This window comes from Pseudomonas sp. UBA7500 (assembly GCF_002478435.1).
GTDB lineage: Bacteria > Pseudomonadota > Gammaproteobacteria > Pseudomonadales > Pseudomonadaceae > Aquipseudomonas > Aquipseudomonas palmensis.
This window is the reverse complement of sequence record NZ_DLNW01000006.1, coordinates 171,239-228,909: the sequence shown is the minus strand read 5'-3', so window position 1 is coordinate 228,909 and position 57,671 is coordinate 171,239. Positions and strand designations below refer to the sequence as shown.

Annotated in this window: 44 protein-coding genes, 1 tRNA gene and 1 pseudogene (1 of these 46 cut by a window edge); 14 read left to right on the top strand and 32 right to left on the bottom strand. The window is 66.3% G+C overall.

The features are described 5' to 3' along the window. Together tgt and queA are read right to left on the bottom strand one after the other, a co-directional pair. On the bottom strand, positions 1-34 hold the 5' portion of the coding sequence (tgt, locus tag B4I46_RS05985) for a tRNA guanosine(34) transglycosylase Tgt (RefSeq protein ID WP_162484886.1). The gene continues 1,082 nt to the left of window position 1, outside the view; only the first 34 of its 1,116 coding nucleotides appear in the window; its start codon is at positions 32-34; its stop codon lies beyond the left edge, outside the window. A gap of 14 nt (positions 35-48) precedes the next feature. Next, a complete protein-coding gene (queA, locus tag B4I46_RS05980; protein WP_043864453.1) occupies positions 49-1,098 on the bottom strand; it encodes a tRNA preQ1(34) S-adenosylmethionine ribosyltransferase-isomerase QueA in 1,050 nt (349 codons plus the stop codon). Between the two features lie 108 nt (positions 1,099-1,206). On the opposite strand from queA, the gene B4I46_RS05975 reads away from it, so the two are divergent. Next, a tRNA-Leu gene (locus B4I46_RS05975) sits at positions 1,207-1,291 on the top strand. A gap of 1,136 nt (positions 1,292-2,427) precedes the next feature. Here the strand turns inward: B4I46_RS05975 and B4I46_RS05970 are convergent. From B4I46_RS05970 to B4I46_RS05955, 4 genes and pseudogenes are all read right to left on the bottom strand, one after another. After that, a pseudogene (locus tag B4I46_RS05970) lies at positions 2,428-2,928 on the bottom strand (IS3 family transposase); the annotation flags it as partial. A gap of 210 nt (positions 2,929-3,138) precedes the next feature. Continuing rightward, entirely contained in the window at positions 3,139-3,495 is a 357-nt protein-coding gene (locus B4I46_RS05965; protein WP_148071542.1) for a hypothetical protein, read from the bottom strand. Then, positions 3,488-4,042: a hypothetical protein gene (locus B4I46_RS05960; RefSeq protein WP_148071541.1), complete on the bottom strand. Its 555-nt coding sequence runs from the start codon at positions 4,040-4,042 to the stop codon at positions 3,488-3,490. Before B4I46_RS05960 ends, B4I46_RS05965 begins: the two co-directional genes overlap by 8 nt. Before the next feature lie 409 nt (positions 4,043-4,451). Continuing rightward, positions 4,452-5,351, bottom strand: a complete 900-nt coding sequence (locus tag B4I46_RS05955; RefSeq protein ID WP_286899046.1) for an EamA family transporter — start codon at positions 5,349-5,351, stop codon at positions 4,452-4,454. 93 nt (positions 5,352-5,444) lie between these two features. Between B4I46_RS05955 and B4I46_RS05950 the strand changes: the two genes are divergently transcribed. From B4I46_RS05950 to ssuD (B4I46_RS05925), 6 genes are all read left to right on the top strand, one after another. Then, the gene (locus B4I46_RS05950; RefSeq protein WP_286899044.1) at positions 5,445-6,227 is read left to right on the top strand and encodes an AraC family transcriptional regulator; all 783 of its coding nucleotides are present in this window, start codon (positions 5,445-5,447) and stop codon (positions 6,225-6,227) included. Positions 6,228-6,465: 238 nt separating this feature from the next. After that, positions 6,466-7,044: an FMN reductase gene (gene msuE / locus B4I46_RS05945; RefSeq protein WP_043864443.1), complete on the top strand. Its 579-nt coding sequence runs from the start codon at positions 6,466-6,468 to the stop codon at positions 7,042-7,044. Next, positions 7,041-8,186 carry an FMNH2-dependent alkanesulfonate monooxygenase gene (ssuD, locus tag B4I46_RS05940; protein ID WP_043864442.1) on the top strand — a complete coding sequence of 382 codons (1,146 nt, stop codon included), beginning with the start codon at positions 7,041-7,043 and terminating at the stop codon, positions 8,184-8,186. The genes msuE and ssuD (B4I46_RS05940) overlap by 4 nt, the downstream gene beginning before the upstream one ends. Further along, the gene (locus B4I46_RS05935; RefSeq protein WP_058541402.1) at positions 8,183-9,373 is read left to right on the top strand and encodes an acyl-CoA dehydrogenase family protein; all 1,191 of its coding nucleotides are present in this window, start codon (positions 8,183-8,185) and stop codon (positions 9,371-9,373) included. The genes ssuD (B4I46_RS05940) and B4I46_RS05935 overlap by 4 nt, the downstream gene beginning before the upstream one ends. Before the next feature lie 9 nt (positions 9,374-9,382). Beyond that, positions 9,383-10,483, top strand: a complete 1,101-nt coding sequence (locus tag B4I46_RS05930; protein ID WP_043864440.1) for a sigma-54 interaction domain-containing protein — start codon at positions 9,383-9,385, stop codon at positions 10,481-10,483. 99 nt (positions 10,484-10,582) lie between these two features. Then, entirely contained in the window at positions 10,583-11,722 is a 1,140-nt protein-coding gene (gene ssuD / locus B4I46_RS05925) for an FMNH2-dependent alkanesulfonate monooxygenase (RefSeq protein WP_286899039.1), read from the top strand. Between the two features lie 38 nt (positions 11,723-11,760). On the opposite strand, the gene B4I46_RS05920 is transcribed toward ssuD (B4I46_RS05925), so the two are convergent. From B4I46_RS05920 to B4I46_RS05890, 7 genes are all read right to left on the bottom strand, one after another. After that, positions 11,761-12,813: a methionine ABC transporter ATP-binding protein gene (locus B4I46_RS05920; RefSeq protein WP_058541401.1), complete on the bottom strand. Its 1,053-nt coding sequence runs from the start codon at positions 12,811-12,813 to the stop codon at positions 11,761-11,763. Positions 12,814-12,886: 73 nt separating this feature from the next. Then, positions 12,887-13,657: a MetQ/NlpA family ABC transporter substrate-binding protein gene (locus B4I46_RS05915; protein ID WP_213606960.1), complete on the bottom strand. Its 771-nt coding sequence runs from the start codon at positions 13,655-13,657 to the stop codon at positions 12,887-12,889. 92 nt (positions 13,658-13,749) lie between these two features. Next, positions 13,750-14,415, bottom strand: coding sequence for a methionine ABC transporter permease (locus B4I46_RS05910; protein ID WP_286899035.1), 666 nt, complete (start codon positions 14,413-14,415; stop codon positions 13,750-13,752). Then, positions 14,412-15,785 (bottom strand): LLM class flavin-dependent oxidoreductase, encoded by a 1,374-nt coding sequence (locus B4I46_RS05905; protein ID WP_058541399.1) that lies wholly within the window; start codon positions 15,783-15,785, stop codon positions 14,412-14,414. The genes B4I46_RS05910 and B4I46_RS05905 overlap by 4 nt, the downstream gene beginning before the upstream one ends. Before the next feature lie 9 nt (positions 15,786-15,794). Further along, positions 15,795-17,018, bottom strand: a complete 1,224-nt coding sequence (locus B4I46_RS05900; RefSeq protein ID WP_043864434.1) for an SfnB family sulfur acquisition oxidoreductase — start codon at positions 17,016-17,018, stop codon at positions 15,795-15,797. A 262-nt stretch (positions 17,019-17,280) separates the two neighbouring features. Continuing rightward, positions 17,281-18,492, bottom strand: coding sequence for a YeeE/YedE family protein (locus B4I46_RS05895; RefSeq protein WP_286899032.1), 1,212 nt, complete (start codon positions 18,490-18,492; stop codon positions 17,281-17,283). A gap of 62 nt (positions 18,493-18,554) precedes the next feature. Then, positions 18,555-19,244 (bottom strand): CPBP family intramembrane glutamic endopeptidase, encoded by a 690-nt coding sequence (locus B4I46_RS05890; protein ID WP_052504326.1) that lies wholly within the window; start codon positions 19,242-19,244, stop codon positions 18,555-18,557. Between the two features lie 216 nt (positions 19,245-19,460). Here B4I46_RS05890 and B4I46_RS05885 point away from each other — a divergent pair, with 216 nt between their 5' ends. The 3 genes from B4I46_RS05885 (at position 19,461) to B4I46_RS05875 (ending at position 21,457) form a co-directional block, all read left to right on the top strand. Then, positions 19,461-20,180 carry an SDR family oxidoreductase gene (locus B4I46_RS05885; protein ID WP_286899028.1) on the top strand — a complete coding sequence of 240 codons (720 nt, stop codon included), beginning with the start codon at positions 19,461-19,463 and terminating at the stop codon, positions 20,178-20,180. Positions 20,181-20,281: 101 nt separating this feature from the next. Beyond that, positions 20,282-20,809: a UPF0149 family protein gene (locus tag B4I46_RS05880; protein WP_286899026.1), complete on the top strand. Its 528-nt coding sequence runs from the start codon at positions 20,282-20,284 to the stop codon at positions 20,807-20,809. Positions 20,810-20,932: 123 nt separating this feature from the next. Beyond that, positions 20,933-21,457 (top strand): hypothetical protein, encoded by a 525-nt coding sequence (locus tag B4I46_RS05875; RefSeq protein WP_043864430.1) that lies wholly within the window; start codon positions 20,933-20,935, stop codon positions 21,455-21,457. Here the strand turns inward: B4I46_RS05875 and B4I46_RS05870 are convergent. From B4I46_RS05870 to B4I46_RS05850, 5 genes are all read right to left on the bottom strand, one after another. Then, entirely contained in the window at positions 21,435-23,837 is a 2,403-nt protein-coding gene (locus tag B4I46_RS05870; protein WP_286899022.1) for a TonB-dependent siderophore receptor, read from the bottom strand. The two genes, B4I46_RS05875 and B4I46_RS05870, sit on opposite strands and share 23 nt — an antisense overlap. 89 nt (positions 23,838-23,926) lie before the next feature. After that, positions 23,927-24,901 (bottom strand): FecR domain-containing protein, encoded by a 975-nt coding sequence (locus B4I46_RS05865; RefSeq protein WP_058541394.1) that lies wholly within the window; start codon positions 24,899-24,901, stop codon positions 23,927-23,929. Continuing rightward, positions 24,898-25,416, bottom strand: coding sequence for a sigma-70 family RNA polymerase sigma factor (locus B4I46_RS05860; RefSeq protein ID WP_286899019.1), 519 nt, complete (start codon positions 25,414-25,416; stop codon positions 24,898-24,900). The genes B4I46_RS05865 and B4I46_RS05860 overlap by 4 nt, the downstream gene beginning before the upstream one ends. Positions 25,417-25,483: 67 nt before the next feature. After that, entirely contained in the window at positions 25,484-26,071 is a 588-nt protein-coding gene (locus tag B4I46_RS05855; RefSeq protein WP_286899015.1) for a hypothetical protein, read from the bottom strand. Positions 26,072-26,141: 70 nt separating this feature from the next. Beyond that, positions 26,142-26,951 (bottom strand): AraC family transcriptional regulator, encoded by an 810-nt coding sequence (locus B4I46_RS05850; RefSeq protein WP_058541391.1) that lies wholly within the window; start codon positions 26,949-26,951, stop codon positions 26,142-26,144. Between the two features lie 82 nt (positions 26,952-27,033). Between B4I46_RS05850 and B4I46_RS05845 the strand changes: the two genes are divergently transcribed. Continuing rightward, positions 27,034-27,957, top strand: coding sequence for a DMT family transporter (locus tag B4I46_RS05845; protein WP_054916306.1), 924 nt, complete (start codon positions 27,034-27,036; stop codon positions 27,955-27,957). Here B4I46_RS05845 and B4I46_RS05840 read toward each other — a convergent pair. Together B4I46_RS05840 and B4I46_RS05835 are read right to left on the bottom strand one after the other, a co-directional pair. Then, on the bottom strand, positions 27,869-28,414 hold the full coding sequence (locus B4I46_RS05840) for a sterol desaturase family protein (protein ID WP_054916305.1): 546 nt from the start codon (positions 28,412-28,414) through the stop codon (positions 27,869-27,871). The genes B4I46_RS05845 and B4I46_RS05840 overlap by 89 nt on opposite strands. Positions 28,415-28,443: 29 nt before the next feature. Next, positions 28,444-29,073: a TetR/AcrR family transcriptional regulator gene (locus B4I46_RS05835; RefSeq protein WP_043864423.1), complete on the bottom strand. Its 630-nt coding sequence runs from the start codon at positions 29,071-29,073 to the stop codon at positions 28,444-28,446. A 128-nt stretch (positions 29,074-29,201) separates the two neighbouring features. Between B4I46_RS05835 and B4I46_RS05830 the strand changes: the two genes are divergently transcribed. Together B4I46_RS05830 and B4I46_RS05825 are read left to right on the top strand one after the other, a co-directional pair. Then, complete coding sequence (locus tag B4I46_RS05830) at positions 29,202-30,284, top strand: sugar phosphate isomerase/epimerase family protein (RefSeq protein WP_196932714.1); 1,083 nt, start codon at positions 29,202-29,204, stop codon at positions 30,282-30,284. Next, positions 30,281-31,123 (top strand): alpha/beta fold hydrolase, encoded by an 843-nt coding sequence (locus B4I46_RS05825; RefSeq protein ID WP_286899007.1) that lies wholly within the window; start codon positions 30,281-30,283, stop codon positions 31,121-31,123. The genes B4I46_RS05830 and B4I46_RS05825 overlap by 4 nt, the downstream gene beginning before the upstream one ends. A gap of 73 nt (positions 31,124-31,196) precedes the next feature. Here B4I46_RS05825 and B4I46_RS05820 read toward each other — a convergent pair whose 3' ends face one another. Further along, complete coding sequence (locus tag B4I46_RS05820; protein WP_054916302.1) at positions 31,197-31,589, bottom strand: lysozyme inhibitor LprI family protein; 393 nt, start codon at positions 31,587-31,589, stop codon at positions 31,197-31,199. 25 nt (positions 31,590-31,614) lie between these two features. Further along, positions 31,615-32,517 (bottom strand): LysR family transcriptional regulator, encoded by a 903-nt coding sequence (locus B4I46_RS05815; protein ID WP_286899005.1) that lies wholly within the window; start codon positions 32,515-32,517, stop codon positions 31,615-31,617. Between the two features lie 94 nt (positions 32,518-32,611). Here B4I46_RS05815 and B4I46_RS05810 point away from each other — a divergent pair, with 94 nt between their 5' ends. Further along, on the top strand, positions 32,612-33,085 hold the full coding sequence (locus tag B4I46_RS05810; protein WP_054916300.1) for a DMT family transporter: 474 nt from the start codon (positions 32,612-32,614) through the stop codon (positions 33,083-33,085). A 4-nt stretch (positions 33,086-33,089) separates the two neighbouring features. Here the strand turns inward: B4I46_RS05810 and B4I46_RS05805 are convergent, their stop codons facing one another. From B4I46_RS05805 to B4I46_RS05760, 10 genes are all read right to left on the bottom strand, one after another. After that, a complete protein-coding gene (locus B4I46_RS05805) occupies positions 33,090-33,611 on the bottom strand; it encodes a hypothetical protein (RefSeq protein ID WP_043864417.1) in 522 nt (173 codons plus the stop codon). Positions 33,612-33,626: 15 nt separating this feature from the next. After that, positions 33,627-34,154 (bottom strand): hypothetical protein, encoded by a 528-nt coding sequence (locus B4I46_RS05800; protein WP_078479916.1) that lies wholly within the window; start codon positions 34,152-34,154, stop codon positions 33,627-33,629. Further along, entirely contained in the window at positions 34,155-34,703 is a 549-nt protein-coding gene (locus B4I46_RS05795) for a hypothetical protein (protein WP_054916297.1), read from the bottom strand. 73 nt (positions 34,704-34,776) lie between these two features. Next, entirely contained in the window at positions 34,777-35,334 is a 558-nt protein-coding gene (locus tag B4I46_RS05790) for a GNAT family N-acetyltransferase (RefSeq protein WP_043864414.1), read from the bottom strand. Next, on the bottom strand, positions 35,331-36,923 hold the full coding sequence (locus B4I46_RS05785; RefSeq protein WP_052504323.1) for a J domain-containing protein: 1,593 nt from the start codon (positions 36,921-36,923) through the stop codon (positions 35,331-35,333). The genes B4I46_RS05790 and B4I46_RS05785 overlap by 4 nt, the downstream gene beginning before the upstream one ends. A 10-nt stretch (positions 36,924-36,933) precedes the next feature. After that, positions 36,934-38,628, bottom strand: a complete 1,695-nt coding sequence (locus B4I46_RS05780) for a molecular chaperone HscC (protein ID WP_286899002.1) — start codon at positions 38,626-38,628, stop codon at positions 36,934-36,936. Positions 38,629-38,723: 95 nt separating this feature from the next. After that, on the bottom strand, positions 38,724-53,735 hold the full coding sequence (locus B4I46_RS05775; RefSeq protein WP_286899001.1) for an autotransporter-associated beta strand repeat-containing protein: 15,012 nt from the start codon (positions 53,733-53,735) through the stop codon (positions 38,724-38,726). A gap of 247 nt (positions 53,736-53,982) precedes the next feature. Next, positions 53,983-54,357 carry a YkgJ family cysteine cluster protein gene (locus B4I46_RS05770; RefSeq protein WP_043864412.1) on the bottom strand — a complete coding sequence of 125 codons (375 nt, stop codon included), beginning with the start codon at positions 54,355-54,357 and terminating at the stop codon, positions 53,983-53,985. A 179-nt stretch (positions 54,358-54,536) separates the two neighbouring features. Further along, on the bottom strand, positions 54,537-55,772 hold the full coding sequence (alaC, locus tag B4I46_RS05765) for an alanine transaminase (RefSeq protein ID WP_286898998.1): 1,236 nt from the start codon (positions 55,770-55,772) through the stop codon (positions 54,537-54,539). 148 nt (positions 55,773-55,920) lie between these two features. Beyond that, complete coding sequence (locus tag B4I46_RS05760; RefSeq protein ID WP_058541385.1) at positions 55,921-57,048, bottom strand: hypothetical protein; 1,128 nt, start codon at positions 57,046-57,048, stop codon at positions 55,921-55,923. Between the last annotated feature and the right edge of the window lie 623 nt (positions 57,049-57,671).

The following is a 57,671-nucleotide window of genomic DNA, read 5'->3' as shown; positions in this document are numbered from 1 at the left end:
CCTTGCCGTCGGTGGCCAGCAACTCGAAGGACATACGACAGGTGCGACTCATGCTTGATCCTCGGGCCCGCGTGGCGCCGGATTGCGGGTGATGAACATGGCATCACCGTAACTGAAGAAGCGGTAGCCGTTTTCCACCGCTGCGGCGTAGGCAGCCATGGTCTCGGGGTAACCGGCGAAGGCCGAAACCAGCATCAGCAGCGTGGATTCGGGCAAATGGAAGTTGGTCACCAGGGCGTCGACCACGTGGAACGGGCGGCCCGGGAAAATAAAGATGTCGGTATCGCCGCTGAACGGCTTGAGCGTACCGTCGCGCGCCGCGCTTTCCAGCGAGCGCACGCTGGTGGTGCCGACCGCGATCACCCGCCCGCCGCGCGCCCGGCATTCGGCCACGGCGTCCACCACGTCCTGGCCCACTTCGAGCCACTCTTTATGCATGTGGTGATCTTCGATGCGCTCCACGCGCACCGGCTGGAAGGTGCCGGCGCCCACGTGCAGGGTGACGAAGGCGGTGCTCACGCCCTTTTCGGCGATCTTGCCCATCAGCTCTTCATCGAAGTGCAGGCCGGCGGTGGGCGCGGCCACGGCGCCGGAGCGCTGCGCATAGACCGTCTGATAGCGCTCGCGGTCGGCGCCTTCGTCGGGGCGGTCTATATAAGGAGGCAACGGCATGTGGCCGACGCGGTCGAGCAGTGGCAGCACCTCTTCGGTGAAGCGCAGCTCGAACAGCGCGTCGTGGCGCGCGACCATCTCGGCTTCGCCACCGCCGTCGATCAGCAGCTGGGTGCCTGGCTTGGGCGACTTGCTCGAGCGCACGTGGGCGAGCACGCGATGGCTGTCGAGCACGCGCTCGATGAGGATCTCCAGCTTGCCGCCGGAGGCCTTCTGGCCGAACAGTCGGGCCGGGATCACCCGGGTGTTGTTGAACACCATCAGATCGCCCGGGCGCAGGTGCTCGAGCAGGTCGGTGAACTGGCGATGCGCGAGCGCGCCGGTAGGCCCGTCGAGGGTCAACAGCCGGCTGCTGCGCCGTTCAGCCAGTGGATGGCGGGCGATCAGGGAATCTGGAAGCTCAAAGGAGAAATCGGCGACGCGCATGATGGTGATCGGTTTGACAGGGCCGCAAAGTTTAGCGGAAAGCGGCAAAATTGACCATGAAAGCTGATTGACCAACGGTAGGCGCCTCACTATACTTCGCCGCCACAAGCCCTGATGGCGGAATTGGTAGACGCGGCGGATTCAAAATCCGTTTTCGAAAGGAGTGGGAGTTCGAGTCTCCCTCGGGGCACCAATACGAGCCTGTAGATCATTGATCTACAGGCTTTTTTCTTTCTACGCCGTAATTTTGGCATAACTGTGGCTGTCGCGAGTGCAAGCGCACAGCTCGGTTTCGGCATCAGACAAAGCAAGGGCCTGCAGCGATGCAGGCCCTTTTTTGGCCCAACGTACAAAGAGCCTTCGTCCTAGCCTCGTCATAGTAAGGATTATGAGCTGGTTTGACAGTACCCTCAGCTTCTTGTCCCCAGGGTGGGTGGGATCAATCATTGGTCTCTTAGGCCTGATTAGCGTTCCTATCGTTTATTTCCTCACCAGGCAACGAACGAGTCTCAGCTATGCGTATCTTGGAGAGCATTTGCTGGGAAGCGCCTCCGACGCACTCCCTAGCGGCATCTCGGTTCATTATCACGGGACCAACATTCCTCGACTGACCAAGTCGGTCATTGTCCTCTGGAACACTGGCGAAAACACAATCTCGGGTGACGACCTAGTTGGCCTCGACCCATTACGTTTCCATGTCGGATATGACGGAGCAATCCTATCCGTCATGATCCTGAAGTCGACCCGTGTAGTGAATGGATTGTGGGTTCAAACTCCCACCATGGAGGCCCCAAACGAGTCAGTAATGGGTTTTGGCTTTCTGGGCTCTGGGGACGGCGTAGTCGTGGAAATTCTCCACACAAGCGCTAAACGCCATGCTGAAATCCGCGGGACGTTGCGAGGGTTACCCAAGGGCTTGAAATCTGTGGGGCGGATAACTCGGTCACGCAGCCTTAAGCGCAATCGACCCACACGCTTTTTCCGGATGATTCTGAGCAGCATATCTACCTGGGTGCCACTCGTTGGCGGTGGCGCGATGATGTTGATCGGATTGTTGGCCAATCCGGAAACTGTTAGCACGGTACTAACTCCGAGCCTCGAGAAGACGAATACTCCCGTCATCATAATGGGGGGCGTATAACTGTGCATGGGGCTTTTCTCTCTCTACCTGTTTCGGCGCAAACACCCCAAAAAGCTTCACGTCGAGGCTCTGGATTGAAACCTAGATCGAGTTGAACGGTTAAAGGGGTGCAGCATCAATGTCGCTGTGAGAGAGGCCGCTTTTTTCGGGCTGTTGCTGTGTATACGTGTTGCACGGAACTGTAGTGGTCAACTAATCCCGGACACTGCGTTAAGTTTTTCTTCGGCCACAGCAGGCTCCAGCCCGCTATTAAATTGATGTGGCCGTTGCCAGTTGTAGCGCTGCATCAAAAACCGACCAATATCCTGCTGTGCCAGCGAAGCACTCATGTAGCCCACCTCTGGCACCCATTCTGTTTTCAGACTGCGAAACAACCGCTCCATCGGCGCGTTGTCGTGGCAGTTTCCCCGTCGACTCATGCTCTGTTTGAACCGATAACGCCACAGCCGCTGACGGAAGCTTCGGCTGCCATATTGGCTTCCTTGGTCGCTGTGAAACAGCACATTCTGTGGCCGACCACGCTGTTCATAGGCCATGTCCAAGGCCTTGATCACCAGGTCGGCATCGGGATTCGCGGAAAATGCCCAGCCCAACACGCGGCGGGCGAGTAGATCGATGATGGCAGCCAAATAGTGCCAGCGACCTTGAACCCAGACATAAGTGATGTCACCGCACCAAACTTCGTTTGGTGCCTATACGGTGAACGCTCGATCCAGCACTGATCTGATGGGCTATCTGGCCAAGATGCACGGCTTGCAAGAGTCAGATCATCTCCTCGGTGCAACTGGTGGCTACCTCCATGATGACGGGAGGTAAATGCACCCACCCTGCACCCACAGGAGACAGTGGTAGATATGGGTACCCCCAACGTTGAGGGCCACCCACTCACCTTGAAAACCCTAAAATGGTATATCGTCTTTAGTCAATTCTTCCAGAAGAGCATCTAATGCTGCGTCCACGCCCATAGCGCATCGTCTAGCGTTCTGTAGAAGGTTACCCATGAGAGTATACGCCCCGGGCATTAGTTGGGATAATTCCCCATCCTTGACATCATCCAAGATACTTCCATCTTCGCTTATAACCTGCACGTGGATATCCGGCCCCATATCGCCTTCTCGAGAAAATATGCGAACAGAAAACCGAGGAAACGAAACCTGATAAGTGCCTGTTATTTCAGTAGGTTGCCAATCCAACTCACCAGAGTCAGTTTTCTCGATGAGCTTCTTGATAATTGAGACAAATTTTTGATTACTCATTGCCCACTCCGCCAATCTTTGATTTCATGCTTACAAGCAAGCCATGGACAGCTTCAAGTTGCTTAGATACCAAACCATTAACTTTAGCAGTATCAAGCTGAGTCGTTTTGGCCAAGCAGCCGTCAATTAGACGCTCCAACGCTGAAAACTGTGTGATAGCACTTTGAATTACCTTATGTTCATCCTCTGTCAAAAGCGGATTAGCTGACCTGACGCCTATTAAGAATTTAGTAATTTGAGAGTATCGATCAGGCAGCAGTTCCAAAGACTGCAATCGATGCAAACGCTTGATCTCCTCCATGATTGCTACCGCAGCTGAAAAATCGGAAACTGTTTCAGTTCTTCGCATATCATTTCGTATATCCTGCACAACAGCTTTAGTTTGCAATGCAGCGTCTCTAGATGATACCGCAGCTCGAACGGTCCATATAAAACCGATGACCGAGACGATTAGACCTAGAATTCCGGCGTAGTCACCGACTCTATAAGTGGCCAGAAAATTATTTATCGCATCCACAGACAGACTCCATGAGATCAGCTTCTGCACTCAATGATGTCATTTTGAGACTGAACTGACTAGCGCCTGTCCTAGCGAAAAAGCTCATCCCAATGTGAGTAGATTTGTGAGTAGAAATACTCTCTAGGAGGATCAAGACCCACCAAATCATGGAGGTTAGAGGCTATTTTCGAATCTCCCTCTGCACCAAACGCACAAAAAAGCCGACTTTTTGAGTCGGCTTTTTTGTGCGTGCGATTTGGGGTTTTGCGTTCAGCGGGGGAGTTTTCTCGCGAACACCTCCGGTCTCTGCCGAGAATTAGTGCCCTATACGACAGTGAATCAGGGACTGCCCAGGTTCTTTTAAGCTGCCTATACGGCAGCTCAGAAACCGCGCGCCCTCACAACGTCATCGGCCTTCGCAAACGTACAGAAAAGCATTCGCCAGCAACGCTGGCTCCTACACACAACCCCGCCGCCCCGCAGAAGCCAGCCTTGCTGGCGAAGAGGGACACCTCACGAACCCCGCCCCCAGCGCCGCCAGAATCAACCCGATCGAAACCGCCTCGTGCGCATCCACCCGGTGCCCCAGCAGCACCATCGAACCTGCCACCCCGAATACCGGGATCAGCAACGACAACGGCGCCACCTTCGACACCGGGTACTCACGCAGCAGCAGGTTCCACCCCCAGTAACAGAAGTGCGTCGCCGCATACACCTGGAACATCAGCGAAAACACCGCCACCCACCCCACCTGCGCAACCACCCCGGTGAACGGCGCGTTGCCATGCATCAGCCAGGTGAGCAGCACCAGCGGCAGCGGTGCGAACAGGCTCGCCCACACCACAAAGGCAAACATCTCGCGCACCTTCGAGCGCTTGATGATGACGTTGCCCACACTCCAGCTGAACGCACTCACCAGCAACAAGCCATAACCCACCACCGAGCCATCGCCGGGCCTGCCACCGATGATGGACACCAGCCCCAGCACTGCCAGCCCCACCCCGACGCCCTGCCCCACGCCAAGGCGTTCGCGAAACAGCAACACGCCCCAGCCCAGGGTGAAAAACGCACTGAACTGCACCAGCAACGCCGCCGTGCCCGGCGGCACGCCCAGCTCGATACCCAGGTTGATCAACGCCCACATCGCCACGCCAAAGATCAACCCGTATGCCGCCACCCAGCCCAGGCCGACCGCCGGGCGCCGGATGAAGAACACCCACGGCAACGCCGCCAGGGTGAATCGCAACGCCGTCAACAGCAGCGGGTCAATTGCGGCCAGGCCGAGCTTGGTGATGGGAAAGTTGAACCCCCACACCGCCGTCACCAGCACGGCCAGGGCCAGATGTTTCTTTTGCATGGTGTACCTATCCCGAAAGTCAGGGCGCCACTATGCGCAATGAGCACACTGGCTCGCTTGCACTATCAGGTCATAGATCATTAAATTCGGGCCATGCGCGAAATCGACATCGACCCCTATGAACACACCCCCCGCGACGCCGTGGTCACAGCCAACGACTATGGCGACGGGCAGCACTTTGCCTTGCATACCCATCAGCGTGGGCAGTTCGCCTATGCGGCCTGCGGGGTGATCACGGTGTTCACCCGCCAGGGCAACTGGGTGGTGCCGCCGCAGCGGGCCATCTGGGTGCCCGCAGGCGTGCCCCACGAGATGAGCATGAACGGCCCGGTGACGATGCTGAACACCTATGTGCGCCAGCCTGCCGCCACCCGCCTCGGCCTGCCCGCACACTGCCAGGTGTTCGGTGTGTCGACGCTGCTGCGCCAACTGCTGCTGGGCGCCCGGGATGTGCCGGCGCTGTATGCCGAAGGCAGCCGCGAGGGCTACCTGATGAACCTGCTGCTGCACGAGATTGCCGACATGCCGGCGCTGTCGCTGAATGCACCGCTGCCCAGCGAACCCAGGCTCGCCCGGGCCTGCCAGCACTTGCTGGCACAGCCCTCGCTGGATACAGGGATCGATGACATGGCCCGCCAGGTGGGCATGAGCCGGCGCACCTTCACCCGGCTGTTTCGCCAGCACACCGGCATCAGCTTCGTGGCATGGCGACAGCAGGCATGCCTGATGTCGGCGGTGGTGCGCCTGGGCAATGGCGAGGCGATCACGCGGGTGGCGACGGACCTTGGCTACAGCAGCCCCAGTGCGTTCACCAGTGTGTTCCGGCGCGTGCTGGGCGCGGCGCCCAGCCAGTACTTCGCCAACGCGGTAAGTTGATGCACCACGATTCGCTGCAACCCAAGCAGTAGCGCGCCAGGCCTACACAGACAGCCAACTGTCTGCCCAGCAACTGTTGCCCCAGCAACAGCCAGCCAACAAAAACCTCCCGCACCAACACCATTGCCACCTCACTACCGCGCCAGGCCCAGCAAAAACGGGGCCTGCGACTGTGGTACGGCTCTTGCTCAAGCCTGGGTAACGCTCTGAGCGCAGGGCCACACCACAGGACGCACACATGACCGCAGCACTCAAGGTCGTCGCCGTTTCCGGCGGCGCCTATCGCCCCTCCCGCACCCTGGCACTGACCGAGGCGATCGTCGCCGAGCTGGGCAAGCACCTGCACATCGACGCCCAGCTCATCGAGCTGAGCGAGATCGCCCGCCCGGTAGGCGGCGCCCTGTCGCGCGCCGAACTGCCGGCCACGGTCGAACAGCAGCTGCAGGCCATCGAGCATGCCGACCTGCTGATCGTTGCCTCGCCGGTTTACCGCGGCTCCTACCCCGGCCTGCTCAAGCACCTGTTCGACCTGGTGGGCCAGGACAGCCTGATCGACACCCCGGTGCTGCTGGCCGCCACCGGTGGCAGCCCGCTGCATGCGCTGGTGATCGACCACCAGCTGCGCCCGCTGTTCAGCTTCTTCCAGGCGCTGACCCTACCCATCGGCGTGTATGGCAGCGAAGGCGACCTGCAGAACTACCAGGTCAGCAGCCCGGTGCTGCAAGCCCGTGTCAGCCTGGCCGCCGAGCGTGCCGCACCGTTCTTCGCCGCCCACGCCCACAGCCAGCGCAAGCTCGCCAGCGGGGCCGAACGATGAACGTGTTCTGGTTCCTGCCCACCCACGGCGACGGTCATTTCCTCGGCACCAGCGACGGCGCGCGCCCGGTCACCCTCAACTACCTCAAGCAGATCGCCCAGGCCGCCGATGGCCTGGGCTACCACGGCGTGCTGATCCCCACCGGCCGCTCGTGCGAGGACTCCTGGGTGGTCGCCTCGGCCCTGGCGCCGCTGACCGAACGCCTGCGCTACCTGGTAGCCATTCGCCCCGGCATCATCTCGCCCACCGTGTCGGCGCGCATGACCGCCACCCTGGACCGCCTGTCCGGCGGGCGCCTGCTGATCAACGTGGTCACCGGCGGCGACCCCGACGAGAACCGCGGCGACGGCATCCACCTCAGCCACAGCGAACGCTACGAGGTCACCGACGAGTTCCTGCGTATCTGGCGCCGCGTACTGCAAGGCGAGTCGGTGGATTTCGAGGGCAAGCACTTCAAGGTCGAGAACGCCAAGGCGCTCTACCCACCGGTACAAAAGCCCTACCCGCCGCTGTACTTCGGTGGCTCGTCCGACGCCGCCCATGACCTGGCCGCCGAACAGCTGGACGTGTACCTCACCTGGGGCGAACCGCCCGCCGCCGTCGCCGAGAAGATCGCCGATGTGCGCGCCCGCGCCGCCAGGCACGGGCGCACGGTGAAGTTCGGCATCCGCCTGCACGTGATCGTGCGCGAAACCGCCGAAGAGGCCTGGCAGGCCGCCGACCGCCTGATCGCGCACATCAGCGACGACACCATCGCCGCGGCGCAACAGTCCTTCGCGCGCTTCGACTCCGAAGGCCAACGGCGCATGGCTGCCCTGCACGGCGGTCGCCGCGACCAGCTGGAGATCGCCCCCAACCTGTGGGCCGGTGTGGGCCTGGTACGGGGCGGCGCCGGCACCGCGCTGGTGGGCGACCCGCAACAGGTGGCCGCGCGCATAAAGGAATACGCCGACCTGGGCATCGAAAGCTTCATCTTCTCCGGCTACCCCCATCTGGAGGAAGCCTACCGCTTCGCCGAGCTGGTGTTCCCGCTGCTGCCAGAACCCTACGCCAGCCTGGCCGGGCGCGGCGTCACCAACCTGACCGGGCCGTTCGGCGAAATGATCGCCAACGATGTGCTGCCCAAGGCGCAGACCGCATGAGTGCCAAGCAACCGGAACCCACCCTGCTCAGCCCGCTGCAGGCCGCGCGCGCCCTGGCCGCCGAGTTCGCACTGACCGCCGCCGAACGCGACGAGCGTGGCGGCACACCCAAGGCCGAGCGTGACGCCATTCGCCACAGCGGCCTCTTGGCCCTGAGCATTCCCACGCAGTTCGGCGGCATGGGCGCCAGCTGGGGCGAAACCCTGAACATCGTGCGCGAGTTCGCCCGGGTCGACAGCTCCATCGCCCACGTGTTCGGCTTCCAGCACCTGATGCTGGCCACCGTGCGCCTGTTCTCCAGCCCCGACCAGTGGCAGCCCTGGTTCGAGCAGACCGCCCGCAAGAACTGGTTCTGGGGCAATGCCCTGAACCCGCTCGACACCCGCACCGTGGTCAAGAAGTACGACGGCTGGCGCGAATTCTCGGGCAAGAAGAGCTTCTGCTCCGGCGCCAGCGACTCGGAAATGCTGATCGCCTCGGCGGTGGATGAAAGCGCCGGCGGCAAGTTGCTGATCGCCGCCATCCCCACGGCACGTACCGGCATCACCCTGCATGGCGACTGGAACAACATGGGCCAGCGCCAGACCGACAGCGGCAGCGCCACCTTCGAGCGCGTGCGCGTCGAGGAATCCGAACTGCTGCTCGACCCCGGCCCGCTGAGCACTCCGTTCGCCTGCCTGCGCCCGCTGATCGCGCAACTGCACTTTGCGCACATCTTCCTCGGCATCGCCGAAGGGGCGCTGGAAGAGGCACGCCAGTACACGCTCAAGGAAGGGCGACCGTGGTTCAAGTCCAATGCCCGGCACGTCAGCGAAGACCCGTACATCCTGCGCCACTACGGCGACTTCTGGGTGGGCCTGGAAGGCGTTCGGCTGCTGGCCGAACGCGCCTGCAACCAGCTCGACGAAGCCTGGCACAAGGGCCCCACGCTGAGCAGCGACGAGCGCGGGCAGCTGGCGCTGTCCATCGCCGCGGCCAAGGTGGCGGCCACCCGCACCGGCCTGGACCTGTGCAACCGCCTGTTCGAAGTGACCGGCGCGCGCGCCACGCATGCCTCGCTGCGCTTCGATCGCTACTGGCGCAACCTGCGCACCCAGACCCTGCACGACCCGGTGGACTACAAGGTCCACGAGCTGGGTGACTGGGCCCTGAACCGGACGGTACCCGCCCCGTCCTTCTACTCCTGAGGGCTGCCCATGCACCTGTTGACGCTCCCGCCATCGCCAACCCTGGCCACCTCGATCAGGGCCACCGCACAGGTGTTCGAAGACCCGAGGTCGCAGGCGCTGCTCGCCCACCTGCAGCAGGTCGCGCCGAGTGAGGCCAGCGTGCTGATCATTGGCGAAACCGGTACGGGCAAGGAGCTGGTGGCGCGACATATCCACAACCTCAGCCGGCGCCACCACGGGCCGTTCGTGGCGGTCAACTGCGGGGCGTTCTCCGAGTCGCTGGTCGAGGCCGAACTGTTCGGCCACGAAAAGGGCGCCTTCACCGGCGCCCTGGCGTCCAAGGCCGGCTGGTTCGAGGAAGCCGACGGCGGCACGCTGTTTCTCGACGAGATCGGCGACCTGCCGATGGCCATCCAGGTCAAGCTGCTGCGCGTGCTGCAGGAGCGCGAAGTGGTGCGCCTGGGGTCGCGCAAGAGCATCCCGATCAACGTGCGCGTGCTGGCCGCCACCAACGTGCAGCTGGAAAAGGCGATCAACGCCGGGCACTTTCGCGAAGACCTGTTCTACCGCCTCAACGTGGTCAGCCTGCAGCTGTACCCGCTGCGCGAGCGCCCCGGCGATATCCTGCCGCTGACCCGCCACTTCATGGCCAGCTACAGCGCCCGCCTGGGCTATGGCGATGTGCAGTTGAGCAGCGAGGCCGAGCACAAGCTGGCCAGCTACGACTGGCCGGGCAACATCCGCGAGCTGGAAAACGTCATCCACCACACCCTGCTGATCTGCCATGACGGCGTGATCCAGCAGGACGACCTGCGCCTGTCCAACCTGCGCATCGAGCGGCCCGAGGGCACACCCGCCCCGGACACATCCGCCAACGCCCTGTTGCAGCGCGCGTTTCAGAAGCTGTTCGAAGAAGAGCACGGCGCGCTGCATGAAAAGGTCGAGGAGGCGCTGCTGCGCAGTGCCTACCGCTTCTGCCACTACAACCAGGTGCACACCGCGCGCCTGCTGGGCCTGAGCCGCAACGTCACCCGTGCCCTGCTGATCCGCATCGGCGAACTGGTGGTGAACAAGCGCCAGCCGCCACCGGAGCCGAACGCCACACGCGTCATCAATCTGTCGATCTGATCCAGACTTGCCCAAGCAAGCAGCGACCTCACCCACCTTGCGTTGCACGCCGTCCCGGCCGGGGCGGTGGCCCATTCTTCCTGCAACGAGCACCCCACCATGAGCCTCGATATCTTCTGGTTTCTGCCCACCTCCGGCGACACCCGCTACCTCGGCCACTCCGCCAGCGGGCGCCCGGCCACCAACGCCTACATGCGCCAGATTGCCGTGGCCGCCGAGAACCTCGGCTATGACGGCATTCTCATCCCCACCGGCAGCAGCTGCCTCGACCCCTGGGTCACCGCCGCCAGCCTGGTGCCGGTGACCCACCGCCTCAAGCTGCTGGTGGCCCTGCGCACCTCGCTGGGCAACCCCACCGCGTCGGCGCGCCAGGCCGCCACCCTCGACCAGGCCAGCGGCGGACGCCTGCTGCTCAACGTGGTGCCCGGCGGCGATGCCACCGAGCTGGCCGCCGATGGCGTGTTTCTCGCGCACGACCAGCGCTACGACGCCGCCGACGAATTCCTCACCGTGTGGCGCCAGTTGCTCAGTGGCGAACGGGTCGACTTTCACGGCGAGCACCTGCGGGTGGAGGGCGCGCAGAACTTCTTCGCGCCGGTGCAGACGCCCTACCCGCCGCTGTACTTCGGTGGCTCGTCAGCCGCCGCGCACGAGCTGGCGGCCAGGCATGTGGACGCCTACCTGACCTGGGGCGAGCCACCCGCCGCGGTGGCCGAAAAGATCGCCGACGTGCGCGCCCGTGCCGCCCGCCACGAGCGCACGGTGCAGTTTGGCGTGCGCCTGCATGTGATCGTGCGTGAAACCAGTGAACAGGCCTGGGCGGCGGCCGAGGAACTGATCAGCCACCTGGACGAGGCCACCATCGCCGCCGCACAGGCCAACTACGCCAGCATGGATTCCGAAGGCCAGCGGCGCATGGCCGCGCTGCACGGCGGGCGCCGCGACCGGCTGGAAGTCTCGCCCAACCTGTGGGCCGGGGTCGGCCTGGTGCGTGGCGGCGCGGGCACCGCACTGGTCGGCGACCCGGCCACGGTGGCGGCACGGCTGCAGGAGTACGTCGCCCTGGGCGTGGACCGCTTCGTGCTGTCGGGCTACCCGCACCTGGAGGAAGCCTACCGCTTCGCCGAACTGGTGTTCCCGCTGCTGCCCGGCAAAAGCAAGGTGACGGTGGATGGCGCCTTCACCGGGGGCGCCTTCGACGTGCGTGCCGGCCAGGCCAGGCCCGCCGCCAGCCAGTAACGGGCAGGGCCCGGGCTACCCGGTGCAGGCCGGTCGGCTCAGGCCCGTGCGGCCACCCGCTCGACGCTGTCGGCCACTGTGCGGGCCTGCTGCAGCACCTGCGCACACACCTGTTCAGGGGCCTCCACGCGCACGCGCAGACGGCCAAGGATACGCCCCTGGATACGCTCGATATTGGCCTGCACCAGGTGGGTCGGGTAACCCAGTGCCGCGCTGATCGCGCTCAGCTCCGGCGCCTGGCCACGGGCCCCGGTGTAATGCAGGTCGAGCAGCCAGTCGCCGGCGCTGGCTGGGGCCAGGTCATGGGCGCCGCCAGGGTGCAGGGTGCGCAGCAGGGTGCGGGTCACCTCGTGGCACGGGCAGCCGAACACCCGCCACACCTCGCCCTGCTCCACCACCTCGCCCGCCTCCAGCACCACCACGCGGTCGCACAGCTCGCGGATCACTTCCATCTCGTGGGTAATCAGCACGATGGTCAGGTTCAGGCGCCGGTTGATATCGCGTAGCAGCGCCAGAATCGACTGGGTGCTTTGCGGGTCCAGCGCCGAGGTCGCCTCGTCGCACAGCAGCAGGTCGGGCTGCAGCACCAGCGCCCGGGCGATGCCGACGCGCTGCTTCTGGCCACCGGACAGCTGTGCAGGGAAGGCATCGCGCTTGTCCTCCAGGCCCACCAGTTGCAGCATCTCGCTCACCCGCCGCTCGCGCTCGGCGCGGCCAATGCCGGCCAGCTTGAGCGGCAGGCCGATGTTCTCGCCGACGGTTTTCACCGACATCAGGTTGAAGTGCTGGAAGATCATGCCGGTGCGCTGGCGCTGGCGGGCCAGTTGCGCGGTGTCGTAGCCGGCGATGTCCTCGCCGTCGATCAGCACCTGGCCGTTGCTGGGTTGCTCCAGGCGGTTGAGCGAACGCAGCAGCGACGACTTGCCCGCGCCGCTGCGCCCGATGATGCCGAACACCTCGCCCCGGCGTATCTCCAGGTTGATGTCGCGCAGCGCATGCACAGTGCGCTCGCGCCCCGGGTACTGCTTGCCGAGCCCCACCAGGCGGATATGCACGGCGCCTGCCAGCGGCTGTTGATTGAAACTGACCATGGATCAAGGCCTGCCCTGCGAAGGATGCGATTCGACCAAGGCCCGCGCTGTCGCCAGCGCGGGCCACCGGGGCTCAGAAGCCGGGCACTATCTGGCCCTTGTAGCGGGTCAGGATGAAGTCGCGCACCTGTGGCGAGTTCAGCGCCTTGGCCAGCTTCTGGATGCGCGGGTCATCGATGTTGTCGGGGCGTGCGACCAGGTACTCCACGTACAGGTCCTTGCCCTTCTCCACGATCAGCGCGCTGCTGGTATCGATGCCCGCCTCCAGCGCGTAGTTGGCGAAGACGAACGCCAGGTCCACCTGGTTCACCGCACGGGCCAGCAGCGCGCCTTCGAGTTCGCGAATCTTCAGGTGCCTTGGGTTGGCCGCGATGTCGCGCTGGGTCGCCAGGGTGTTGCTCGGGTCCTTGAGGGTGAGCAGCCCGGCTTCGTGCAGCAGCACCAGGGCACGCCCGGCGTTGACCGGGTCGTTGGGGATGGCGACGCTGGCACCGTCCTTGAGCTCGGCGATGCTCTTGATGCGGGTGGAGTACGCACCGAAAGGCTCGATGTGCACGCCCACCACCGGCACCAGGTCGGTCTTGCGGGTGGCGTTGAATTCGTCGAGGAATGGCCGGTACTGGTAGTAGTTGGCGTCCAGGTTCTTCTCCGCCAGTTGCAGGTTTGGCTGGATGAAATCGCTGAACACCTTGATGTCCAGGTCCACGCCTTCGGCCGCCAGCGCCGGTTTGACGAACTCGAGGATCTCGGCATGCGGCACCGGGGTGGCGCCCACCACCAGTTTCTCGTTGGCGTGCGCCGACAGCGACAGCACGGCGGCCAGTACGGCCAGGGTCTTCTTCATGGGCTTGCTCCTGAACAGGTAGAACATTGGCCGCCGTGGGATACGTGGGCCGGCGGCAGCGAAACCCGGCTGCCGCTGACGGGAAACACAATTCAACGCCGGGTGAAGCGCCGCACCAGCCGGTCGCCACTCACCTGCAGCACCTGTACCAGCACGATCAGCAGCAGCACGGTCACCACCATCACGTCGGTCTGAAAGCGCTGGTAGCCGAAGCGGATCGCCAGGTCGCCCAGGCCGCCGCCACCGACCACGCCGGCCATCGCCGTGTAGTCCACCAGCACGATGGCGGTCACCGTCACCGCCGCGATCAGGCCGGTGCGCGCCTCGGGCAGCACGGTGTGCCACACGATCTGCCAGGTGCTGCCACCCATCGACTGGGTGGCCTCCACCAGGCCGCGGTCGACCTCGCGCAGGGCGATTTCCACCAGCCGCGCAAAGAACGGCGTACAGCCGATCACCAGCGGCGGTATGGCGCCGGGCACGCCCAGCGAAGTACCGGCCACCACCTGGGTGAGCGGGATCAGCACAATCAGCAGGATGATGAACGGCATCGAACGCAGCACGTTCACCACCACCGACAGCACGCGGTACACCAGCGGCGAGGCCAGCAACTGGCGCTGGCCGGTGAGGTACAGCAGCACCCCCAGCGGCAGCCCCATCAGCACCGTGAAACCCAGCGCTACGCCGAGCATGCTCAGGGTGTCGAGGCAGGCCTGGCCCACCTCGGGCCAGTCGACATGGGCCAGCAGCTCGCTCATTGCCCAGCGCCCCTGCGCAGCGCGGCGGCCGGGTGCGGCGCGCCCAGCCGGTCACCTGCGTCGAACAGCTTGTTGCGCAGCGTGCCCTGGGCGTAATCGCGCTTGAACAGGCCACGGGCCTGCAGCTCGGGCACCAGCAGGTCGACCACCGCCTCGAAGGTTTCCGGGGCCACCACGCTGGCCAGGTTGAAGCCGTCCACGTCGGTCTCTTGCACCCATTCCTGCAACTGGTCGGCCACCGTCTGCGCCGAGCCCACCAGTACCGGGCCGTCGCCGCCGATGGCGCAATAGTCGGCAATTTCGGCGGTGGTCCAGGTGCGGCTGGGGTCGGCACGGGTGAAGGCTTCCACCGCCGACTGGATCGCATCGCTCTGCACTTCGCGCAGCACCTGGTCGCTCTGGTACTGGGCGAAGTCGATGCCGGTCCAGCCCGACATCAGCGTCAGCGCACCGCTGGCGCTGGCGTACTCGCGGTACTCGCGCAGGCGCGCCAGGGCCTGTTCATCGGTGGGGGCGACAATCACCGTAAGCTGCTCCAGCACCAGGATATCGCCCGGTGCGCGGCCGGCCGCCACCGCCGCAGCGCGCACCTGCGCCACCTGGTTCTTGAGCACCGTCTTGCTCGGCGCAGCAACGAACACGCACTCGGCGTTGGCCGCCGCAAACGCCCTGCCGCGCGTCGAAGCACCGGCCTGGTACAGCACCGGGGTGCGCTGGGGCGAAGGCTCGCACAGGTGAAAGCCCGGTACCTGGAAGAACTCGCCCTGGTGGCCGATGCCGTGCACCTTGGCCGGGTCGGCATACACCCCGCTGGCGCGGTCGGCGCGCACGGCGTCGTCTTCCCAGCTGGCCTCCCACAGCTTGTAGCAGACCTGCAGGTACTCCTCGGCCAGGGCGTAGCGCTGGTCATGCGACAGCTGTTCGCGCTGGCCAAGGTTGCGCGCCCCGCTGGACAGGTACGAGGTGACGATGTTCCAGCCGGCGCGGCCACGGGTCAGGTGGTCGAGCGTGGACATGCGCCGGGCAAACGGGTACGGGTGCTCGAACGACACCGAGGCGGTCACGCCAAACCCCAGGTGCTCGGTGACGGCGGCCATGGCCGGCACCAGCTGCAGCGGGTCGTTCACCGGCACCTGCGCTGCCGTACGCAGCGCCTCGTCGGCGTTGCCGCCGTACACGTCGTAGGCGCCCAGCACATCGGCGATGAACAACCCGTCGATCTTGCCGCGCTCCAGGGTCCTGGCCAGCTCGGTCCAGTAGTGGATGTCGGTGTAGCGCGTGGCCTGGTCACGCGGATGGCGCCACAAGCCCGGCGACAGGTGGCCGACGGTGTTCATGGCAAAGGCATTGAGGCGTATCTGCTTGGGCATGGTGGCGGCCTAGTTCCAGTCGTGACGCTGTGGCTTGGCCCCGTTCAAGGCCCAGTTGCCCACCAGGTGGTACTTCCAGCGCACCGGGTCGTGCAGGGTGTGCACGCGGGCGTTGCGCCAGTGCCGGTCGAGGTTGTGGCGCACCTGGGTGGAGCGCGTGCCGCCCAGCTCGAACAGGCGGTTGCTGGCCTCGATCGCCGCTTCGGTGGTCAGCACCTTGGCCTTGGCCACGGCCACCGAGGCCTGGGCCACCGAGTCCTCGTCGGGGGCCAGGCTGGCCCGGTCGAGCACCTTGCCGGCGCGCTCCAGCAGGGCCTCGGCGGCTTCCTGGCGAATCTCCAGCGCGCCGATCTGCACGATGGTCAGCGGGTCCTGGCTGGCCTGCTCCACGCCCGCATCGATCCACGGGCGGGCCTGCTCGCGGATGAAGGTGATGGCGTCGTCCAGCGCCGCACGGCCGATGCCGGCGTCGATGGCGGCGGTGGTCAGTTGCGCGAAGGGGCCGGCCAGGGTCGGGGTTTCGTACGAGCGGTAGGTGGGAAACAGGTTGAACGCCGGCACGATCAGCTCCTGCGCCAGCACCGTGCCGCTGGAGGTGGTGCGCTGGCCGATGTTGTCCCAGTCATCGACGATCACCAGGCCCGGGGTATCGCGGCGCACGAAGGCCAGTTGCGAGCGGTCCTGCGCGTCCAGCGCCAGCACCCCCAGCCAGTGCGCGTACAACGAGCCGGTGCAGTAGCCCTTGCGCCCGTCGATGCGGTAGCCATCGGCATGGGGCACGATGCGGGTCTGGATCTCCTTGACGTTCTTGCCGCCGGTTTCCGACAGCGCATTGGCAAAGCGGTGCCCGGCCAGCACCAGGTCGAAGAAGAAGCGCTTCTGCTCTTCGCTACCCTGCAGGCGGATGTCTTCGAGCAGGCAGTAGTGGTTCTGCGGTATCTGCCCCAGCGAAGGGTCGGCGGCGGAGATGATCGCGATCACTTCGGCCAGGGTGGCGAAGGACACCTGCGCCCCGCCGTATTGTTTCGGTACGGTGATGCCCCACAGGCCGCTGTTGGAGAACGCATCCACCACGTCGGCCGGGACCTGGCGGCTGCGGTCGCGCTCGGACGCGCCTTCGCGCAGCAGCGCGGCAACCCGATGGGCAATGGCAATGGCTTCGGCATCGTCACGGATGACATGGGCATCCGGCTGGCGGATGTCGTAGTGGGCAGAAACAGGGGTGGCAGTCATGGTCTATCTCGATGAGTACACAGAGTCCCCCGTGAGATAGCACAACCCATGCCACTTGAATTTCACATATAAATCAATGAGTTACGCACAACATAAAGTGGCATGGCTGGATGCACGGCAACAAAGTGTTGGCCAACTGTTCGCAGTGCAACAGTACGACAGCGGTCAGTTGCTCCCCGTACACCGCGCGCCTATTCGCAGTAACGGGCAGGCATGAAAAAACCGGCTACTGCGAGCCGGTTCCCATGCAGTACCGCCAGCCTCAGCCGCCGCTGGCTGCCACGCTCTTGCGTTCAGCCACGAAGAACAGCGGGCGAATCCGCACCCCCACCACGTTGCCGGCATACGCCGCCACCAGCCACAGCCAGCCATGCACGCTGCCCGAGGCGATGCCGCTGAAGTACGCGCCGATGTTGCAGCCATACGCCAGCCGCGAGCCGTAGCCCAGCAGCAGGCCGCCGATCACCGCGGCCAGCAGCGAGCGCATCGGAATCCTCAGGCTCGGCGCAAAGCGCCCGGCCAGGCCTGCTGCCAGCAACGCACCCAGCACGATGCCGATGTCCATCACCGTGGTCACGTCCTCCCACAGCGGTGCAGCCAGCGCCTTGGCGTTGCCCGGCATCTGCCAGAACGCCCAGCTGCCCACGTCCACGCCCAGCCCGCTCAGGGTCTTGGCGCCCCACAGGGCGAACGCCGAGGTGATGCCCCACGGCCGGCCCGCCAGTGCCAGGGTCGCGTAGTTCAGCAGCGCCAGGCCGATCGCGCCCCACACCAGCGGCCACGGGCCACGCAGGAAGCGACTCAGGCCCTCATGTTGGCTGCCTGCCGGGGCCTCGAGGACGCCGTGGCGACGCTTCTCCAGCACCACCGTGCCCCAGGCGATCAGGCCGAACACCACCAGGTTAAGCACCAGCGCGGGGGCCACGCCAAAGGTCTGCACCAGGGAGGTGGCCGGGAACGACGGCAGCGCGAACCACCAGTCGGCGTGGTGGGTTGCAGTTACCGAACCGATGATGAAGAACAGCAGCGTCACCAGCATGCGCGCGTTGCCACCGCCCACGGTGAACAGGGTGCCCGAGGCACAGCCGCCGCCCATCTGCATGCCGATGCCGAAGATGAACGCACCGAACACCACCGACACCCCGGCCGGCGCCACCAGCCCGGTCACCGGCTGGCCGAACAGCGTGCCGGCGCCCAGGGCCGGAAAGAACAGCAGCACGGCGATAGCCAGCATCACCATCTGCGCGCGCAGGCCGGCGCCACGGCGCTCATTGATGAACACCCGCCAGGCGGACGTGAAGCCGAACGCGGCGTGGTACAGCGTGAGGCCCAGGGCGGCGCCGACGATCAGCAGCAGCACCTGTTTGATGCCCACGCTGGCATTCAGAAAGACGGCGCCGACCACCAGCAATGACAGCGCAACCAGTGGCGCGCCGAGACGGCGCTCAGGCGCCGCGGAGAGAGAAAGACCCATGACGATACTCGGATATAGACGGAACAGGCCGCGAGTATACCGTCACCAGCCACCGTGCGGGCTCACGGATAGAACAGCGGGTACATCGCCAGTGCCAGGGTCGAGGCGCAGGCATGCATCGCCATGGGCACCAGCAGGCCGCCGGTCCTGATCCGCGCATAGGCCAGCATCAGGGCGAGGATGAACAACAGCACCACGGTCGACCTGAAGGTGTACTGCAGGTGGATGGCGGCAAACGCCAGGGCGCTGACCACGATCGCCACCACCGCCCACAGCGGCTTGCGGAACGGGAACAGGTTGAGCAGAAAATGCCGGAACGCCAGCTCTTCGCCCAGGGGGGCGAGCACGATGACCATGCTGGTCAGCAGCACGCGATCGGCCAGCGAACCGGCACCGAGCAGGGTCATGAACTGCAGCATGAACGGCTCGGCGGGCTGGTCGACCAGGGCGGCGTAGTTGTAGGCCAGCAGGTAGACCACCACCACGCTGGTCAGGCCAAGCCAGAGGGCCTTGTAGCTGAAGTTGGCCCCCCTGAAGGCATGCCCGGCCAGCGGGTTGCGCCGCAGCAACAGGTACAGCCCGCCGATGGCTGCACACGCCACCAGGTGGGCGCCGAACAAAGCCAGGGTGAAGTCCAGGCCACTGCCGAACAGAAAGGCGCCGGCGAACTGCGCGGTGAAGTACAGCAGCAGACCCAGCAGCGCGAGGCCGATGCGCTTGCCGGCGGTGCTGGCGATGTAAGGGGTGGTCACGGGACTTCCTTGTACGGGGTTGTTCACAGCGTTCTCCTTGGTGGGGGGCGCATTATGGCGAGTTTCGCGGCTGCTGCGCAGCCCATCGCCGGCAGCCGGCTGCTCAGGCTAAGCGCTCAAGTAGATTCACATCTGGATACATCCGGCCATTTGCCATTCCCCTCGCCCTCTGTTTGCATCCGCGCTCTCTCCCCGTGCAGACAAGGAAATCACCCCATGAAAACCCTGGTAGTCGGTGCCAGCAAAGGGCTGGGCAAGGCCCTGATCGAAGGCCTCGGCGAGGCGGGCGACACGCTGGTCGGCGTGTCGCGCACGCGCCCCGACGGCATCGCCGCCAAGGCCGGCGTGCAGTTGAACTGGGTCGAAGCCAACCTGGCCGAGCCGGCCAGCGCCGCGCACGCCATCGCCCAGGCTGTGGCAGAGCACGGCCTCGACACGCTGATCTACAACCTCGGCATCTGGGAAGAGCTGGCCTTCGACCCGGCCTACGACTTTCTCGGCGACAGCGACGCGCAGGTACAGGCCATCGTCAGTTGCAACATCACCGCCACCCTGCTGCTGATCAAGCGCCTGCTGCCCACCCTGCTGCGCAGCGCCACCCCGCGCATCATCCTCACCGGTTCCACCTCCGGCCTGCCCCAGAGCGGGCGCCCCGAGGTGGCCTTCGGCGCCTCCAAGTTCGCCCTGCGTGGCATCGCCGATGCGCTGCGCGAAGGCTACCGCGAGCGGCGCCTGGCCGTGACCTGCCTGAACCTGGGTTACCTCAACACCGAAGACCCGCTCAGCACGCCCCGCGACGTGGCCGAGCAACGCGGCGAAGGCCAGCTGATCCCCGTGCACGACGTGGTGCAGGTGGTGCGCATGGCACTGAGCCTGTCGTCGGCCAGCTACGTCAAGGAGCTGACCTTGCCGGCCCTGCTCGACGAGCGCTTCTGAGCGCTGATCAGCACGCTGGATAAAAACCGGCGAAAGCGCCATCCTTCCCGCCTTTGACGCGCAGCCTGGCTGCGCCCACCGTTATGTGAAGGACCTTTTTCATGCAGACGCTCAACGACACCGACTTCGAGTTCATCGAAGACATCCTGCTGCAGTATGGCGATGACCATTCGGTGCTCAACGCCTCGGAACTGGACGGCTACCTCACCGCGCTGGTGTCCGGCCCGGCGCCTGTGGCTATCGACGACTGGTTCCCGGGGATCTTCGGTGGTCGCCAGCCGGAATGGGAAAGCGCTGCAGACTGCCAGCGCTTCGTCGAGCTGGTGACCCTGCACGCGAACAACCTGGCCCAGCGTTTCTCGCCACGCTTCGAGGAGACCGAGCACAACGGCCAGCCGCTGACGCTGGCCGAAGAGTGGTGCTTTGGCTACCTGCGCGGTGCAGGCCTGGCCAACTGGCCGGCCTTGCCGGCGGCGCAGCAGGTGGCACTGGATGTGATCGAGACCTGTGCCGCACAGGACAACTTCGAACTGCCGGCCGACCTGGATGTGGTGCTGCATCGCCAGCGCGTGGCCGCCATCGAGCCGGCGGCGCGGGCGTTGCAGGGGTACTGGGCGACGCAGCGCTGAAGCGGGCGGCGGCGCCGCCCATCGCGGGTCGAGCCCGCTCCCACAGGTTCGGCGCAGTTCCTTGTGGGAGCGGGCTTGACCCGCGATGACGCCAGCACATACCCCAACAATCCGGAGCAGTGCATGCCCACCACCCTCACCGCCGCCTTCCCCCACCACCTGGCCCGCGAAGTCCAGGACCTGGCCCGGCAACTCGACCTGCCCAACGGTGACCAGGGCATCGCCGTCACCCTCGACGGCGAACCCCTGACCCTGCCCTACCGCCTTCACCTGCCGGCTGCCGATACAGCCCGGTCACTGATCCACGCCTGCCTGCTCACCCGCCACCCCGACGGCCACGTGCGCGAGCGTTACCTGCAGCAGATCATTCGGGCACCAGAAGCGTGGGTCATCCCGTTCGTGTTCCAGCTCACCGGCGAATACGTGATCGAGCTGCTGGCGCTGTGCGAGGCCAACCTGCCGACCCTGGACGCCAGCGCCTACGGCCGCTTCTTCAACGACAACCCCGCCTACTTCAGCCTCACCCGCGCACGCATGGTCAGCTACTGGGACTGCTACCACCGCAGCCGCCACCCGCACCTGCGCAGCTACGTGGGCACCCGCCTGTTCCGCGCCTTCAGCGACTTCACAACGACCACTTCACGGTGAACATCACATTGCGCGGCTCGCCGAAGATGTTGGCCCCGGCCGGGTTGCTGATGCTCTGGTAGTAACGCTTGTCCGCCACGTTGTTGAGGTTGGTCTGCAACGTCACCGCCGGCGTCACGCGGTACTGGGCCATCAGGTCGGCCACGCTGTACCCGCCCTGCTTCACGCTGTAGCTGGTATAGGTGCGGCTCTGGGTGCGAAAGGCCCCGCCCACGCTCCATTGATCGAGGTCGCCCGGCAACTGGTAGCTGGTCGCCAGCTTGAACAGGTTGTACGGCGAATCACTGTCGAAGCGGTCACCCTTCTGCGCCGAGCCGGTCGCCTTCACATACTCGGCCGCCGCATAGGTATAGCCGGCCGACGCCTGCCAGCCCGGCGCCAGTTCGCCGCCCAGTTCCAGTTCCAGGCCGCGGGTACGAATTTCGCCGGCCGCCTCGTAGCAGGCATCCATGGTCGGGCAATCACCTGCCGGCAACGACTTGGCCAGGTTCTCCTGGTCGAGCTGGAACAGCGCGAAACTGGCGTTCAACGCACCACCGAAGTACTCGGCCTTGAGACCGGCCTCGTAGTTGGTGCCGGTTACCGGCGCCAGCAGGCCACCGCTGCTGTTCTGGTACTCCTGCGGCTTGAAGATGCGCGTCCAGCTGGTGTAGACCGAGTAGGTGTCGTTCAGGTCATAGATCAGCCCCGCATACGGGGTGACCTCGCGGGTGGCCTTGTAGTCGGCGCCGAAGGCGTAGGCCCCGACCTCGGTGTGCTGCTGGTACTCATACCAGTCCAGGCGCGAGCCGAGGATCAGCTTCAGGTCATCGCGCAGGTTGAAACGCACGGCGGTGTAGGCACTGGACTGATCCACCTTGCCCTTGCGCGACCAGTTGTAGTCGATGGCCGGCCGGGGCACGTCCTTGTAGTGGAAGTTGTTGGGGTCCACGACATAGTTGAAGCTCGCATCCGGGCCGCCGCCAGGGCCGTCGTCGGTATCGTCGCGGCGGTAGCTCGCCCCCACCACCAGTTCATGGGTACGCCCGAACAGGCTGAACGGCCCGCTGGCATAACCATCGATACTCTTCTGCGTATGTTCGTAGGAGTAGCGCCCCACATTCAGTTGCAGCTCGTCGGCGGTCGGGTCGAGCCGGTAGTAGCTGCTGCCCAGCATCTCCAGGTTGGCCTTCAGCCAGCTGGCGCTCAGGCGCAGGCGCCAGTCGTTGTCCAGGCGATGTTCCACCTCGGCGAACACGCTCTTGTTGGTCTTGTCCCAGTAGGTCCAGTCGGGGCTGAAGCGCGACGAGCGGGAAATGTCGAGGAAGCTGCCATCGGCATGGGTCGGGCTGCCGTTCCAGTCCGCGCCGGGGTTGTCCTCGCGGTTGTAGTAGCCGCCCAGGGTCAGCGTCGTGGCGTCCGACAGGTCGAATTCGGTGATCCCGTACAGCAACTGGCGCTGGTTGCTGTAGGCATCGGTAAAGCTGTTCTTGTCCTGGTAGCTGCCCACCACTCGCCCGCGTACGGTACCGGCATCATTGAGGCTGCTGCTGGCGTCGATTTCGGTACGGTAGTTGTCCCAGCTGCCGGCTGCCGCCGTGAGGGTGATCTGCGGCGCCAGCGTGGGGCGCTTGCGCACCAGGTTGAGGGTACCCGACGGGTTGCCCGAGCCCACCATCAGGCCGGAAGCCCCGCGTACCACCTCCACCCGGTCGAACATCGCCAGGGTCGCGGTGCCCAGGGTGTCGCTGTCGTAGGCGATGGGCAGGCCGTCGACCATGATGTTGTCGATGGCCGCACCGCGCGAGTAGAACTGCGGGCGCTCGCCGCCGGTCTTGCGCAGAGTCAGCCCCGGCGTGTAGCTGGCGATGTCGTCCAGGGTCTGCATGTTCTGGTCGTCCATGCGCTGGCGGGTGACCACGGTCACCGACTGCGGGGTTTCCCGGGCCGAGGCCTTGAACTTGGTGGCCGTGGCCATGCTGGCGGTGGTGTAGGAGCCAGTGTTTTCCGTGACCTCGCCCAGCGTACTGCCGGTGATGCTGGTGGCACCCAGTTGCAGCGCATCACTGCTGTCGGCCTTCTCCAGGGTCAGGGTGCCGTTGTCGGTCACGCGCAGTTGCAGGCCGCTGCCCGCCACTGCCTGGCGCACCGCTGCCTCGGCGCTCAGTTGCCCGTTCACCGCCGCGCTCTGGCGCCCGCGCAGCAACGCCGGGTCCACCACCAGGGTGCTGGCGCTTTGCCGGGCGATCTGGCGCAGGGCCTGGTCCAGCGGTTGCGCCGGTAACGCATAGCGCTGCATGGCTGGGTCCGCCCAGGCGCGGTTCAGGTCGAGGGAGCAGGCAGAAACGGCAACCGCGACAGCCAGTGCCAGGCGCGCGGGGCTCAGGAGTTGGGGACGCATGTGAAGGGCTTTCCTCGCAGGAAGTGAATGGACGTTTCCTGCTATGTCCAGCGAGCCGAAAAAAGCCTTCACCCTGGCGGAATGTTTTTTCAGCGCAGGTCGATCAGGGTGATCGGCCCGAACGCCTCGACACTGATCGGCAGCACCTGCGCCAGCGATTGCAGGGCGCGGTCGCTGTCGTCCAGCGGGAACACCCCGAACACGCGCAGTTGCGCCGCCGCCGGGGAAACCCGCAGCACGCCGTAGCGGTAAGGGCGCAAGGCATCGATCACGCTGCCCAGCGACGCGTCGTCCACCTCCAGGCGACCTTCCATCCAGGCATCCAGGCGGCCTTGCTCATTGCCCAGGGGCGAGAGTGCATCGTCGGCAAAGCGCAGGGTCTGCCCGCTGTCCACCACGATGCTCTGCCCGGCGCGATTGCGCACCTGCACGCTGTGCTGCTGCACGCTGACGGCACTGCGCTGATCCAGCGTGGCGACACTGAAGCGCGTGCCCAGGGCCCGCACCCGGCCTTGCGCAGTGACCACCTCGAGGGGGCGGTGCGGGTCGCGGGCCACCTGGATGTTCAGCTCGCCGTGGCGCAGATGGATCACCCGGGCTTCGGCACTGAACGCCACCTCCACGGTGGTGCGCGCATTGAGCAGCAGCACGCTGCCGTCAGCCAGTTGAATGCGCCTGCGCTCGCCGGTGCCGCTGTAGTGGTCGCTGAACACGGCGTCCAGCGGCATGCGCCGTTGCACCGTCAACAACGCCGGCAGGCCCAGCATCAGCAGCAAGGCGCTGCCGCCACGCAGCAACCGGCGCCGCTGCAGCGACAACCCGCTGCTGCGCAGGGCGCGGGTGGCCGCACTGGCGCTGCCGGGCACTTCCAGCAAGGGGTTCAAGGGTGTGTGGGTGGCCTGGGTAACCGCCTGCCAGGCCTGGCGATGGCTTGCGTCCAGCGCCTGCCACTGCTCGAAGGCGTCGCGGTCGGCTGCCGTCGCCGCCCCCGAGCCCAGGCGCACGCTCCATTCGATGGCTTCGCGCACCGCCGGGGTCAGCGCTGCCAGGCTGCGGCCGCTCACGTGCCCACGCCCAGTTGCGCCAGGTAGCAATGGGTCACGGCGCGCCGCACCCAGCGCTCGACGCTGCTCAGCGACACCTGCATCTGGTCGGCGATCTGCTGGTGGGTCAGGCCCTCCAGGCGGTTGAGCAGAAAGGCATGGCGCACCTTGGCCGGCAACCCGGCCAGCAAGGCATCCACCGCCTCCAGCGCCTCGCGCAGCACCGCCAGGGTTTCCTCGCATGGCGCCACCGGCTCGGGCAGGTTGGCCAGCGCTTCAAGGTAGGCGCGCTCCAGTTCGCCGCGACGCCAGAAGGTGTACAGCACCCGCTTGGCGACCATGCACAGGAACGCCCGCGGTTCGTCCAGCTGGCCCAGGTGCGGCGAAGTCAGGGTACGCAGGAAGGTGTCGTGGGTGAGGTCCGCGGCATCGGCGTGGGAATTGAGCCGACGGGCCAGCCAGCCGCGCAACCAGTGATGGTGTTCGGCGTACAGCAGGTGCAACGGGTGCTGGGCGGACGGGCGCGGGTTGGACATGCGAGGGGCACACTAATGGTAATTGTTCGCATTCTTATCCCTCGCCCTGGGATTTGCAAGCCGTGCCCTACTCGCGGCAACTGGGCGAGCCGCCCCAGCGCATGTTGCGAATGCAGAAGTAGCGGTCCTTTTTCAGGGTCACGGGGGCGATCGTGCAAGGCAGCACCGCCGGGTCGATCTCGATCGACATCTCATCGGCCGCGTAGCGATCGTCATCGAATTCGATCACGCAGGTGCCGTCGCCCTGCGCCCGCTCGGGAAAGCGCAGGCCCTGTACCACCTGATCGCCCATCTTCACCCGCAGCGGGCTCGGTGCCGATGAGCTGCACGCCTTGAGGGCCGGATGGTTGACGGTTATCCACAGGGGGTACTCGCCGCCTGTGCGGTCAGGGAACAACGGAATGAACAACAGCGACTGGTAGGTCGATTGACCGTGATCCACCACCTTGAGCCACAACGGGCTGGCGTTGCAGGTGGCGCCCAGCGACGCGCCGTAGCGCAGCTTGGGGTCGGTGTGGTCCTGCCAGCCGCCCAGGCGGTCGGGCTTCCAGTCATGGCCCCATTTGTATTCGGTACAGCCGCCCAGGGTGAGCAGCAAGCACAACAGCGTGGCGATACGGTGCACGGTGAAGTCCTTCCTTGGTGGAGCATCCATCGGGAACACATTGTCGGGGCCAGGCGCCTCGCCGGCAAGGCCGGCTCCTGCACGCCGGCTCCTGCACGAGTCAGCCGCGCTGGAAGCAGCCCGGGGTGATGCCGACCACTTTCTTGAAGGCCCGGGTCATGTGGCTCTGGTCGAAGAACCCGCAACGCAGCGACGCCTCGGCGATGCCCACGCCACTGCGCAGCAACTGCTGCACCCGCGCCACCCGCGTCTGGATCTGATAGCTGTGCGGCGATACGCCCACGCTCTTCTTGAACACCCGTATCAGGTACAGCGGATCGAGCCCCACCCACTGCGCCAGGTCGTTCAGCGCGATGTTCTGCGCGTACTGCTCGTCGAGCATCTGCCGCACCCGTCGCACCACTTCGCGTTCGTCGGCCACCGCCCGGGGCTGCGGCCCGCCGCACCGCTCGAACAGCTGGCTGACCAGGTGCAGCAGCACGCTCTCGCGCTCAAGGCTCGAACACGACTGCTCGATAACCTGATGCTGGTGCAGGAAGGCCTGGGCAAAGCCCATGTCGTGGGTCAGCGCCTGCTGGAACAGGTGGATATGCCCGTCGCCGAAACGCCCCTCGAATACCGCACGGTTGAGCCACTGCGGGTCGAGGTAGAGCATGCGGTAGCTCCAACCCTCGGCGCTGCCCGGCACGCCGTCGTGCATCTCGCCCGGGGTCAGGGTGACGATGCTGCCGGCGGTGCCCAGGTGCTGGGTGCCACGGTAGAAGAGCTTCTCCACGCCCGCGCCGATCACCCCCACCGCGTAGCGCTCATGGGAATGACGGCCGAAGGCCCGTGCGCTGTAGCGCGCCGCCAGCAATTCACAGCCTCCTTCGGGGACGCGCCAGAAGCGCGAGAAGTCCTGTTGCTCCATGGCCTGTCCAGTTTTGTGCAATACGCGCGCAAGGCGGGTGGATAAATTTGCCCGACTTCTTCGCAACAGACCAGAGAAAACCATGCAGTCATCCAACGGGGTCACCCTCTCCAGCAACCGGGCCATCGTCGAGCTGACACTGGGCGGGCTGATGCTCAGCCTGTCGGCGCTGGCGGTGGCCTTCGCCCATATCGGCGCCGGGGGCGCGGGTTTCTACCGGATGCTGATCGCCTCGGTGCTGTTCTACCTGCTGCTGCGGGTGAGAAGGCAACCTGCTCGCCTGGCCCACCCCAGGGCTCGACGCTACACCGCCCTGGCCGGCGTGTTCCTGGCCATCGACCTGATCCTGTGGCACCACAGCATCTACATCGTCGGGCCGGGCATCGGCTCGATCCTGACCAACTGCCAGGTGTTCTTCATGACCTTGCTCGGGCTGTGCCTGCTCAAAGAGAAACCGTCGCTGTATTTCGTCGCCTCGATCAGCCTGGCCTTCGTCGGCCTGTACCTGTTGCTGCTGCCGGAGATGGGCAGCGCGCTGGGTATCCAGGGCGTGGTCTATGGCGTGCTGTCGGGGCTGGCCTATGCCGTGTGCGTGTACTACCTGAAAGTCACCACCCAACTGCCCCAGGGCGGCGGCGACAAGATCGCGCAGATGCTGCACCTGAGCCTGTGGGCGGCCGGGGTGATGCTGGGGTACGCGCTGTTGCGGGGCGAGAGCCTGGCCATCGCCGACCAGCAGACCTTCTACATGCTGGTGATCTATGGCGTGCTGGTGCAGTTCGTTGGCTGGTTGCTGGTCAACCGCTCGATTGGTGCCATCAGCCTCGGGCTGGCAGGGCTGATCCTGCTGCTGGAGCCGGTGATCACCTACTTCATCGACGTGGCGTTTCTGGACAAGGCCAGTTCGGCCATGCAGATCACCGGGGCGCTGGTGACGGTGCTGGCGGTGTACATTGGCTCGATAAAGCCGCCGAGCAAGGCCCCGGCGCTGAGCGAGCCGGCCTGACACGGCGCTCGCGCAGCTGCTGCCTGAGCACATGCAGGGGCGGTGCGTAGAGGAAGCCGAACGACACGCTGTGCCTGCGCCCCTTCACCGCGTGGTGCATCAGGTGTGCGTGGTACAGCCGACGCAGATAGGGGTGGCGCGGCCTGGGGCGCGCGGGCCAGTGGCGGTGCACGATGCCGTCGTGCACCAACACGTAGATCAGCCCGAACCCCGCCACCCCGGCGCCCACCCACTGCAACGGGTCGTGGCCGGCATTGCCCAGCACGATCAGGGTGATCGCGGCCAGGGCCAGGATCAGCAGGTAGATATCGTTGGTTTCCAGCGTGCCCAGGTGCGGTTCGTGGTGCGAGCGATGCAGAAACCAGCCCCAGCCGTGCATCACGTACCTGTGCGCCAGATAACCGACACCTTCCATGGCGACCAGGGTGCAGAGAAAAATCGCGAAGTGGGCAATCATGGTCGGTACGGGGTTGGGAAATGACGGTGTCAGGGTATTTGATCGGCGGCCGATGGTCCATGCCCACCGGTAGCCAGGGCCAGCATCTGCATGGCCGGCGCCACCGCCTTGAGCAGGCGCTCACGTGCGATCCCGTCGCGGGCCTGCACCGACAACCCATGCAGCAGCGTGGCAAAAAAATCGCCCAGCGATTGCACATCGACCTCGGGTTTCAACTCGCCCGCCTCGGCCGCCTGCTGCAAGCGCTGAATGATCGACAAGGTTTTTTCGCGGCGGTGGTCGGCCAGCCATTCACGCACGGCGTCATTGTCGGCCGAGCAGTTGGTGGCTGCCGACACCACCATGCAGCCCAGTGGGCCCGCTGGGCGGGTGTACAGGTCGACGGCATCGAGCAACAGCCGCTCGATGGCCTGGTAGGCCGTGGGTTGCTCGCTCAGCGCCTGGGTCGAAAATGCGCCCTCTTCGCGCTCATACAGCTCGATGGCCTCTTTGAACAAGCGCTCCTTGGAGCCGAACGCGGCATAGATGCGCGCCGAAGCGATACCCAGCGCAGCTACCAGGTCGCTCATGGACGTGGCTTCGAACCCTCGTGCCCAGAACACATCCCGGGCGGTGCGCAACGCGGCTTCACGGTCGAACTGGCGTGGTCGGCCTGCCATCTCGATAGTCTCCAACCAGGAATGAAGGCGGCATTATCCGTAATTGTTTGTCGAAAGACAAAGAATACTTGACGACGCGCAGGCTGCATCCTTATTGTTTGTCGATCAACAAACAATAGGAGTTCCACATGATCACGTTGAAAGGCCCCAGCCTGCATCTGGCGCAATTCAGTGCCGACCAGCCACCGTTCGACTCACTGCCCAACATCGCCCGGTGGGCTGCGCACATGGGCTTCAAGGCGTTGCAGATACCGGCCTGGGACAAGCGTCTGTTCGATGTCGAGCTCGCCGCAAGCAGCCAGGCCTACTGCGACGACATCACTGCCATGCTGGCCGAACACGGGCTGGTGATCAGTGAGCTGACCACGCATCTCTTTGGCCAGCTGGTGGCGGTACACCCGGCATACGACGCCTTGTGCGACAGTTTTGCACCGGCCCACCTGCAGGGCGACCCGGCTGCCCGCAGTGCCTGGGCGGTGCACCAGCTCACCTGCGCGGCCATCGCGTCGCGGCGCCTGGGCCTGAGCGACATGGGGACTTTTTCCGGTGCACTGGCATGGCCGTACGTCTTTCCCTTCCCGCAACGCCCCGACGGCCTTGTTGAAACAGCCTTCGCCGAGTTGGCCAGGCGCTGGCTGCCGGTGCTCGATACCTGCGCCGAACAGGGCATCAACCTGTGCTTCGAAATTCACCCCGCCGAAGACCTGCACGACGGCGCAAGCTTCGAGCTGTTTCTCGAACACGTCGGCCACCACCCGCGCTGCAAGATGCTGTTCGATCCCAGCCACCTGATCCTGCAGCAACTCGACTACCTGGCGTTCATCGACCACTACCGGGACTACATCCGCATGTTCCACGTCAAGGACGCCGAGTTCCTGCCCACCGGCAAGCAGGGCCTGTTCGGCGGTTATCAACCCTGGCTCAAGCGCGCCGCACGCTTCCGTTCGCTGGGGGACGGGCAGGTCGACTTCAAGGGCATTTTCAGCAAGCTGGCCGAATACGACTACAGCGGCTGGGCCACGCTGGAGTGGGAGTGCTGCCTGAAAAACCAGCACGATGGGGCACGTGAAGGGGTGGCGTTCATCAACCGGCACATCATCCAGGTCACCGACACGGTGTTCGACGACTTCGCCGGTACCCCGGTGGCGCCGGCGGTCATCGCCAGGATGCTCGGCCTTGAAGGCAACCCTGTCGGGGAGCTGCAACGATGAGCACGCATTCTCACCATTACGCCCATGTGCACGGCCTGCGCCTGCACTACGTCACCCAGGGCGAAGGGGCACCGGTACTGCTGATCCCCGGCTGGCCACAGACCTGGTACACCTGGCGGCACGTCATGGCGGCCCTGGCCGACAACGGTTACCAGGCGATTGCCGTGGACCTTCCCGGCATGGGGCTTTCCGACAAGCCGCTGGACGGCTACGACACCGGCACCTGCGCCGCCCGCCTGCACGCGCTGATGGGGCAACTGGGGCACGAACGCTATGCCGTGGTGGGCCACGATGTGGGCATGTGGGTGGGGTATGCCCTGGCCAGCGATTTTCCGGGGGTGGTGAACCGGCTGTGCCTGAGCGAAGCGGTGATTCCGGGCCTGGCGCCGGCGCCGTCGATCTTCGCGCCGCCGGAGCAGAACATCTTCCTGTGGCACTTCATGTTCAACCAGTTGCAGGACCTGCCCGAGGCGCTGATTACCGGGCGCGAAGCGCAGTACCTGAGGTTCATGTTCGAGAAATGGGCTGTGCGCCTGGATCGGGTGGCGGTGGATACCTATGTGCAGGCGTATTCGGCGCCGGGGGGCTTGCGTGGCGGGTTTGCCTACTACCGCGCGATACCCGAAACGATTCGCCAGAACCAGCAGCGCGGGCAGGTGCCACTGGGCATGCCGGTGCTGGCGATCGGGGCGCAACTGGCAACCAATGAAGCGCCACGGGTAACCCTGGAGGAGCGCGCCACCACGTTGCAGGGCGCGATCATCGAGGGCTGCGGGCACTTTGTGACCGAAGAGGCGCCCGAGGCGTTTGTCGGGCACCTGCTGCCGTTTCTGCGCTGAGGGTTGCGGCGCGACCTTCGCCAGCAAGGCGCGCGCCTGTCATCGAGCGCGTGCCATTGCCCGCGAAGGGCGTTCAAGGCGCCTGCAATGCCTCCAGCTCATCCGCGCGTTCGGAGGTCATGCGCAGGCGGCAGCCACCGCCATTGAGGATATCCATGGTGCCGCCGGTCTGCGTGAAGTAGAAATCGCAGTTGCTGTCGATGTACTTGATCCACGCCCGCTGCGCATCCCGGAGCTTGCCCTGCTGCACCGGCCCAAACGCGGCCATGGCCTTCTTGTAGACCTGGTTCAGGCGTTTGTCCTGGCGGGCGATCTCGGCGTTGTTGCATTCGTTCATGCTCACCGTGGTGTTCGCGGTGTCCATGCAGGCCTTGTAGGCCGCCGAAGTCTTGTCCTGCGCCTGCGCCAGCGGCGCAACTGCCGCCAGCGACAGCACCGCAACCCCCATCATCCGCTTGATACTCATGGCTTGCCTCTCCTGTTCTGACTGCCTAGGGCGCACAGGCTCGCATGACCTGCTCGCGCAACCAATGGTGCGCCGCTTCCTTTTTGCGTCGCTCGTGCCACACCTGCTGAAAGGCGAACGCGCGAATCGCCAGCGGCGGCTCGAAACAGCGCAACCCACGCTGCGCCTTGAGGTTCTGCACGCTGCGCCGCGCCACGGTCAGCACCAGGTCGGTACCCACCAGCACGTCGCTGGCCGCCGCCCAGTGCGGCAACGCCAGCACCACCCGGCGCTGCTGCCCCAGCGCCGCCAGGGCCTGGTCGATCTCGTTGTCGGCCCCGGGCCGCATCGCCACCAGCACATGGGGGCGCGCCAGCCAGGCGGGCAATGTCAGCCCGCCACGGGCCGGCAGCGTGGCGCGGTCGGCCACACACACGAACCCCTCCTCGAACAGCGTGGCGGCCTGCAACGGCTCGGCCAGGGTGGGGAATACGCCCAGCGCCAGGTCCACCTCGCCATCGAGCAACTGGCCGAGCATCGCCTCGCGGCTGCCCTGGCTGACCACCAGGTCGATGCCCGGTGCGGTCTCGCGCAGGCAGCGCATCAGGCCCGGCAGCACCACCCGCGCGCCATAGTCCGACATCGCCAGGCGAAAGCTGCGCCGCGCCCGCGCCGGCTCGAAACCGAGGCTGCCCAGCAGCGCATCCAGTTGCTGCAGGGCATCCTGCAACGGCGCCGCCAGTTCCAGCGCACGCAACGTGGGCTGCAGGCGGCCCGCACGGCGCACCAGCAGCGGGTCCTGGAAGATCTCGCGCAACTGCGCCAGCGCATGGCTCACCGCCGGCTGGCTGCGGTGCAGGCGCAAGGCCGCGCGCGAGACGTGCTGCTCGGCCAGCAGCGCATGCAGGGTCAGCAGCAGGTTGAGGTCGATACGGCGCAGATCATCCATGTGGCGAATAGCCCCTGTGCACAATTCGAATTTCCATCAGTGAAACAGATAACCAAGACTGTACCAAGCCCTCCATAGCCAGAAGGAAACCACCATGAACCTCAACCTCGCTGTCGCCATACCGCTGCTTGTCGCCCTGCTGGCCGGTGCCGCCGTGCCGTTCCAGGCCGGCGCCAACGCCGCGCTCGGGCGCCTGCTCGGGCACCCGCTGTGGGCCACGCTGATCTCGCTGGCGGTGAGCGTGCTGATGGTGCTGCCGGCCCTGCTGCTGATGCGCGCACCGCTGCCGCAACTGGCCAACCTCGGCCAGGCGCCGTGGTGGGCGTGGCTGGGTGGCGTGGCCGGGGTGGCCTACATCACCGCGGCGCTGATCCTCACCCCGCGCCTGGGCGCGGCCGGCTTCATCGTGTGCGTGATCGCCGGCCAGGTACTCTCGTCGCTGATCATCGACCAGTGGGGGCTGATGGGCCTGCCATCGCGCCCGGTCAACGGCCTGCGCATCGCCGGGGTGGCGCTGATCATCGTCGGCATGCTGGTGGTGCAATGGGGCACCCGCGCCAACCGTTGAGGGCTCACCAGGGGTGGGTGCGCTCGAACACGTAGCCGTGCTGGGGGAACGCATTGAACAGGATCACCCCCAGCACCACCAGCAACAGCAGCCAGTCGACAACGCGCAGACGCGGCACCTGGCGCACCTCGCGCCGGTCACGACAGTGCAGCGCCTGCCCCAGGGTCATCAGTACGAAGGCGCCGATCCACAGGTAGTACCCCACGCCCAGCGCGGTGAGTTGCACAAAATCATAGGACTGCGGCGTGTTATCCGGCACCGTGCTCACCACCAGGAACGACAGCCCCAGCAGCAGCGCCAGCACCGACAGGCCCAACCCCACCCGCGGCCACCAGCGATGGGCCAGCAGCGCCAGGCCGAAGACCGGGTTGGCAAACCAGCCATAGATCTGGAACGGGATGCCCCACAGCCCGTACACCAGCAACCATACCGAACTCATGTGGGCACCGTTGTCGGTGTAGTAGGCATTGAAATACAGGCAGGCCACGTACAGCACCAGGCTGAGCGTGAGGTAATGACGTTTCACAGGAGTGTCCGCAGGTCAGATGGAATTGGAGGGTATTGCCGGGGCCGGGGGCGTGACATTGGCGCCGCTGCCCACGCTGAACGAGAACGCCGCCGTGGCATAGATCGCCGCCACCAGCACCCAGGCCAGCCAGCCCTGGCCCGGCCCGCCCGGCGCCTGCCGGCGGTTGAGAAACTGGCCGGCCACGTATGCCGCCAACGCCAGCAACCACAGGTAGTAGGCGCCGAGCAGGTTGGCCTGGCCATTGGCCTTGCGCGGCACCAGCGCGCTGTCGCCCCAGCCGATCACTGGCAGCCACTGCGCCGCCAGCACCAGCGCCGCGACCGCCGCCAACAGCGATAGCAGCGGCCGGTTGCGCCGCAGCATCAGTGCCAGGCACAGCAGCGGGTTGGCCCACCAGGCGCTGCCACCCAGCCAGCCGAGGGTCAGCACATGCATGCCGCGCATGGTCACCTCGCTGACCGGCACGGCATCCAGAAACAGGCTGCCCAGGTACAGCGCCAGGCTCAGTACCACGTAATGCCGCTTGAACAGTGCCAGCATCTAGTTGACCCCGAGTTCGCAGTCGTCGCAGGCCGCTGGCGGCTCGCCGAGGTTCATGTAGACCGGTCGCGCCGGCGCGACGGTGGCCTTGACGAACGACAGTGGAATGGTCAGCACGATACCCGCCACCAGCACCCAGTGCAGCCAGCCCAGCGCTGGCTGGGTAAGCCTGGGCTGGCGCCGGTAGCGGTGCTGGCCGATCACGAACGCCAGCATCGAAGCCAGCCACAGGTAGTAGCCGGTGCGCACGTCAGGCCCGCCGTGGGGCGCCGGCGGGATCGGCGACCAGTCGGTCCAGCCCAGCGCCAGGGCCGAGCCCGCCAGCAGCAGTGCGCACCAGCCCAGGCGGTAAGCGGTTTTGGGGTCTTTGCGGTGGGTTGCGAAGGCGCCCAGCAGCAGCGGGTTGGCGAACCACAGGCCGCCGGCCAGCCAGCCCATCGACAGCGCGTGCATGCCGCGCAGCACCGAATCGTGCCCCCAGGCGCAGGCCTCCGGGTACAGGCAGGCGAGGTACAGCAGCAGGCTCAGCAAGCGGAAATCGAAGCGCACCAGTAAGTCCATTCAGCCGGGTGGGAAGCGGGGCGCGACGATAGCCCATCGCCTGCCCCGCTGTCCAAGTCATTCAGGCCGATTCGAGCAGCAGCCCGTACAACGCCGAATCCGACACCTCGCCGGCGATGCACCAACGCTCGCGCAGCAGCCCTTCACGCTCGAAGCCCATGCGTTCGAGGGTGCGCGCCGAGGCACCGTTGCGCGGGTCGATCTCGGCCTCGAGGCGGCGCATGTTCAGGCCGATGGCAAGGTACTCGACGAACAGCTCCAGCGCCTCGCCCATGTAGCCCTGGCCCTGGGCGCTGCTGGCCAGGCAGTAGCCGATTTCGCCGCGGCGCGACTCGGCGTCGATGTTGAAGAACTGGCACATGCCCAGCAGCAGGTCGCTGCCCTGTGGGTAGATACCCAGCTTGAGGCTGCGCCCGGCCAGGTAGGCGGCGCGGTCGGCCAGCAAGGCCACTTCGGCTTCGTCCAGGGTCTGCCACGGCCCGTGGTGCCAGTAACGCATCACCTCGGGGTCGGCCATGATCCCCAGCCACTGCTCGGCATCGCGGGCCTGCATGGGCCGCAGTTGCAGGCGCGGCCCGTTCAGGCACAGCGCGGTGTCGAAAGCTTCAGGCAAACTCATGAAATTACTCCTGGTGGGTGAACCTGCCACCACGCCACCACGCCCACCGTTACCAGCAGCACCGCGGCCTGGGCCAGGTTGAATTCGTAGAGCCGGTGCAGCGTCACCCACGGCTGGCGCCACGCCGGGCCGCCTTCCTGTGGTGGCTGATACGGCAACAGGCCAAGCAGCCCGACAGCGAAGTAGCCCGTCAGCGCGACGATACCGGTCCACGGGTGGGTACCGGCCAGCATCGGGTAGATCGGCAGTGCCAGCAGCAGGCGCGGCACGCCATGGCGCAGCAGCAGACGCTCGCCATCGGGGTTGAACCGACGCGGGATCAGCCATTCGCTCAGGCGCAGGTCCAGCGCCAGCAGGTTCGGCGCGGTCCACAGCCAGAAACGCATGAACACCGCCGACAGTTGCACCGTCAGCAGCGAGCCCACCACGGCGGCAATCAGTACATTGGAGGGGTGCGCGAAGAAATCCGGCCCCGCCAGCCACAGCACGATCACCAGCACCATGCAGCTCATCACCCGCAGGTAGCTGCGCGGGTGCAGCGGGCGCGGCGCCAGCCTGCGCCAGAAGTACAGGTCGCGGTGCGGCACCTGGTCGAGCAGTTCGGGGTAGTGGTAGAGCAGGGTTTGCGTCAGATGCTCACAGGCTTCCCAGTCGGCCTCGCTGAAGCCCTGGGCCAGCGCCACCTGCTGCTTGAACTCGAGGTTGCGCAGCAGCAGGTAGGCCGCATTGCCCTCGGGGTTGGTGTGCCAGTGCCACTGCTCGGCCAGGGCCTGCTGGCGGGCGAACCAGGTATCGCGACGGCAGCGCTCGTTCAGGCCCTGCCACAGGTGCGCGGGCCGGGGTCCACCGTCATCGTCGCTCCAGTTGAAGTAGCCGCACACGCGTTCGAACAGCGCGGTGCTGCTGCCGGGGTGATCGTGCAGCAGCTCCAGCAGCATGGCCTGGAACTGCTCGCGGCGGTCGAAGGGCTCCAGCCAGGCCTGCCCGCCCCAGTGCTGCAGGCTGGCGAAAAACGCCTGTTCGTCGCCCGCCTGCAAGTAGTGCTGCAACTGCGCGTGGCAGGCTTGCCAGAGGCTGCCCAGCAGTTCGTCGCCCTGGTACGCGCCGATCGGCACCGCCTGCCAGGGGGTGAACCAGCCACGCCTCGGCACCGCCCAGTGCAGGATGGGCAGGCGCAGGGTTTCGTCATCCAGGCTGCGCTGCAGCAACTGCTGCTCGAAGGCCGCCTCGCACCCCAGTTCACCGGCCTGGCGCCACAGGTTGTCGAGCTGCGCAGGGTCCAGCCCTTCGAGCAGCGCGCGGGCCTGTTGCTCCCTGGCGGGTGTGGGTTCGACGTCGACGTGCACCGCCGCGGCCTGCGGGGCTGGCACATCGGCCGATTCCAGCGCTGGCGCTGCATCGTCCTCGTGTGCCCAGCGGCTGCGCGCCAGCGCCTGTTCATAGGCCTCGCGCAGGCGCTGGAAGGCCTCGGGGTCCTCGTCGGGGCGGTGCACCTTGAGCAGGCGCGCATACTGGCGCCTGATACTGCGTTCATCAGCGCCCGGGGCCAGGGCCAGCACGCTCCAGCAGTCTTCGATCACGTCACTCATTGCCGCTCCTTCAGCGCCAGCTGTCCTGGCCCAGTTCATTCACGCGCTGTTCGAGCTCGTGGCGCACCTCGCGGATCTGGCGCTCGTCCTGGGTTTCCAGCACGCGCTGGAACTGCGCGGCCCAGGCCCCGATCAGCTCACGTACCTCGCCCAGGCTTTCCTGATACAGGCGCTCCAGGCGCGCCAGCAACAGGGTGTTGGGTTGCTGGTCACGCGGGTGGGTCTTGAGCTCGGCCAGCGCCGCCAGGCGTTCGCGTACCTCTTCGGGGCTGAGTACGCCGGGGTTGTTCTCGATCACCAGGGCATGCTGCTCGCCGGTCAGCGGGATGCTCACCTGGGCTTCGAGAATGCCGTTGATGTCGTAGGTGAAGCGCACGTCCAGGGCCACCTCGCCGGCCTTGCGCCGTGGCACCGGAATCTCCAGCACGCCCAGCAGCACGTTGTCGCGCACCAGGCGGCTCTCGCCCTGGAACACCTTGACCAGCACCTGCTCCTGCTGGTCGTCGACGGTGTACACCGTCTGCACCCGGCTCACCGGCACCACGCTGTTGCGCTCGATGATCGGCAGGTAGTGCCCGCTCTCGTGGCGGTCACCGACCTGGCGCACGGTTTCCATGCCCAGGGTGTAGGAGCACACGTCGGTCAGCACCACCTCTTCGAGCGCGGCATCCCGGGCCTTGAGCGCGGCCTGCACGGCGGCGCCGTGGGCCACCACTTCATCGGGGTTGAGGCTGATCGAAGGGAAGCGCCCGAACAGCCCGGCCGCCAGCTTGCGCACCAGCGGCATGCGCGTGGTACCGCCCACCAGCAGCACTTCGTCCAGGTCCGAGGCGCGGATGCGCGCATCGCGCAGGGCGCGTTCGATGGGGGTGCGCAGGCGTGCCAGCAGCGGTGCGAACAGGTCGGCCAGTGCATCCTGGGTGTACACGTGGCGCCATTCGCGGCCCTCCACGCGCACCACGAAGTCGGCCTGCTGGGCCTGACCCAGCTGCCGGCGTACACGCTCGGCCTCGCGGCGCAGCGGCTGCAGCAGCGTGGTCGCGCCGGGGAAGTCGTTGCCCTGCTGGGCCTGCACGAAATGCTCCAGCAGCAACTGGTCGAAGTCTTCACCGCCCAGGTAGTTGTCGCCGGCGCTGGCGCGCACCTCCATCACCCCTTCGAACAGCTCCAGAATCGACACGTCGAAGGTGCCGCCGCCCAGGTCGAAGACCAGAAACGAGGTTTCCTTGTCGCGCTGGTGCAGGCCGTAGGCGAGTGCGGCGGCGGTGGGTTCGTTGATCAGTTTGTCGACGCGCAGCCCGGCCAGTTCGCCGGCCACGCGGGTGGCCTTGCGCTGGGCATCGCTGAAGTAGGCCGGCACGCTGATGACCGCCTCGGTGACCGGCTCGCCATAGGCACGCTCGACGTCTTCCTTGAGGCTCTTGAGCACCAGTGCCGAGAGTTCTTCGGGGCGGTAGGCACGCCCACCCAGGGTGACCTGCTGATTGCTGCCCATGTAGCGCTTGAACAATGCGGTGGTCAGGTGCGGATGGGTGTGCAGGCGCTCGCGAGCCGCCTGCCCGACCAGCACCCGGCCCTGGTCGTCGAGCCCCACCACGCTGGGGGTGAGCGTGTGGCCGAGTGCGTTGGCCACCAGTTCAGTGGCGCCATCGCGCCACACCGCCACCAGGCTGTGGGTCGTGCCCAGGTCGATACCGACGATCATCAGCGACTTCCCTCTCATCAAATCAGAGGGCGATGGTACTTGAGGTACCTGCGCTCAAGCCACCGCCTTCACGCGCCGTGATCGTCGTTCGCCGCCTAGAACCCCATGCTGAAACTCACCGTTACCGCATGGTCGCGGGTGTCGCTGGACAGTTGCCCCGAATAGCCCAGGCCCAGTTTGCCGGCCTGCCCGATCGACAGGTCCAGCCCCGCCTCGACCACCGCCGCATCGCGGGCGATCGGCACGCCCTGGGTGGTGAAGCCGGCGCCGCCCTCGATGAAGCGCAGGTCGGCATCGGGCTTGGTGTCGCCGTAGGCATGCCGCCAGCCCAGGCTGCCACGCGGGGTCAGGGTGCTGCCGTTGGCCAGCTTGAACGCCTTGCCCGCCCGCAGGCCCACGGTGGAGAAGGTGATGTCCTGGTCGGCACTGGCCTTGAGCCGCGCCGCGCCGCCCTTCTCGCGTGCAGTGTCGCTGTCGTAGTTGACGTAGGCCAGGCCCGCGAACGGTTCCAGCGCCACGCCGCCTGCCTCGATGGCGTAGCTCACCTCGCCGAACACCTGCGCGGTGCGCGCCTTGTACTTGGCCTTGAGGCGGTCGTCGTAGCTGCCGATGGCGACGTCACGCTTGCTCTCGATGTCGTGCCAGCTGTACGCCGCACCCACGCGGGCCGAGAAGGCATCGAGCTGGTAGCCCAGGTAGGTGGCCAGGTGGTAGCTGTCGATGCTCGCATCGGAACGGCGGCCGCTGGCATCCAGGTCGCTGCGGGTATAGCCGGCGGCCACGCCCACGCGCCAGTCGCTGTTCAGGCTGCGGTCCACCCCGAGCAGGAAGCCCTGCACGTTGCGGTCGATGCTGGCGCTGTTGCTGTTGCCGTCCATCTTGCCCCAGGTGCCCAGTGCCTGCGCCCAGCCCACGGCCTCGTCGTGGCAACCGTCGCTGGTGAGCTGGTTGGCGTTCGGTGCCAGGGCCCGACGCGGATCCTCCTCGCGCATGCAGCCTGGCTGGCGCAGGCGGTCGTTGACCGCTTCGCGCACGTAGCGCGAGTCTTCGATCAGCGCACTGGCGGTACTGGCATGGATCTCGCCCGACAGGCTGTCCAGCGCCGCCTGAACGCCACCACGGTTCTGCGCCATGACCGCGCCCAGTACCGCCGCCGGTGCCTCGCTGCTGCCCAGTGCGCCGGCCACGGCCTGCTGGTTGGGGGTCGAAGCCACATCGCCGAGGCTGGTGCCGTTGCGGCTGATGGTGACGCCGACCTGGTTGCTGCCGTAGTTGAGGGTGGTGTCGTAGAACGGCGTATCCGGCAACTGCACGGTGGTGAAGGTGCCGTTCACCCCGCCGCCGGCAGTCACCACGGTGTACTGCGCGTTGCCCGAGGCCGGTGCCGAGTTCAGCACCACCAGGCTGCCGCCCAGGTTGGCCGTGCCGCCCACGGTCAGGCCGCTGCTGGCGGGGTTGCCGACCACCACCTGCAGGGTGCCGCCCGGGGCGTTGGTGAAGTTGCCGCCGACCTTGAGCCCACTGGCCGGGTCAGGCTGCACCACACCGTTGTTGACCAGCGAGCCCACGCTGCCGTTGCCGCTCAGTGCGGCACCGGCCCCCACCGTGACCTTGGCCCCGAGCACCGTGCCCGGGTTGGCCGCATTGCCCACCAGCAGCAGGCCCTGGTTGACCGCCAGGTTGCCGCTGAACGGCTGGTTGCCGGTCAGCAGCAGGCTGCCGCTACCCTGCTTGACGGTGTTGCCGGTGCCGCTGAGCACACCGTTGAAGCGGCCGTCGGTGTCCTGCTGGAACACCAGGCTGGCGTTGTCGACGATGTTGCCCTGCAGGCTGGTGGTGTTGCCCACCAGCGTACCGCCGCTGACCCTGGTGCCGCCGGTGTAGGTGTTGGCGCCGCTCAGGATCAGCGTGCCTGCGTCGAGTTTTTCGATACCGCCCGCGCCCACCAGCGGCGCCGAGATCTGCGTGCTGTCGCCGGTGTTCACGCGCACGGCGGCCAGGTCGCCATTGGCTGCATTGACCGGTGTCAGGCTGCCGCCGCTGCCGGCCACCAACTGGTAGCCGCCGCTGAGGAACTGCAGGCCGGTGAAGGACTGGTTGCCGGCCACGGTGACGGTCCCCGCCTGGCCACCGAACACGCCGAACTGCGCATCCCAGGTTTCGCTCAGGTTGCCGTTGACGTCGGTCCAGTTGGTGCCGTTGCCCCAGGTGCCGCTGCCGCCACCGATGGTGCCGTCGGCGTTGGTCTTGCCGCCGTTCCAGAACTGCAGTGCGCCACCGGCGCCCTGCACCACCAGGTTGATCTGCTGGGCGATGGCCGTCTGCAGGGTCAGTTGGCCTGGCAAGGTGCCGCCTGGCAGCAGGCCGAACAGCAGGCCGTTGTCGGTCAGGTTGCCTCCGTAGCTGAACAGCTGGTAAACGCCGCTGCCGAAGCCACCGGCATTGCTGATGTTGAGCGTGCCATCAAGGGTCAGGTCGCCCGCCACCTTGACCACGGTGGTCGAGGCCGATGCCTGCCCGAGCGCCAGGTCGACATTGCTGCCGGCATCCAGGTTGAGCGCGCCGACCTTGAGTGGCGTGGCGCCGCTGCCCGCCGCCAGGGTCGCACCGCTGGCCAGGTTGACCGTGCCGGCGTAGTTGCCGCTGCCGCCCAGGGTCGCCCCGTTGTTGACCTGCACCGTGGCACTGGCCAGGCTGCCGTTGACCAGCAGGCTGCCGGCGTTGACCGTGGTGGCGCCGGTGAAGCCGCTGTTGCCGGTCATCAGCAGTTGCCCGCTGCCGTTCTTGATCAACGTGCCGCTGCCGGTGAGGTTGCCGGTGTAGGTACCGTTGCTGGCCTGTTCGAAGGTCAGCGCGGCGTTGTTGAGGATCGCGCCCTGCAGGCTGCTGGTATTGCCCTGCACGCTGCCGGCGTTGAAGGTGCTGCCGCCGCTGTAGGTGTTGGCACCGCTCAGCAGCAGTGCGCCATTGCCGTTTTTCACCAGGCTGCCGTTGCCGCTGATCACCCCGTTCAGGGTCAGGTCGTGGCTGCCGCCCAGGGTCAGTTGCGAGGCCAGGCTGACGGCGTTGCCCAGTTGCAGGTCAAGCGTGCCGTCCAGCTGCGCAGTGCCACCCACCGTGAGCGCGCCGCTGCCCAGTGCAGCGTTGTCGCCCAGGGTCAGGCTGCCGGCATTGAGGCGCGTACCGCCCTGGTAGGTGTTGGCGCCGGCCAGGGTCAGGTCGGCCGTACCGTTCTTCACCAGGCTGCCGCTGCCGCTGACGAGGTTGGTGAGATCAAGGTCATTGCTGCCCGCGATGGTCAGCGCACCGCCGAGCGTCACGGCGTTGCCCAGGGTCACGGCCTGGTTGGCATCCAGCGTGGTGCCGTCGGCAGCCGTCAGCGCACCGCTGCCCAGGGCGGTGTTGCTGCCCACCACCAACGTGCCGCCGTTGAGCTGGGTGCCGCCGGTATAGCCGTTGTTGCCGTTGAGCACCAGGGTGCCGCCTTCGAGCTTGGCCAGGGTGCCGCTGCCGTTGATGTCCACGTTCAGTGTGGCGCTCACGCCGTTGCCGATACGCACGTTGCCGGTGCCCTGGGCACCGTTGGTGAGGTTCAGCGCGTCACCGCTCAGCACGTAGCCATTGTCGAGGAACTGCAGGCCGTTGACGGTCTGCACACCATCGACGGTCACCGCGCCGCCCGTGCCCTGGAACACCGCGAAGGTGCCGTTCCAGGCCTGGTTGAGCGCTCCGTTGGCATCGGTCCAGTTGGTGCCGCCGACGCTCCAGACACCGGCGCCGCCGTCGACCGATCCATTGCCGACGGTCTGGCTGCCGTCCCAGAACAGCACGTTGTTGTTGCTGCCGCCCACCACCAGGTTGACCTGGTTGTTGACGGCGGTCTGCACATCCAGATCGCCCGCGATGACCCCATTGGGCACGCTGCCGATGGCCAGGCCGTTGTTGGTCAGCGCGCCGCTGTAGTCGATCAGGCGATACACGCCCGCACCGAACCCGCCCAGGTCGGTGACATTGAGCTTGCCGTCCAGGGTCAGGTTGCCGCCCACGTTGATCAGCGCCGGGGTACCCACCACAGGGGCGCCCAGGGCCGCATCCAGGTTGGCGTCCGCGCCCAGTACCAGCGAGCCGACGCTCAGGGTATCGCCGCTGCGCAGCGACAGGTGCCCGCCGTCGGCGACGGTCAGCGCGCCGCCGAGGCTGCCGGTGCCGCCCAGGGTGCTGCCGCTGTTCACCGTGACCGTGCTGCTGGCCAGGCTGCCATTGACGATGAGGCTGCCGCCGCTGACGGTGGTGGCCCCGCTCAAGGTATTGCCACCGCCCAGGGTCAGCGTGCCGGTGCCGGTCTTTTCCAGCGTACCGGTGCCGCTGAGCACCCCGCCGAACGTGCCCTCGCCCACTTGCAGGCCGGTACCGGCGCCCACGTTCACGGTGCCGCTGCCGCTGAGCTCGCCCAGGTTGGTGGTGCCGCCCAGGTTGAGGCTGGCGCCGTTGCCCAGGTTGAGCTCGGCCGGGTTGCCGAGTGCACCGCTGCCCACCGTGCTGAGGCTGCCGGAGAGAATGTTGAGGATGCCGCTGAAGCTGTTGTTGCCGCTGAGGGTGAGGTTGGCCGCACCGTTCTTGTTCAGGGTGCCCGCACCGCTGAGCACGCCGGCCAGGGTCAGGTTGTTGGTACCCGCCACGTTGAGCGTGCCGCCCACATCCACCGCGTTGGCCAGGGTCATGGCGCTGGTGGTGGTCAGGGTGGAGGTGCCGCTGACACTCAGGGCACCGCTGCCCAGCGCCGAGCCGTTGCCCAGCGTCAGGTTGCCGGCACCCAGCTGGGTGCCGCCGCTGTAGGTGTTCACCCCGGTGAGGGTCAGACCGCCGCTGCCGGTGTGGTTCAGGCTGCCCGTGCCACTGATGACGCCGCCCAGGGTGAGGTTGTTGCTGCCCGGCAGGGTCAGGCCGGCGTTGAGCACGATGGCATTGGCCAGCGACAGCGCACTGCCATTGACCAGGCTGGAGGCGCCACTGACGGTGAGCGCACCACTGCCCAGCGCCCCGGCGTTGCCGACATTCAGGGTGCCGCTCTGCAGTACGGTACCGCCCGTGAAACCGTTGGCACCATTGAGCGTGAGGCTGCCGCTGCCCTGCTTGGTGAGGCTGCCGGCGCCGTTGACCAGGCCATTGAGGGTCAGGTCGTTGCTGCCGAGCAGCGTCAGGTTGCCGCTCAGGTTGAAGGTGTTGGCCAGCGCCAGCGCGCTGCTGCTGTCCAGTTGCGTGCCCGCGGCCGCGTTGAGGGCGCCGACGCCCAGTGCGGTGTCACTGCCCAGTACCAGCGTGCCGGCATTCAGGGCGGTAGGGCCGGTGTAGCTGTTGTCGCCGTTGAGCGTCAGGCTGGCGCCGCCCGCCTTGAGCAGGCCGCCGGTGCCGCTGATGTCACCTTCCAGCGTCAGTGCGTTGCTGCCGGCAATGCTCAGTTGGCCGAGCAGGCCGATGGTGTTGGCCAGGCTCACCGCCTTGTTGCTGTCCAGGGTGGTGCCATTGGCCGCAGTCAGCGTGCCGCTGCCCAGCGCGCCGTCATTGCCGACCACCAGGGTGCCGCCATTGAGCTGCGTACCGCCGGTGTAGCCGTTGGCGCCGTTGAGCACCAGCGTGCCGCTGTCGAGCTTGGCCAGGGTCGCGCTGCCATTGACCGGCAGGTCCAGGGTGGCGGTCACGTTCGGGTCGACCCGTACCGCAAAGCTGCCACTGTTGCCGTTGACGGCGTTGAGCACGCCGCCACTGCCGGCGACCAGCTGGTAGCCGTCGGTGATGAACTGCAGGGCATTGACGGCCTGGCCACCTTCGACCGTGACCACGCCGCCCGCAGCGCCCTGGAACACCGCGAACTGCCCCTGCCAGACGTCGTTGACGGTGCCGTTGAGGTCGGTCCAGTTGGTGGTGGTGCTGTTCCAGGTGCCGCTGCCGCCCTGCACCACGCCATCGGGGACAGTGCCCGCCCCATCCCAGAACTGCACGATCAGGTTGGGCGAGTTGACCAGCACGTTGACCTGGCCGGTAATCGCGGTTTGCAGTTGCAGCTCGCCGGGCGTGACGCTGCCCGGCAGGCTGCCCAGCACCAACCCGTTGTTGGTCAGCGAGCCGTAATCGAACAGGCGATAGATACCATTGCCGAAGCCGCCGTCATCGGTGATGTTGAGCGTGCCACCCAGGGTCAGGTTGCCGGCAACACTGAACAACGAGGTACCGCCGGTGACGGGCGAGCCGAGTGCGACGTCGATGCTGGCGTTGGGCGCCAGCGCCAGCGAGCCGAAGCTGAGCTGGGTGCCGCTGGTGCCGGCCAGGTGGCCGCCGTTGACGATGGTGGTCAGCCCGCCCACGCTGCCGCTGCCGGTCAGGGTCGCGCCGGAATTGACCGTCAGGTTCCCCCCGTTCAGGGCGCCCGACACGTTCAAGGTACCGCCGCTGACCTGGCTGGCGCCGCCCAGGTTGCTGATGCCGGCAAGTTCCAGCACGCCGGTGCCGACCTTGTTCAAGCCGCCGCTGCCGACCAGGGCACCGGCGAAGACGCTGTCCAGGTTGGTACTGCCCAGGCTCAGCGTGCTGCCCAGGCCGATATTGGTGGTGCCGCTGCCGGTGAGTGCACCGATGCTGGTGTTGCCGTTCAGGTTCAGGTCGGTGCCGCTGCCCAGGTTGACACTGGCGACATTGCCCAGGGCGTTGCTATTCAAGGTGGTCAGCATGCCCTGGGTGATATCGAGTGTGCCGCTGAAGGTGTTGTTGCCGAACACCACCAGTTCCTGGGCGCCGCTCTTGATCAGGTTGCCCGAGCCACTGATAACCCCACCCAGGGTCAGGTTGGCGGCCGTGTCCAGGGTCAGGTCGCCATTGACCGCGATGGCATTCAGCAGCGTGACAGCCTGGGTATTGCCCAGGGTGCTGGTGCCCGTCGCGCTCAGTGCGCCGCTGCCCAGCGCAGCGCCATTGGTGACGGTCAGGGTGCCGCCGCCCAGGCTGGTACCACCGGAGTAGGTGTTGGTGCCGCTCAGGGTCAGGTTGCCGCTACCGGTCTTGATCAGTTGGCCGTTGCCGCTGATCACGCCGCCCAGGCCGAAGTCGTTGCTGCCGTTGACGGTGAGGTTGGCATTGAGGCCGATGCCGTTGTTCACCACCACGGCGCTGTTGCCGCTGCTCAGGCTCGAGTTGCCGGTGACCGACAGCACCCCGGTGCCCAGCGCATTGTTATTGCCCAGCACCAGGGTGCCGGCGGTGAGGATGGTCTCGCCGCTGTAGGTGTTGCTGCCGTTGAGGGTGAGGGTCGCAGCGCCGTTCTTGGTCAGGTCGCCGGGGCCGTCGATCACGCCGTTCAGGGTCAGGTCGTTGCTGCCGCCGACGTTCAGGTTGCCGACGATGTTCAGCGCATTGCCCAGCGTCACCGCCGTGCTGGCATCGAGGATGGTGTTGTTGCTGGTGCGCAGGGTACCGACGCCCAGTGCGCTGTCGCTGCCCACGATCAAGCGGCCGGCGCCCAGCAGGGTGTCGCCGCTGTAGGTGTTGGCGCCGCTCAGGGTCAGGTCGCTGGCGCCGGTCTTGACCAAGCCGCCCGCGCCGCTGATCGCGCCCGTCAGGGCCAGGTTCTGCGCGCCGAGCAGGGTCAGGTTGCCGGTCAGTACCAGGGCATTGTCCAGGGTCAGCGCGGTGCTGGTGTCCAGCGTGGTGGCGCCGGCGGCGGTCAGGGTGCCACTGCCCAGCGCCGTGGCCGAGGTCAGCAGCAAGCCGCCGGCATTGAGCGCGGTACCGCCCTGGTAGGTATTGTTGCCGCCCAGGGTCAGCACCCCGGTGCCGGTCTTGATCAGGCCGCCCGCACCGCTGATGTCGCCGCCCAGGGTCAGGCCGGCGCTGTTGGCGACGGTCAGGTCGGCATTCAGGCCGATGGCGTTGCCCAGGTTCAGCGCGGTGTTGCTGGCCAGGGTGGAGGCGCCGCCGACCGTCAGCGCGCCGCTGCCCAGTGCGGTGGCGTTGCCTACGGTGAGGGTGCCGGCATTCAGGGTGGTGCCGCCGCTGTAGGTGTTGGCACCGGTGAGGGCGAGGTTGCCGCCACCGGTCTTGATCAGCCCGCCAGTGCCGCTGACCACGCCCGTCAGGCCCAGGTCGGTGTTGCCGGCGACCGTCAGGTTGGCGCCCAGGTTGACCGCGTTGGCCAGGTTCACCGCAGCGCTGCTGGCCAGGGTGGACGCCCCGCCCACGCTGAGGCCGCCGTTGCCCAGCGCCAGCGCATTGCCCACGGTGAGGGTGCCGGCGTTCAGGGTGGTGCCGCCCTGCCAGGCGTTGGCACCGGTCAGGGTCAGGTTGCCCGCGCCATTCTTGGTGAGGCTGCCGGCACCGTTGACCTGGCCGCCCAGGGTGATGTCGTGGGTGCCGCCAACGGTCAGGTTGCCGGCCAGCGATACGGCGTTGAGCACGGTGACATCCAGGCTGCTGTCCAGCGTGGTGCCGCCTGCTGCCACCAGGCTACCCAGGCCCAGCGCCTGGTCACTGCCCAGGACCAGGCGGCCGCCATTGAGCAAGGTGTTGCCCAGGTGGGTGTTGCTGCCCGACAGGGTGAGCGTCGCGCCACCATTCTTGCTCAGCCCGCCGCTGCCGGTGAGGTTGCCGGCAAGGGTCAGGTCGTTGCTGCCGACCACCGTCAGGCCGCCGAGCAGGCCGATGGCATTGCCCAGGGTCACGGCGCTGCTGGCGTCCAGTGACGTGCCGGCCTGTGCAGTGAGCGTGCTGGTGCCCAGTGCGGTGTTGCTGCCGACGATCAGGGTGCCGCCGGCGAGGCTGGTGCTGCCCTGATAGGTGTTGTTGCCATTGAGGGTCAGGCTGGCCGAACCGTTCTTGACCAGCCCGCTGCTGCCGCCGATCACGCCATTGAGCACCAGGTTGCTGGTGCCCGGCAGGGTCAGGTCGGCGCCCAGGTTGATCGCGTTGGCCAGGCTCAGCGGGGTGCTGGTCGCCAGGCTGGACGCGCCGGTGACGTTCAGCGCACCACTGCCCAGTGCCGCACCATTGCCCAGGGTGAGGGTGCCGCCGCCGACGCTGGTGCCGCCCTGGTAGGTGTTGGCACCATTGAGGGTCAGGTTGCCCGTGCCGGTCTTGTTCAGGGCACCGCTGCCGCTGACGATGCCGTTGAGGGTCATGGCGTTGAGGCCGTCGAGGGTCAGGTTGGCGCCCAGGTCGATGGCGTTGGCCAGGTTGGTCGTGGTAGTGCCTGCCAGGCTGCTGGCAGCGGTCACGTGCAGCGCGCCTGTGCCCAGGGCCAGGTCATTGCCAAGCAGCAGCCGGCCAGCGGCCAGGGTGGTGCCGCCGGTGTAGCTGTTGGCGCCGCCCAGGGTGAGCGTGGCAGCGCCGTTCTTGGTCAGGTTGCCGGCGCCGTTGATGCTGCCGTTCAGGGCCAGATCGTTGCTGCCGGCCACCGTCAGGCCGCCGAGCAGGTTGACGCTGTTGCCCAGGGCGATGCTGGCGTTGCTGTCCAGCGTGGTGCCGTTGGCAGCAGTCAGCGCACCGCTGCCCAGCGCCAGGTTGTTGCCTACCACCAGGGTGCCGCCATTGAGGGCGGTGCCGCCGCTGTAGCTGTTGCTGGCGTTTAGCACCAGCGTGCCGCTGTCGACCTTGCTCAGCAGGCCGCTGCCGCCCAGGGCGACACCAACCGTGGCGGTCACACCCGGATCGACACGCACCGTGGTGGCGCCATTGCTGCCATTGACCAGGTTCAGCTGGCCGGTCACGCCATTGAGCAGGCGGTAGCCATCGGTGACGAACTGCAGGCCGGTGATCGACTGCGCGCCATTGACCAGCACGTCGCCTGCGGCGCCCTGGAATACCGCGAAGTTGCTGCTCCAGTCACGGTTGCCGGTGCCGTTGACCGTGGTCCAGTTGGTACTCAGGGCATCCCAGGTGCCGTTGCCGCCCTGGATCACGCCGTTGCCGACCAGGCCGGTGCCGTCCCAGAACAACACGCTGCCATTGGCGCCACCGACCAGCAGGTTGACCTGGCTGCCGATCGAGGTCTGTACCTGCAGGTCGCCCAGCTGCACGCTGCCGGGAATGCTGCCGATCACCAGGCCGTTGTCGGTGAGCTGGCCGGTGTAGTTGATCAGGCTGTAGATACCGGTGCCAAAGCCGCCGATGTCGCTGACATTGAGGGTGCCGTCCAGGGTCAGGTTGCCGTTGACCTTGATCAGCGCATTGCCGCCGGTAGCCGGCGAACCAAGGCCCACGTCCAGGTTGGAGTTGGCGTTGAGCACCAGCGAGCCCAGGGTCAGGCTGCTGCCGCTGTTGGCCGCCAGGTGGCCGCCATCGGCGATGGTCACCGCGCCCAGCACGCTGCCGGTGCCGGTACTGGTGAGGGTGGCGCCGGTATTGACCTGCACCAGGTTGCTGCCCAGCGAACCGGTGACGTTCAGGGTGCCGCCATTGACCTGGGTGGTACCGCTCAGCAGGCCGTTGTTGCCGGCCAGTTCCAGGCTGCCGCCGCCGACCTTGATCAGGCCACCGGCCCCGGCCAGGCCGCCGGTGAACACGCTGCTGGCATCCCCCGCGCCCACGCTCAGGTTGGTACCGGCCCCCAGGTTCACGCTGCCGCTGCCGGTGAGGCTGGCAAGGCTGCTGCTGTTGCCCAGGTTGAGGCTGGCGCCCAGCCCCACGTTCACCGCCGAGGCATTGCCCAGCGCGCCGGCACCGACCGTGGTCAGGCTGCCGTTGAGCACGTTGACCGCGCCGCTGAAAGTGTTGTTGCCGCTCAGGGTCAGGTCGGCCAGGCCATTCTTGATCAGGCCACCGGTGCCGCTGATCACCCCGCCCAGGCTCAGGTCGTTGTTGCCCGCCAGGCTCAGGTCGGCATTGAGTATCAGGTTGTTACCCAGTGCGAAGCTGGCGCTGTTGTCCAGGCTGGCGTTGCCGGCCACGGTCAACGCGCCGGTGCCCAGGGCATTGGCATTGCCCAGGGTCAGGCCGCCGGCATTGAGCACGGTGCCGCCCTGGAAGGTGTTGACGCCATTGAGGGTCAGGTTGCTCGCCCCGTTCTTGACCAGCCCGGCGGCGCCGCTGATCACGCCGCCCAGGGTCAGGTCGTTGCTGCCGGCCAGGGTCAGGTTGGCACCCAGGTTGATCGCGTTGGCCAAGGCGAAGCTGGCGCTGTTGTCGAGGCTGGCCGCACCGGTCACGTTCAGTGCGCCATTGCCCAGCGCCGAGGCATTGCCCAGCACCAGCGCGCCGGCATTGAGCAAGGTCCCGCCGGTGAAGGTGTTGAGACCATTGAGGGTCAGGGTGGCGGCACCATTCTTGATCAATTGGCCGGCCCCGGCGATCACACCGCCCAGGGTCAGGTCATTGCTGCCGACAACGCTCAGGTTGGCGTTCAGGTTCACCTGGTTGGCCAGGTTGAGCGCCACGCTGTTGTCGAGCGTGGCAGCGCCGCCCACGTTCAGTACGCCGCTGCCCAGTGCCTGGTTGTTGCCAAGGCTGAGGCCGCCGCCATTGAGGTTGGTACCGCCTTGATAGGTATTGGCCGCGTTCAGGCCGAGGGTGGCCGTGCCCGTCTTGGTCAGGCTGCCGGTGCCGCCCACCACGCCGTTGAGCGTCAGGTTCGCGGCCCCACCGATGCCCAGGTTGCCGGCCAGGTTGACCAGGTTGGCCAGGCTGACCGCCGTGCTGGCCTCCAGTTGGGTGTTGCCGGCTGCGTTCAGCACGCCGGTGCCCAGCGCGGTGTTGCTGCCGACGATCAATTTGCCGGCGTTCAGGTTGGTGGCGCCGCTGAAGGTGTTGGCACCGCTCAGGGTCAGGTCGGCACCGCCGGCCTTGGTCAGGCCGCCTGCGCCGCTGATCACGCCGCCGAGGTTGAGGGTGTTGCTGCCCAGCAGGTTGAGGTTGCCGGCCAGGGTCACGGCATTGCCCACCGTCAGGGCGTTGGTGGCGTCCAGCGAGGTGTTGCCGGCAGCAGCCAGCGTACCGGTGCCCAGTGCGGTGTTGTTGCCCAGGATCAGCGTGCCGGCATTGAGCGCCACGCCGCCACCGAAGGTATTGGCAGCGCCCAGCGTCAGGTTGGCCGCACCGTTCTTGCTCAGGCCCGAGGCGCCGCTGATGACGCCGTTCAGGGTCAGGTTGCTGGTGCCCGGCAGGGTCAGCACGCCATTGAGGACCACGGCATTGGCCAGTACCAGCGGTGAACTGTTGGCAAGGCTCGCCGCGCCGCCGACAGTCAGGGCGCCGGTGCCCAGCGCTGCGGCACTGGCCAGGGTCAGGGTACCGGCGTTCAGGGTGGTACCGCCGAGGAAGGTGTTGTTGCCGCTGAGGGTCAGGTTGGTGGTGCCGTTCTTGATCAGGCTGCCATTGCCGCTGATCAGGCCTTGCAAGGCCAGGTCGTTGCTGCCGTCGAGGGTCAGCGCGCCGTTGAGCGTGAGGGCGTTGCCCAGGGTCACGCCCGGGGCGGCGTCAAGGCGGGTACCGTCCGCCGCGATCAGTGCGCCCTGCCCCAGCGCCGTGCTGCTGCCGAGCACCAGCTTGCCGGCGTTGAGCCGGGTATTGCCCACGTAGGTGTTGTTGCCGGCAAGGGTCAGGTCGGCCGCGCCGTTCTTGATCACGCCGCCCGCGCCACTGATCGGGCCGCCCAGGCCAAGATTGGCCGTGCCGCCGACGGTCAGGTCGGCGCCAAGGTTGACCGCGTTGGCCAGGCTGAGTGCCACGCTCGCATCCAGGCTGGCGGTGCCCGTGGTGTTCAGGGCGCCGCTGCCCAGGGCGTTGGCCGCGCCCACCATCAGGCCGCCGGCATTGAGCGTCACACCGCCCTGGAAGCTGTTGTTGCCGTTGAGCGTGAGCAGCGCGGCGCCGTTCTTGACCAGCCCGCCGCTGCCCGACACCACGCCGCCGAGCGTGAGGGCATTGCTGCCGGCCAGGGTCAGGTTGCCGCCCAGGCTGATGGCATTGGCCAGGGCAACCGAGCTGGTGCTGTCCAGCGTGGTGCCATCGGCCACGGCCAGCGTGCCGGTACCCAGCGCCGTGTTGTTGCCGACGATCAGCTTGCCGGCCTGCAACTGCACGCCGCCGCCGCCGAAGGTATTGGCCACGCCCAGGGTGAGGTCGGCCGCACCGTTCTTGATCAGCCCGCCGGTACCGCTGACCACGCCCCCCAGGGTGGTCGCGCTGGTGCCCAGCAGGCTCAGCGTGTTGGCGCCGAGCACCACGGCGTTGTTGAGGTTGACTGCGCTGCTGGCGTCCAGGCTGGCATTGGCGCCCAGGGTCAGCGCGCCGGTACCCAGCGCCGCGCCGTTGCCCACGGTCAGGCTGCCGCCGTTGAGCAGCAGGCCGCCGGTGAAGGTGTTGGTGCCCGTGAGGTTGAGGTTGGTGGTGCCGTTCTTGACCAGGCTGCCATTGCCGCCGATGACGCCGCCGAGGGTCAGGTTGTTGCTGCCGGTGAGGGTCAGCGCACCGCCCAGGCTGATGGCGTTGGCCAGGGTCATCGCACTGCTGGTGTCCAGGCTGGTGCCGGCGGCCGCAGTCAATGTACCGCCCCCCAGCGCGGCGGCATTGCCGAGGATCAGCTTGCCGGCGCCCAGCGTGGTACCGCCGCTGTAGGTGTTGCTGGCGGCCAGGGTCAGGTCGCCGCTGCCGGTCTTGTTCAGCGAGCCGGTGCCGCTGACCACACCGCCCAGGGTCAGCGCATTGCTGCCGGGCAGGCTCAGCGCTGCCGACAGCTGCACGGCGTTGCTCAGCACCAGCGGTACCGAGCCCTGCAGGCTGCCGGCCCCGGTAACGCTCAGGCTGCCGGTGCCCAGGGCCGCAGCGTTGGCGAGCGACAGTACGCCAGCATTGAGGAAGGTGCCGCCGGTATAGGTATTGGCCCCGCTCAGGCCCAGGGTGCCGGCGCCTGTCTTGGTCAAGGCGCCGCTACCGCTGACGATGCCGGTGAGGGTCAGGTTGTTGTCGCCGATGATGCCGAGCCCGCCGGCACCGAGGGTGACGGCGTTGGCCAGCGACAGGTTGGCCGCGCCCGCACCCAGCGCGCCACCGTTGGCCGCGATGGTGCCGGTGCCGAAGGTCGAGGCGTCGTCGAACACCAGCGAGCCGCCGTTGAGGCTGGTGCTGGTGACCCCGAGCAACGCGCCGGAGAGTGTCCAGGTGCCGCTCTGCACGAGCAGGTTGTTGAAGTTGATGTAGTTGCTGGCCGAAAGCGTGCCCGTGCCGCCGGTACCGGTGCCCCCGCCGATGGCGTTCTGCAGGGCCAGGGTGTTGCTGCCGCCGGCACCGCCGTCGACCTTGCCGCTAGGCGCATACAGCAGGTTGATGCCGGCGATGCCCAGGTCGACGCCTACACCTCCCCCGCTACTGACACTGGAACCTGTGATTGCGTTGAAGCGGTTGGTGGAGTTCGCCCCCATCGACACGCCGCCACTGATCGCGCCACTGTTGGTGAAGGTATTGCCGGTGGCAGTGCCTGATGCCTGGAACGCCACGCGACCGATGATGGTGCCGGTGTTGGTCATGTTCACGCTGCCGCCGCCATACACCGCCACCACCGGGGCGTCTGGAGCCAGCACGCTGACGCCGACAATGTTCGATGAACCGATGGTGCCGTCGTTGACCAGCGTGGTAACGCCACCGTTGCCGTTCTGCACGCTCAGGGCCAGGCCGTTGAGGTTGAGCAGGCTGGCACTGAGCACACCGGTGGTGCCCTTGATCACGCCACCGCTGAAGTTGGTGATGCTGACCGTGCTGGCCGCCGAGTTGCCGACCTTGATCCCGGAGCTGAGCCCGCTCAGGATCCCGAGGAATGCGGGGTCGATGGTGCCCGAGTTGTTCAGGGTGACGTTGTTGCCGGTCAGGTTGACTGCCGTGCCGAGCAACGGCGCGTTGATCTGCGAGCCATTGCTCAGGTTAAGGGTCAGGTTGTTGGCGGAGGAAGTGACGTTGCCGTTCAACCCCGGGGTGCAGGTGACCGTCGCGCCCGCACCGGGGATCAGCGGGGTACAGGCGGCACTGGCCGTTGCACTGAACAGGCCGAAAGCGATTCCCGCGGTGGCCAGGCTCACGGCCAGCGACAAGGGGCGAATACGGGCGGGGGCAAGCTTGACGGCACGTCTGTCCACGGGCGACTCCTTCGTGGATCAGGCAGTTCGTTCCTTGAATGCGTGCGACGGGTACGCCGTGGAAACTACACACACTAACGTCGAAATGCCTGACCTTGGCGACTACGATTCCAGTGCTGGAATATGTAGCCGCTTTCCCGGAGCCCTTGCGCAAAGGCGTTACGTCAAATGGTGTTAATACTTTGGCAATGGGCCCCGTGAATACAGGGCCTCGTCAAACTTACAGCGTCAGCCAACCGACGAACGGTCAGGCCACCTCCGGGTCTTCGGCGGGCCAGAACGGCTCGTTGGCTTCCAGAGGGGGCAGGCCGTGGGCGGCCCGCGCCGCGTTGCAGTCGTCGTTGGGCTGGCCATTGACCCAGGCGGCATCGAACTCGCGGCAGGGGCTGGAGCGCTGGGCATAGAGCGAACAGCTGACGCTCTTGCCGATCTCGCCTTCAAGCCCTATGCAGCGACACGGCTTGGCGTCGGTGCCGATCATCGCCACCCGGGTCGGGTTGATCTGCACCACCAGTTCATCAGGCACGACACCCCCGGCCGAGGTGCATTCACCCCAGAAAAAGGACACACGGAAATACGCGCAGCAGGCACCGCAAGTCAAACAAGGATTGTTTTCGGACATGATTTGGGATGGGGGGAGAAGTATCGTTGGAGGGAGAAACCCGACGATCATTCTATGCTTCGGCGTGGCGTTGAAAAGGGGGGCAGTGAAAGAAATATGGGCGGCCGACGGAAGGCGGTGTCGCGCCCTTCGCCGGCAAGGCCGGCTCCTACGGGAGCAGGCCTTGCCGGCGAGGTGCATCACGACGTGCGTGAAGCCCTGGCCGCCTTCGGCGCCTCGATGCCATCGGCACGGAACATCTGGCGGATGCCGCGCACCGCCTGGCGAATGCGGTCCTGGTTCTCGATCAGGGCAAAGCGCACATGGTCATCGCCATAGTCGCCAAAGCCGATGCCCGGCGACACGCATACCTTGGCTTCGGCCAGCAGCTTCTTGGCGAACTCCAAAGAACCCAGGTGCGCATACTGCTCGGGGATCTTGGCCCACACGTACATCGAGGCCTTGGGGTTCTCGACCATCCAGCCGGTCTCGTGCAGGCCCTTGACCAGCATGTTGCGCCGCTGGCGGTACTGCTCGGCGATGTCGCGCACGCACTGCTGGTCGCCTTCGAGCGCCGCGATCGCCGCCACCTGCAACGGCGTGAAGGTGCCGTAGTCGTGGTAGCTCTTGATTCGCGCCAGGGCGTTGACCAGCTCCGGGTTGCCGACCATGAAGCCGATCCGCCAGCCGGCCATGTTGTAGCTCTTGGACAGCGTGAAGAACTCCACGGCGATGTCCTTGGCACCCGGCACCTGCATGATCGACGGGGCCTTCCAGCCGTCGTAGACGATGTCGGCATAGGCCAGGTCGTGGATCACCAGCACGTCGTACTGCTTGGCCAGTGCCACCACCCGCTCGAAGAAGTCCAGCTCCACGCACTGCGCGGTGGGGTTGGAGGGGAACCCCAGGATCATCATCTTGGGCTTGGGGATCGACTCGCGGATCGCCCGTTCCAGCTCGTTGAAGAAGTCCACGCCGGGCACCAGCGGCACCGAACGCACCTGGGCCCCGGCGATCACCGCGCCGTAGATGTGGATCGGGTAGCTGGGGTTGGGCACCAGCACGGTATCGCCGTGGTCCAGGGTGGCCAGCATCAGGTGGGCCAGGCCCTCCTTGGAGCCGATGGTGACAATGGCTTCGGACTCGGGGTCGATCTCGACGTCGTAGCGGTCCTTGTACCAGTGCGAGATGGCCCGGCGCAGGCGCGGGATACCGCGCGAGGTGGAGTAGCCGTGGGTGTCTTCGCGCTGGGCGACCTGTACCAGCTTCTCGACGATGTGCGGCGGCGTGGCCCCGTCGGGGTTGCCCATGCTCAGGTCGATGATGTCTTCGCCACGACGGCGCGCGGCCATCTTGAGTTCGGCGGTGATGTTGAATACGTAGGGGGGGAGACGATCTATGCGCGCAAAGCGGCGCGGCGAACCTTGGTCAGCCATGGTTACCTCGAGGACGTAAGCGCCCGGAACCGTCCGAGCGACGTTGGCCACTGCGGTGGCCGAGGCAGAAGATAGTGCCTGCAGGCAATGCCTGTAAAGTGGATTCGATCGCGGGCCGCGCAGCGCGGCCGCGACCGATGCCGGGGTGTCAGCACAGACGCTCGAACGACAGCGAGCGCCAGCTCCCCACATCCAGGCCCTCCTCCGGCGCCATGTGGGCCCCGCGCACGAAGCTGAAAGCCTTGCGCATATCGCCCTGGTGGACCAGCCGATGCTCCCCTTCGGACTCGCTCAGCAGCGTGTAGGAGTGCTTGCGCATGGCCCTGTAGCGGGCATCGTCGCGGTCCATGGCATCCAGGTAGTCGGCCACCTGCCCTTCGCTCAGCTCAAGGCGTTTTTGCAGCGTCACGCCCCAGCGGGTCAGGCAGGTTTCGGCAAAATGGCGCACGATCAGGCCCGGGTCGGGCAGCTCGTTGCCGGCACTGGCGCCATCGGCCGAGGCATTGCCCACCAGCGTGGCGTGGCGTCCTGGCAGCGGAAAGATGTGGACACGGGTATCGGGATAGGTGGACGGGATGACGCAGGCGAAGCCCTTGGAGCGCTCGTCGCGAGAAAAGAAACCCACGTACTCCTTCACGTTGGTGCGCAGGTGCAGGCGGTGTGGCTGCAGGTTGTTGATCCCGGGCACGGGGTCGATGGCAAAGATGTTCACCGGCACGTGGGCCAGTTGCGGGTCGTCGGCCATGGCGTTGGCGAGCATGTGGGCACTGATGCCGCCGCGGCTCCAGCCCACGATGTTGACCTGATCGGGAATCAGGCCGTCCTTGCGGTGCATGCGGATGATGCCTTCCTGGAGTTGCTGCGGGGTCACGCCGCGGTCGCCATAGTCGTACTGGCGCCAGAACCAGGAACCCTCCTTCTTCACGTCCTCGATCGGCACGCCGGCTGACTTCAGGCGGTTGTAGTCCTGCTCTGTGAGTTTTTCGCGCTGCCAGGTGCAGGAGCCCTTGATGACCTGCAGGGCGTGGGCCACGTTCTGCTCCCAGCCGGCGCCGAACAGGGTGCCGGTGAGGCCGTATTCCTTGTTTTCGATGAACAGGTCATCGGCCTGCAGGTTGCCGCTGCCCGGGCCGTCGATGGCGATCCAGTTGGCGAACTCGCGGCTCTGGTCGTTGGAAGCAAGCGTGGCGACCAGTTCGCCGTTCCAGAAATTGGGGTTCTGGTCATCGAAACGGTGCGATCCGGTGCCGCAGAAGTAAACGGTCAGAATGCTCATGGCGGTGTGCTCCTTGGGGTGGGAAGCCGTCACGCTAGCAATGCCGGGGGTTGCGTGTTCAGCGGGGAGTGGTGCCCGGGTGGGAGGGATTGCCGGCCGTTGGCACGCACCGATCCAGAGGCCTTGCTCCGGCTGGTGATCTTGCTCTGGTTTTTGATCTGCTTTTGATCTGCTTTTGATCTTCTGGCCCTTCAGGAGGCCGAGTGGAGCGCCTGCGTAGTGGGGTGTAGGGCCATGGATGGCCCGGAAAGTGCCGACGGGCAGGGACGCCCGTGCGGCGCGGCCCCCGGAGCAGGTGCGGAGCGAGGGGACCCGGAGCGAAGCGTAGGGCCGTATGCAGGGCCCAGCCTTTTTGGTTACTTTTGGGGCGTTTGCCAAAAGTGACCCGCTGTAAGAGCGGAAGGCGCCGCTCGCAGCGCTATCCATGTCGGATAATCACACCGACATGAAAATCGACAATCATGTGCTTATCCAGCATGGATATCGACATTTAGGGCCCCTTCCGCTCTTACAGCGGCTTACTTTTTTCTTGGAAAAAGTAAGCAAAACCGCTCCGTCCAGCATCCGGCCCTACGCTTCGCTACGGGTCCCCTCATTCCACCCACGCTCCGTGGGGCCGCGCC

Coding starts and splice junctions, on each gene's coding strand:
- queA (WP_043864453.1), bottom strand. CDS start 1,098: ATGCGCGTCGCCGATTTCTCCTTTGAGCTTCCAGATTCCCTGATCGCC.
- B4I46_RS05965 (WP_148071542.1), bottom strand. CDS start 3,495: ATGAGTAATCAAAAATTTGTCTCAATTATCAAGAAGCTCATCGAGAAA.
- B4I46_RS05955 (WP_286899046.1), bottom strand. CDS start 5,351: ATGCAAAAGAAACATCTGGCCCTGGCCGTGCTGGTGACGGCGGTGTGG.
- B4I46_RS05950 (WP_286899044.1), top strand. CDS start 5,445: ATGCGCGAAATCGACATCGACCCCTATGAACACACCCCCCGCGACGCC.
- msuE (WP_043864443.1), top strand. CDS start 6,466: ATGACCGCAGCACTCAAGGTCGTCGCCGTTTCCGGCGGCGCCTATCGC.
- ssuD (WP_043864442.1), top strand. CDS start 7,041: ATGAACGTGTTCTGGTTCCTGCCCACCCACGGCGACGGTCATTTCCTC.
- B4I46_RS05935 (WP_058541402.1), top strand. CDS start 8,183: ATGAGTGCCAAGCAACCGGAACCCACCCTGCTCAGCCCGCTGCAGGCC.
- B4I46_RS05930 (WP_043864440.1), top strand. CDS start 9,383: ATGCACCTGTTGACGCTCCCGCCATCGCCAACCCTGGCCACCTCGATC.
- ssuD (WP_286899039.1), top strand. CDS start 10,583: ATGAGCCTCGATATCTTCTGGTTTCTGCCCACCTCCGGCGACACCCGC.
- B4I46_RS05920 (WP_058541401.1), bottom strand. CDS start 12,813: ATGGTCAGTTTCAATCAACAGCCGCTGGCAGGCGCCGTGCATATCCGC.
- B4I46_RS05915 (WP_213606960.1), bottom strand. CDS start 13,657: ATGAAGAAGACCCTGGCCGTACTGGCCGCCGTGCTGTCGCTGTCGGCG.
- B4I46_RS05910 (WP_286899035.1), bottom strand. CDS start 14,415: ATGAGCGAGCTGCTGGCCCATGTCGACTGGCCCGAGGTGGGCCAGGCC.
- B4I46_RS05905 (WP_058541399.1), bottom strand. CDS start 15,785: ATGCCCAAGCAGATACGCCTCAATGCCTTTGCCATGAACACCGTCGGC.
- B4I46_RS05900 (WP_043864434.1), bottom strand. CDS start 17,018: ATGACTGCCACCCCTGTTTCTGCCCACTACGACATCCGCCAGCCGGAT.
- B4I46_RS05895 (WP_286899032.1), bottom strand. CDS start 18,492: ATGGGTCTTTCTCTCTCCGCGGCGCCTGAGCGCCGTCTCGGCGCGCCA.
- B4I46_RS05885 (WP_286899028.1), top strand. CDS start 19,461: ATGAAAACCCTGGTAGTCGGTGCCAGCAAAGGGCTGGGCAAGGCCCTG.
- B4I46_RS05880 (WP_286899026.1), top strand. CDS start 20,282: ATGCAGACGCTCAACGACACCGACTTCGAGTTCATCGAAGACATCCTG.
- B4I46_RS05875 (WP_043864430.1), top strand. CDS start 20,933: ATGCCCACCACCCTCACCGCCGCCTTCCCCCACCACCTGGCCCGCGAA.
- B4I46_RS05870 (WP_286899022.1), bottom strand. CDS start 23,837: ATGCGTCCCCAACTCCTGAGCCCCGCGCGCCTGGCACTGGCTGTCGCG.
- B4I46_RS05860 (WP_286899019.1), bottom strand. CDS start 25,416: ATGTCCAACCCGCGCCCGTCCGCCCAGCACCCGTTGCACCTGCTGTAC.
- B4I46_RS05855 (WP_286899015.1), bottom strand. CDS start 26,071: ATGGATGCTCCACCAAGGAAGGACTTCACCGTGCACCGTATCGCCACG.
- B4I46_RS05850 (WP_058541391.1), bottom strand. CDS start 26,951: ATGGAGCAACAGGACTTCTCGCGCTTCTGGCGCGTCCCCGAAGGAGGC.
- B4I46_RS05845 (WP_054916306.1), top strand. CDS start 27,034: ATGCAGTCATCCAACGGGGTCACCCTCTCCAGCAACCGGGCCATCGTC.
- B4I46_RS05840 (WP_054916305.1), bottom strand. CDS start 28,414: ATGATTGCCCACTTCGCGATTTTTCTCTGCACCCTGGTCGCCATGGAA.
- B4I46_RS05835 (WP_043864423.1), bottom strand. CDS start 29,073: ATGGCAGGCCGACCACGCCAGTTCGACCGTGAAGCCGCGTTGCGCACC.
- B4I46_RS05830 (WP_196932714.1), top strand. CDS start 29,202: ATGATCACGTTGAAAGGCCCCAGCCTGCATCTGGCGCAATTCAGTGCC.
- B4I46_RS05825 (WP_286899007.1), top strand. CDS start 30,281: ATGAGCACGCATTCTCACCATTACGCCCATGTGCACGGCCTGCGCCTG.
- B4I46_RS05820 (WP_054916302.1), bottom strand. CDS start 31,589: ATGAGTATCAAGCGGATGATGGGGGTTGCGGTGCTGTCGCTGGCGGCA.
- B4I46_RS05815 (WP_286899005.1), bottom strand. CDS start 32,517: ATGGATGATCTGCGCCGTATCGACCTCAACCTGCTGCTGACCCTGCAT.
- B4I46_RS05810 (WP_054916300.1), top strand. CDS start 32,612: ATGAACCTCAACCTCGCTGTCGCCATACCGCTGCTTGTCGCCCTGCTG.
- B4I46_RS05800 (WP_078479916.1), bottom strand. CDS start 34,154: ATGCTGGCACTGTTCAAGCGGCATTACGTGGTACTGAGCCTGGCGCTG.
- B4I46_RS05790 (WP_043864414.1), bottom strand. CDS start 35,334: ATGAGTTTGCCTGAAGCTTTCGACACCGCGCTGTGCCTGAACGGGCCG.
- B4I46_RS05785 (WP_052504323.1), bottom strand. CDS start 36,923: ATGAGTGACGTGATCGAAGACTGCTGGAGCGTGCTGGCCCTGGCCCCG.
- B4I46_RS05780 (WP_286899002.1), bottom strand. CDS start 38,628: ATGATCGTCGGTATCGACCTGGGCACGACCCACAGCCTGGTGGCGGTG.
- B4I46_RS05770 (WP_043864412.1), bottom strand. CDS start 54,357: ATGTCCGAAAACAATCCTTGTTTGACTTGCGGTGCCTGCTGCGCGTAT.
- alaC (WP_286898998.1), bottom strand. CDS start 55,772: ATGGCTGACCAAGGTTCGCCGCGCCGCTTTGCGCGCATAGATCGTCTC.
- B4I46_RS05760 (WP_058541385.1), bottom strand. CDS start 57,048: ATGAGCATTCTGACCGTTTACTTCTGCGGCACCGGATCGCACCGTTTC.